The 41,726-nt window shown below is 61.1% G+C and carries 36 protein-coding genes; 21 read left to right on the forward strand and 15 right to left on the reverse strand.

Going from position 1 to position 41,726, the window contains the following annotated elements:
- Positions 1–238 precede the first annotated feature (238 nt).
- Positions 239–391 (reverse strand): hypothetical protein, encoded by a 153-nt coding sequence (locus JWQ90_RS26790; protein ID WP_299698144.1) that lies wholly within the window; start codon positions 389–391, stop codon positions 239–241.
- Positions 392–755: 364 nt separating this feature from the next.
- On the opposite strand from JWQ90_RS26790, the gene JWQ90_RS26795 reads away from it, so the two are divergent.
- From JWQ90_RS26795 to JWQ90_RS26815, 5 genes are all read left to right on the forward strand, one after another.
- The gene (locus JWQ90_RS26795; RefSeq protein WP_366919612.1) at positions 756–2,240 is read left to right on the forward strand and encodes an MFS transporter; all 1,485 of its coding nucleotides are present in this window, start codon (positions 756–758) and stop codon (positions 2,238–2,240) included.
- Positions 2,237–2,677 (forward strand): MarR family transcriptional regulator, encoded by a 441-nt coding sequence (locus JWQ90_RS26800; protein WP_299698146.1) that lies wholly within the window; start codon positions 2,237–2,239, stop codon positions 2,675–2,677. The genes JWQ90_RS26795 and JWQ90_RS26800 overlap by 4 nt, the downstream gene beginning before the upstream one ends.
- 177 nt (positions 2,678–2,854) lie before the next feature.
- On the forward strand, positions 2,855–3,106 hold the full coding sequence (locus tag JWQ90_RS26805) for a type II toxin-antitoxin system Phd/YefM family antitoxin (protein ID WP_299698147.1): 252 nt from the start codon (positions 2,855–2,857) through the stop codon (positions 3,104–3,106).
- On the forward strand, positions 3,107–3,529 hold the full coding sequence (locus JWQ90_RS26810; RefSeq protein ID WP_299698148.1) for a type II toxin-antitoxin system VapC family toxin: 423 nt from the start codon (positions 3,107–3,109) through the stop codon (positions 3,527–3,529).
- Between the two features lie 347 nt (positions 3,530–3,876).
- Positions 3,877–4,632, forward strand: coding sequence for a metallophosphoesterase (locus tag JWQ90_RS26815; RefSeq protein ID WP_299698149.1), 756 nt, complete (start codon positions 3,877–3,879; stop codon positions 4,630–4,632).
- Between the two features lie 115 nt (positions 4,633–4,747).
- On the opposite strand, the gene JWQ90_RS26820 is transcribed toward JWQ90_RS26815, so the two are convergent.
- Together JWQ90_RS26820 and JWQ90_RS26825 are read right to left on the reverse strand one after the other, a co-directional pair.
- Positions 4,748–6,112 (reverse strand): sigma-54 dependent transcriptional regulator, encoded by a 1,365-nt coding sequence (locus tag JWQ90_RS26820; RefSeq protein WP_299698150.1) that lies wholly within the window; start codon positions 6,110–6,112, stop codon positions 4,748–4,750.
- Positions 6,109–7,941, reverse strand: coding sequence for a sensor histidine kinase (locus tag JWQ90_RS26825; protein ID WP_299698151.1), 1,833 nt, complete (start codon positions 7,939–7,941; stop codon positions 6,109–6,111). Before JWQ90_RS26825 ends, JWQ90_RS26820 begins: the two co-directional genes overlap by 4 nt.
- Positions 7,942–8,114: 173 nt before the next feature.
- On the opposite strand from JWQ90_RS26825, the gene JWQ90_RS26830 reads away from it, so the two are divergent.
- The 3 genes from JWQ90_RS26830 to JWQ90_RS26840 are packed head-to-tail and all read left to right on the forward strand — an operon-like array spanning position 8,115 to position 11,652.
- On the forward strand, positions 8,115–8,837 hold the full coding sequence (locus tag JWQ90_RS26830) for a DUF4166 domain-containing protein (protein ID WP_299698152.1): 723 nt from the start codon (positions 8,115–8,117) through the stop codon (positions 8,835–8,837).
- Positions 8,834–10,693, forward strand: coding sequence for a TIGR01777 family oxidoreductase (locus tag JWQ90_RS26835; RefSeq protein ID WP_299698153.1), 1,860 nt, complete (start codon positions 8,834–8,836; stop codon positions 10,691–10,693). The genes JWQ90_RS26830 and JWQ90_RS26835 overlap by 4 nt, the downstream gene beginning before the upstream one ends.
- Positions 10,690–11,652 carry a fatty acid desaturase gene (locus tag JWQ90_RS26840; RefSeq protein WP_299698154.1) on the forward strand — a complete coding sequence of 321 codons (963 nt, stop codon included), beginning with the start codon at positions 10,690–10,692 and terminating at the stop codon, positions 11,650–11,652. The genes JWQ90_RS26835 and JWQ90_RS26840 overlap by 4 nt, the downstream gene beginning before the upstream one ends.
- 29 nt (positions 11,653–11,681) lie before the next feature.
- Here JWQ90_RS26840 and JWQ90_RS26845 read toward each other — a convergent pair whose 3' ends face one another.
- Positions 11,682–12,506 (reverse strand): nucleotidyltransferase domain-containing protein, encoded by an 825-nt coding sequence (locus tag JWQ90_RS26845; protein ID WP_299698155.1) that lies wholly within the window; start codon positions 12,504–12,506, stop codon positions 11,682–11,684.
- Positions 12,507–12,542: 36 nt separating this feature from the next.
- Positions 12,543–14,132 (reverse strand): RNA repair transcriptional activator RtcR, encoded by a 1,590-nt coding sequence (gene rtcR / locus JWQ90_RS26850; protein ID WP_299698156.1) that lies wholly within the window; start codon positions 14,130–14,132, stop codon positions 12,543–12,545.
- A 170-nt stretch (positions 14,133–14,302) separates the two neighbouring features.
- On the opposite strand from rtcR, the gene JWQ90_RS26855 reads away from it, so the two are divergent.
- From JWQ90_RS26855 to rtcA, 3 genes are all read left to right on the forward strand, one after another.
- Positions 14,303–15,856 (forward strand): hypothetical protein, encoded by a 1,554-nt coding sequence (locus JWQ90_RS26855; protein ID WP_299698157.1) that lies wholly within the window; start codon positions 14,303–14,305, stop codon positions 15,854–15,856.
- 713 nt (positions 15,857–16,569) lie between these two features.
- Positions 16,570–17,796 carry an RtcB family protein gene (locus JWQ90_RS26860; RefSeq protein WP_299698158.1) on the forward strand — a complete coding sequence of 409 codons (1,227 nt, stop codon included), beginning with the start codon at positions 16,570–16,572 and terminating at the stop codon, positions 17,794–17,796.
- A 51-nt stretch (positions 17,797–17,847) separates the two neighbouring features.
- The gene (rtcA, locus tag JWQ90_RS26865) at positions 17,848–18,891 is read left to right on the forward strand and encodes an RNA 3'-terminal phosphate cyclase (protein ID WP_299698159.1); all 1,044 of its coding nucleotides are present in this window, start codon (positions 17,848–17,850) and stop codon (positions 18,889–18,891) included.
- A 265-nt stretch (positions 18,892–19,156) separates the two neighbouring features.
- Here rtcA and JWQ90_RS26870 read toward each other — a convergent pair whose 3' ends face one another.
- From JWQ90_RS26870 to JWQ90_RS26895, 6 genes are all read right to left on the reverse strand, one after another.
- A complete protein-coding gene (locus JWQ90_RS26870) occupies positions 19,157–21,586 on the reverse strand; it encodes an MMPL family transporter (RefSeq protein ID WP_299698160.1) in 2,430 nt (809 codons plus the stop codon).
- Positions 21,587–21,601: 15 nt separating this feature from the next.
- Positions 21,602–22,672, reverse strand: a complete 1,071-nt coding sequence (locus JWQ90_RS26875) for a YCF48-related protein (RefSeq protein WP_299698161.1) — start codon at positions 22,670–22,672, stop codon at positions 21,602–21,604.
- 105 nt (positions 22,673–22,777) lie between these two features.
- Positions 22,778–24,184: a DUF1329 domain-containing protein gene (locus JWQ90_RS26880; RefSeq protein WP_299698162.1), complete on the reverse strand. Its 1,407-nt coding sequence runs from the start codon at positions 24,182–24,184 to the stop codon at positions 22,778–22,780.
- 25 nt (positions 24,185–24,209) lie between these two features.
- Entirely contained in the window at positions 24,210–25,904 is a 1,695-nt protein-coding gene (locus JWQ90_RS26885; RefSeq protein ID WP_299698163.1) for a DUF1302 family protein, read from the reverse strand.
- Positions 25,905–26,083: 179 nt separating this feature from the next.
- On the reverse strand, positions 26,084–26,647 hold the full coding sequence (locus JWQ90_RS26890) for an NUDIX domain-containing protein (RefSeq protein ID WP_299698164.1): 564 nt from the start codon (positions 26,645–26,647) through the stop codon (positions 26,084–26,086).
- A 137-nt stretch (positions 26,648–26,784) separates the two neighbouring features.
- Positions 26,785–27,282, reverse strand: coding sequence for a flavin reductase family protein (locus tag JWQ90_RS26895; protein ID WP_299698165.1), 498 nt, complete (start codon positions 27,280–27,282; stop codon positions 26,785–26,787).
- 307 nt (positions 27,283–27,589) lie between these two features.
- Between JWQ90_RS26895 and JWQ90_RS26900 the strand changes: the two genes are divergently transcribed.
- Together JWQ90_RS26900 and JWQ90_RS26905 are read left to right on the forward strand one after the other, a co-directional pair.
- Complete coding sequence (locus JWQ90_RS26900; RefSeq protein ID WP_299698166.1) at positions 27,590–28,336, forward strand: glucose 1-dehydrogenase; 747 nt, start codon at positions 27,590–27,592, stop codon at positions 28,334–28,336.
- 17 nt (positions 28,337–28,353) lie between these two features.
- On the forward strand, positions 28,354–29,124 hold the full coding sequence (locus tag JWQ90_RS26905; protein WP_299698167.1) for an enoyl-CoA hydratase-related protein: 771 nt from the start codon (positions 28,354–28,356) through the stop codon (positions 29,122–29,124).
- A gap of 133 nt (positions 29,125–29,257) precedes the next feature.
- Here the strand turns inward: JWQ90_RS26905 and JWQ90_RS26910 are convergent, their stop codons facing one another.
- Positions 29,258–30,943 (reverse strand): class I adenylate-forming enzyme family protein, encoded by a 1,686-nt coding sequence (locus JWQ90_RS26910; RefSeq protein ID WP_299698168.1) that lies wholly within the window; start codon positions 30,941–30,943, stop codon positions 29,258–29,260.
- A 290-nt stretch (positions 30,944–31,233) separates the two neighbouring features.
- Between JWQ90_RS26910 and JWQ90_RS26915 the strand changes: the two genes are divergently transcribed.
- Genes JWQ90_RS26915 through JWQ90_RS26930 form a run of 4 tightly spaced genes read left to right on the forward strand, consistent with a single transcriptional unit; the run spans position 31,234 to position 34,816 of the window.
- Positions 31,234–32,319 carry an LLM class flavin-dependent oxidoreductase gene (locus JWQ90_RS26915; protein ID WP_299698169.1) on the forward strand — a complete coding sequence of 362 codons (1,086 nt, stop codon included), beginning with the start codon at positions 31,234–31,236 and terminating at the stop codon, positions 32,317–32,319.
- A gap of 36 nt (positions 32,320–32,355) precedes the next feature.
- Positions 32,356–33,207 (forward strand): crotonase/enoyl-CoA hydratase family protein, encoded by an 852-nt coding sequence (locus JWQ90_RS26920; protein WP_299698170.1) that lies wholly within the window; start codon positions 32,356–32,358, stop codon positions 33,205–33,207.
- Positions 33,208–33,232: 25 nt separating this feature from the next.
- The gene (locus tag JWQ90_RS26925; protein WP_299698171.1) at positions 33,233–34,168 is read left to right on the forward strand and encodes an SMP-30/gluconolactonase/LRE family protein; all 936 of its coding nucleotides are present in this window, start codon (positions 33,233–33,235) and stop codon (positions 34,166–34,168) included.
- 54 nt (positions 34,169–34,222) lie between these two features.
- Positions 34,223–34,816: a TetR/AcrR family transcriptional regulator gene (locus tag JWQ90_RS26930; RefSeq protein WP_299698172.1), complete on the forward strand. Its 594-nt coding sequence runs from the start codon at positions 34,223–34,225 to the stop codon at positions 34,814–34,816.
- Positions 34,817–34,894: 78 nt separating this feature from the next.
- On the opposite strand, the gene JWQ90_RS26935 is transcribed toward JWQ90_RS26930, so the two are convergent.
- A complete protein-coding gene (locus tag JWQ90_RS26935; protein ID WP_299698173.1) occupies positions 34,895–36,007 on the reverse strand; it encodes an LLM class flavin-dependent oxidoreductase in 1,113 nt (370 codons plus the stop codon).
- 219 nt (positions 36,008–36,226) lie between these two features.
- Here JWQ90_RS26935 and JWQ90_RS26940 point away from each other — a divergent pair, with 219 nt between their 5' ends.
- Positions 36,227–36,919 carry a TetR family transcriptional regulator gene (locus JWQ90_RS26940; RefSeq protein ID WP_299698174.1) on the forward strand — a complete coding sequence of 231 codons (693 nt, stop codon included), beginning with the start codon at positions 36,227–36,229 and terminating at the stop codon, positions 36,917–36,919.
- Positions 36,920–37,098: 179 nt separating this feature from the next.
- On the opposite strand, the gene JWQ90_RS26945 is transcribed toward JWQ90_RS26940, so the two are convergent.
- Both JWQ90_RS26945 and JWQ90_RS26950 read right to left on the reverse strand, forming a co-directional pair.
- Complete coding sequence (locus JWQ90_RS26945) at positions 37,099–38,391, reverse strand: ribonucleotide-diphosphate reductase subunit beta (protein ID WP_366919613.1); 1,293 nt, start codon at positions 38,389–38,391, stop codon at positions 37,099–37,101.
- Between the two features lie 351 nt (positions 38,392–38,742).
- Entirely contained in the window at positions 38,743–39,189 is a 447-nt protein-coding gene (locus JWQ90_RS26950) for a DUF2214 family protein (protein WP_299698176.1), read from the reverse strand.
- 143 nt (positions 39,190–39,332) lie between these two features.
- On the opposite strand from JWQ90_RS26950, the gene JWQ90_RS26955 reads away from it, so the two are divergent.
- The 3 genes from JWQ90_RS26955 to JWQ90_RS26965 all read left to right on the forward strand — a co-directional run bounded on the left by JWQ90_RS26955 (position 39,333) and on the right by JWQ90_RS26965 (position 41,523).
- A complete protein-coding gene (locus tag JWQ90_RS26955; RefSeq protein ID WP_299698177.1) occupies positions 39,333–39,905 on the forward strand; it encodes a TetR/AcrR family transcriptional regulator in 573 nt (190 codons plus the stop codon).
- A gap of 76 nt (positions 39,906–39,981) precedes the next feature.
- On the forward strand, positions 39,982–40,842 hold the full coding sequence (locus JWQ90_RS26960; protein WP_299698178.1) for an SDR family NAD(P)-dependent oxidoreductase: 861 nt from the start codon (positions 39,982–39,984) through the stop codon (positions 40,840–40,842).
- Positions 40,843–40,851: 9 nt separating this feature from the next.
- Positions 40,852–41,523 (forward strand): hypothetical protein, encoded by a 672-nt coding sequence (locus tag JWQ90_RS26965; RefSeq protein WP_299698179.1) that lies wholly within the window; start codon positions 40,852–40,854, stop codon positions 41,521–41,523.
- Positions 41,524–41,726: the final 203 nt, after the last annotated feature.

Here is a 41,726-nt window from a genome sequence, read left to right on the forward strand (position 1 = left end):
GGCCAAACGCGGATGGGGCGAGACGACAGCGCCGCGCCTTCCGCCCCCACCCCGGCCCTCCCCCGCACGCGGGGGAGGGGGAGGTTCCTGGGTAGCCCCGTGTTCCTTGCGGACCTGCTCACGGACCATGAACCCGACGAAGGTAGGTCGGCAATCCTTTGCCGACGTGCTCAGGCGATCAGGGCGCACACGTCGGCAAAGGATTGCCGACCTACGTCGTTTGCGAGGCGAGGCTGGTTCATGGAGAGGGATGAGGGGTGTCCGCCTCCATCGACATCGACATCGACATCGACATCGTCAGCGTCAGCGTGCTCAGTGGATTCGGTATGGCGCCGAGTATCGGCTGGCCGCCGCTGGCGCGGATCAGGTGCTCAAGCTGCGTACGCGTCATACACGCTCTTCCGCTCTTCCGCTCTTCCGCTCTTCCGCTCTTCAGCCGAGCGAATGCCCGACAGTGGCGATGTCTGGGGATGCATCAACTTTCCCCGGTGCCGGCCGTGGTTCAATGGCCGGATTCCGGCTATCGCCGCTTGAGACTCGCACCGATCAGCCGGTCGAAGCCTGTTGGGTGACGACGCGCAACGACGCCTTCTTTGGCTGTCGCGGCGTTATCTCCTTCAGCTTATTTTCCCGCCGACTGTCAACAATCGCTAAGAATTGAGCAGCTGCAGCCCTTTCGATCCCTAGGATTTCGGGCGAGCCTTCCGGTCCATACGGTTGTTGCATTACAACTATTGTATTTATACAATGATTGTATGAATGCAAATATCAACGTATCGCCCGCCGGTCCACGGCCGGTGCGGCCGAACCTGGTGTTGGCGATCTGCTGCCTCAGCCTGCTGATGGTTTCCATGGATGCCACCATCGTCAATGTCGCCCTGCCCGCAATCCGGCGCGATCTCGACGCATCGATCTCGGGATTGCAGTGGGTGATCGACGCCTACACCATGGTCGTCGCAAGCCTGCTGATGTTCGCGGGCTCCATGGCCGATCGCTTCGGGCGGCGGCGCGTCTTCCAGGCCGGCATGAGCCTGTTCATGCTCGGCTCCTTGCTGTGCAGCCTGGCTGCCGATATTCACTGGCTCGTCGCTTGCCGAGTGCTGCAAGCGCTTGGCGCCACGATGCTCAATCCGGTTGCGATGTCGATCATCGTCAACACCTTCACCGAGCCGAAAGCGCGAGCGCGGGCGATCGGTTTCTGGGGCGCCGTGGCCGGCATCTCCATGGCACTGGGTCCGCCGGTCGGGGGCGCTCTGACACAGGGCATTGGCTGGCGGTCGATCTTCTGGATCAACTTGCCGATCGGTATCGCCGCCATCGCGCTGGCCGCTCTTTACATCCCCGAATCGAAGGCGCCGCGTGCACGGCGTATCGACCCGGTGGGCCAGCTGCTCGTCTTTACCGCGCTGGCGTCCTTGATCTGCGCGGTGATCGAAGGCCCGCGGATGCACTGGGCTTCGGCGACGATCATCGGCCTGTTCGCGACATCCTTGGCAGCGGTGATCGCGATCATCGTCTACGAGCCGCGCCGCAGCGATCCGTTGCTGGATCTGCGCTTCTTTCGTAGCGTGCCTTTCAGCAGTGCCGCCCTCATCGCGGTCTGCAGCTTTGCGGCTTTCGGGGGATTTCTGTTTCTGAATGCCTTGTATCTGCAGGAGGTCCGCGGATTGTCGTCGTTCCGCACGGGCCTCTACACCTTGCCCTTGGCCCTGGCGACCATCGTCTGCTCGCCACTGTCCGGGCGGCTGGTGGGCACTCACGGTACCCGGCCGTCCCTGTTGATCGCAGGCGGGGCCATGGGGCTTAGCGCATTGATACTGACGCATCTCAGCGCCGACTCGGATCTCGGCACCCTGATGCTGGCCTACGTCCTCTTCGGCATCGGATTTGGATCGGTCAATGCTCCGATCACCAATACCGCCGTTTCCGGCATGCCGAAAGCGCAGGCGGGTCTTGCAGCGGCGGTCGCGTCTACCAGCCGGCAGGTGGGCGCGTCATTGGGCGTGGCGCTCGCCGGCACCATCGTCGGGGCGCAGGCCGCCGTTGGCGCCAGTTTTACCGACGCGACGCATGCATTCTGGTGGTGCCTGTTGGGCGCCGGCTCAATGGTTTTTGTGCTGGGCCTGCTTTCCAGCAGTGGCTGGGCACGCGCGACCGCTCGGCGTGCGGCACTTCTTCTCGAAGATGCTTCCCCGGCGGAAGCCGGCAAGCAGTCGCCGGTCGTGAGTGTCGCCAAATGAAAGGGCGCAGCAAGGCAGGCACTGAAGCCGATCGTATCTGGCAAATGCTGGTGGCCCTGGTCATGGACAGCCGTGGCGACTGGCGGCGCAAGGTCAGCGAAGTCACCGGCATGCCGTTCAGTCGCTGGCGGGCACTCAAGCGGCTGGTCGACGCCCCGTTGAGCTTGCGCGAACTTGCCGAGCTGATGAACACCGATGCACCCGCCACCACCGTCGCTGTGAATGATCTGGAGCAGCGGGGATTGGTCGAGCGCCGTCCGCACCCCGATAACGCGCGGGCCAAGCTGGTCTCGATCACCGCGGCCGGAAGGCGCGTCATGGACAGCACGCGCAGCATTGCCGACCACGCACCGTCTGCTCTTTCGGAATTGCGTGCTGCGGACCTTGTGGCGCTAGCTCGGATTCTGAAGACGATCAGTGCGCATGTTGAAAAATAGGGCGTTCGATCAGATCTGCTGCGGTCAATGACTCGCCCGATTTAGTCCCCATCAGTAAACGCACTGCTTGATTCTGGTCACCTGTTGAATCAGCACGCTGATCAGTCGAGCTGGAGTGGTTGGCCCGCGCGCCGAATGTTGCTACGATGTAGTTACTGTAGAGGTAGGAGAAGCCAGATGCGCGCAATTTCTGCACGCGAATTCAACCAGGACACCGCCGGCGCTAAACGCGACGCGCTGGCCGAGCCGGTGTTCATCCTCGATCGCGGCCAGCCGTCCCATGTGCTGATGTCGATTACGCACTACAAGGCGCTGCTGGGCAGCAACGCAAATATCGTCGATCTGCTCGGCATGCCCGGAATCGAAGACCTGCCGTTCGATCTGCCGCCGAAAAGTCGGGAGCTGTCGCGTCCGGCCGAGTTCGATTAAGTGTTCCTGCTCGACACCAACGTCGTCTCAGAATTGCGCAAAGCCCGATCCGGGCGCGCCGATCCGAATGTCGCGGCCTGGGCTCGGTCGGTGCCGTCGTCCGCTCTCTACCTATCGGTCGTTACCGTCATGGAACTGGAGCACGGCATTCAGGGTGTCAAAGGTCGCGATCCGAACCAGTTCGCTGCGCTGCGCACCTGGATGGACGATTTCGTCCTGTCGGCATTCGCGGGTCGAATTCTCGATTTCGACCTGCCTGCCGCGATCCGTTACGCCGGCTTGAGTCGGCCGCAGACCAGGCCGTTGCGCGATTCCATGATTGCGTCAACGGCCCTGCATCACGGCATGAGGGTCGTCACCCGAGATGAAAGTGACTTCAAAGGGATGGTATCGGTGCTAAACCCTTGGTTGCCCGCGCCTTGAGCCTTCGATGAGGCAGAAGCTAAAACAGATCGTCGAGGAGGCATCGAAAATATTCGGCACTCGAGACGCGGCGGACGCTGGCTCCCTAACGAGCAGCAAGCCCTGGGTTTTCGGCGCCGGATTGACGTGATGAGCGACGATTCCGGGGACAGCGCAGGTCAAAGAACTCCTGGGCCGCATCCGGCACGGCGTATTCACTTGATATTCCTCTCGATGGGATTCCGGTATGCGGTGTCTCAGCAGTGAAGTATGAGAAGCCCTTTTTGATGCAGGTGGCCTTGAAGAGGGACAAGGTCGAAAGCTAAGGCCGAAGGCGGCCGGGGTTCCCCCAACGTATAGACTGAGAAATGCTCCGAGTCCGATATTTCGGTGATCTGCATCTCGAATTTACTGAGATGAAGCCAGGGACCTTGCCGTCAGTCGGCGAGGACCTCGTCGTTCTGGCAGGCGACATCGCGACTGGAGTCGCCGGGATCCAATGGGCCAAGCGGGCAATCAAGGGACGCCCGGTCGTTTACGTGCTGGGCAACCATGAGTTCTACGGCCAAGACTTCGATGATCTGATCGTCGAGGCGCGGGCCATGTGCGCTGGAACACATGTCCATTTTCTAGAGAACGGCCTCGTGGACTTGGCCGGGTACAGGATTCTCGGATGCACCTTGTGGACCGACTTCCAACTGCTGGGTGCGGACGTGGCCGGTGACGCAGCTGCATACGCCTCCGTGACCATGGCGGACTACTCTGCCATTCGTCGAACAGGTCGACGACTGAGTGTTCGCGACACGGTCGCGCGCTGCCATGAAAGTCGGGCATGGCTGAGCAAGCAGATCACCGCGTCAACGCAGCCCTTACTGGTCATTACTCACCATGCGCCGAGTTTTTGCACAATGAACCCGATGTTCGAAGGCCAGATCAGCAACGCGGCGTTTCATAATGGTTTTGACGATCTGATCCGACCGCCCGTCCGTGCCTGGATCCATGGGCACAACCACTACTCGATCTCGCAACGGGTCAATGAGATTCCGGTTGTCACCAACCAGCGCGGCTATCCCAACGAGGACGTCGGCGAGTTCCGGTGGGACCAAATGATCGACCTCGTCTAGGGCCTTCGCTTGGCTGCGCCGAGTTGGGAGCTAGCCCTGCTTCCGCAGCGATCGACTGGCGATCGCACGCGTAAACATCGACAGGATTGGAGAATGCAGCCTATAAAAGCGATCTTCAGGGTCGGAGGCCCAGGCGATCCAGTTTCTTCAGCAGCCCTACACGGGAAATGCCCAGGATTCTCGCCGATTCGGAGCGGTTGTTCCCGGTCTGAACTAGCGCGGCTGTAATCATCTGAACCTCCAGTGCAGCAATGGCTTCGTCCAGGCCACGGCGCAGTGCAACGCCGTTGGCTGGTGCCGCGGTGCCCTGGGCGAAGCTGAGTTCTTCAATCCCGACAGAGGTCTCTATGCCCGCAGAGCTTGGCGCGAGCGCTGCTGTGCACTCGATCAGCGACTGCAGTTCGCGCACGTTACCGGGCCAGGGTTGTTCAGCTAGCCACGCGGCTGCCTCTGGCAGCAGGTGAACGCGTCGCTTGCCTAGTGCGCGCTTGAGAAATAGCGCGGCAAGCAACGGCACATCTTCACGCCGCTCGGCGAGCGCAGGCGTTCTCAGCACCATGCCTTTCAAGCGATAGAACAGGTCTTCGCGAAAGCTTCCTTCTGACACCATCGCTTGCAGATCGCGATGTGTAGCTGCGATCACTCTGACGTCGGAGCGCCGCAGTTCGCGACCACCCACCGGCATGTACGTGCCCTCCTGCAGGAACCGCAGCAGCTTGACCTGCATCGGCGTCGGCATTTCGCCGACCTCGTCCAGAAACAGGGTTCCGCCATTGGCCGAGTCGATCAGTCCGGGCTGATCGCGATACGCACCAGTGAAGCTGCCCTTCAAGTGTCCGAACAGCTCGCTTTCGAGCAAGTCCGCCGGCACAGCGCCGCAGTGCACCGAGACGATGGGCCCGGCGGGCTTCAGGCCATTGCGATGCAGCGCCCGCGCGACGAGTTCCTTGCCGGTGCCGGTCGGCCCCTGGATGACGACACTGAGCTGCGTCGGCGCGATGCGGCGGATCAGGTCGCGCAACTGCCGGATCGGTGCAGAGTGGCCAACGATGCCCAGATCGTCATCGCCCGCCCGTGTCTTGAGTGCTTGCAGCTCTTGCTCCAGCTTGGCTTTCTGCATCGCACGGCCGACGATCATGCGAAGTAGCTCGGGATCGACGGGTTTGGCGATGAAGTCCCAGGCACCGCGTTCGGTCGCTTTCAACGCGAGCTCGTGATCGGCGTGGCCGGTGATCACGATCACGGGGACGGATGAAAAGCCGCGTATCAGTTCCAGCCCCGCATCGGTCGTCATGCTCGGCGGTATCGCAAGGTCGAGCAAGACGACGTCGGGTTTGAGCTCGCGGAAGCGCTCCGCTGCGCTGGGCGCATCGCCGGCGATCGATACGCGGTGTCCGAGTCCGGCCAGCCAGGCCCCGCCGAGCCGCTGAAAGGCGGGCTCATCGTCGATCAGCAGGATGTGGCCCGGAGGGTTGTTCATGGCGAAAGCCTCGCGGGCGCTGGAAAGCTGAGGACGAATGAGGTTGCCCAGCCGGACCGCTCCGCCAGACGCACCGATCCGCCGTGCGCCTCCATGATCTTCGCGACGATGGCAAGGCCGAGGCCGGTGCCTTCGGGGCTCCGTGAGACAAACGGCTGGAACAGGGTTTCGCGAATTTCCGCAGCAACCCCGTTGCCGTTGTCGCAGACGGCAAGCTCGATGACGCCATCTTCGCGGCGACGCGCATCAATTGCGATCGCGCCCTGCGCCGCAGCAGTGGCCGAGCGCGCGTTGTCGAAGAGATTGATCAGCGCCTGTCTCAGGCGACGCGGATCGCCGTCGATCTGCAATTCTGCGTCGATTCGATCGTCGATGGCGATTTCCGGATAGCGCGCCGCACAGGTGCGAACGAAATCGGCCAGCGCCAGCGGCTGTGTTTCGATCTGCCAGCTCTTGGCGTAGTCCAGCAGATCGGTCGCCAGTTGCGAGATGCGCGCAGTCTGCGTGGCGATCTCCTGGCGCACTTCAGGCGGCGCCCCGGTCGCCGCCATGGCGATGATGTTGAGCGGATTGCGGATGTCGTGGGCCACTGTCGCGGCGAGCGCGCCAAGTTCAGCGAGGCGCTGCTGCTTCTGATGTTCGCGCTCGCGCAGTGCGAGCATCATTGCCGTCTCCAATCGCTGCGCCGCATCCGCGAGCGCGGCGCCGAACAATTGTGCGACATAGCGCGGTCCAGGCGGCGCTGCGTCCCAGCCGATCAGTTCAGTTCGCCACCGGCCATGCTCGACCGAGCAGCGTAGTGTCGGCTTCGTATCTCTGGCGGCTGAGTCGCCGACGATCACGTCAATGCCAATGCGCAACTGCATCGAGATTTCGCTCGCTGCTTCCACGGCAAGCTCCTGCTGACTCTCCGGCACCGCCAGTGTCCGGCGCCACCGCTCCACATCGTTTTCGCGCAGATGCGATCCGGGATACACCAGCCGCGTCGCCAGCCTTCGGAACGGATCGAGCAGCAGGCCGCTCGCGAGCAGCGTCGTCACGGCAACCGCCCATAACTTCCAGCCCGACAATGGCTGGCCGAAAGGCAGCGGCAGGGCCGCGAGCCCGATGACCGCGGCCGAGCCCAGGCCGACGACCAACGCCCAGGCCAGGCCCCGGCGCGCCCAGGCGTTCACGATCATCAGCTCGTAGCGCAGGATTCCGTAGACCAGGATCAGCGGGTACAGCGGCAGCAGTAGCAAGGGAAACGGATACAGGTCGATTCCCATCGGGGCAAAGGCATAACCGCTCATGGACAGCGCGCCCCAGCCGCTGGCCAGGCACATGGCGACAAGCTGCCCGCGCGGCGGGCCGATGCGTCGCCACCAGGCACGCGCCATCACCAAGTGGCCGGCGATCGCGAGCCCAGCCCAGGCGATGCCGACGATCCAGCCCATTACGCCCGGGATAAAGAAGCGTTCGAAACCCTGCCAGGGCTCGTAGCGACCGGGCGGAAATGCGATGGACGCGAAGGCCAGAGCGCCCGCGATTCCGTAGATGCAGCGAAGCAGCCAAGCCGGTCGCCGGTTGCCACAGAGCACGAGTACGAAGTGCAGAAACACGGCCGAAGTCAGCGCCGAAAGGCCGACCATCGTCGACGCTAAGCGGCTCACGCCGTCGCCCAGCCAGGTCGGCAGCTCGCAGGTCAGTACCCAGACTGCGACGCCGCACAGAAACGTCACCAGCAGGCCCAGACCCGGCACCCCCCGCACACGCAGCAGCAGTACGGCGAGCGCCACGCTCTCGGCCATGGCCAAGCTGAGGGCGATGTGGACGAGGCTGGGTTGCATTGCTGGAAAATATCAACTTTGTTTACAGGCCGACAAGGCAGATCGACTACTTGGGATACATGCTAGCTAGTCGATGAGAATTTATTACAAGCAATATCAGTTAATTGGAGGGATATGGGGTCCGGCACGCCAATTGAGACCAAAGAGCTGTCTCCCCCGAAAGAAGCTCACACATGGTTCTCCAAGCCACCTCGCGAATTCCCGTTCAACCCCTGATCCCGCCAACATCCACATTCTCGGCGGCCCGGCAAGTCCTATCGCCCGCCGATGTCGACTTCGAGCATCTCGTCGGCCCCGAGGGATGGCGGAGACTCGCGCCCGACATCCGGCAGCGCTTCACCGAAAAGCCGACGGTACGGCAGCCGATCCGTTATCTCGGCGTGATGCGGCAGGTCGGCGGCTCACCTATCGGCGCGGTTCTGGCGCAGTGCTGTCGCCTGATCGGCACGCCGTTCGCGCCCTACCGCGCTGCCGACGTTCCCGTCGCGATCACGCTGCGCCATGAACCCAGCGGCGGCGTGATCTGGGAACGTGAGTACCGCTACCTCGATCGTCCGGCAGCGACCGTGCGTTCGACCAAGCGCGTTGGCGACGACGGCGCCTTGCTCGAGTGCGTTGGGTTCGGGCTCGGCATGCGGCTCGCGGTCTTCGAAGCTAATCGAGCGCTGCATTTCCTCAGCCTGAGCTACTTCTGGCGAGTAGGCAGGCGCGAGTTTCGTTTACCAGCGCTGCTGAGCCCGGGCACAGCGCACGTGATTCATGAGGATCTCGGTGCTGGGCGCTTCCGCTTCAGCATGACGATCCATCACCCGCTGTTCGGCCTGTTGTTCGATCAAAACGGCGCTTTCGAACGCGAAACCCAACCCAAAACCCTGACAGAAGGAGTGCAGCCATGACCGCTGTGCTGACGATGTTCACGATTCAATGCTTGCTCGGTGCCTTCGACAATCTCTGGCATCACGAACTCCAGGCCGATCTGCCGCATCAGCCGACGGCGCGCCGGGAACTCGCGCTGCATACCGCTCGCGAACTGCTCTATGCCCTGATCTTTATCAGCGTGGCATGGTGGCGATGGGAAGGCGCCTGGACGTTCGTGCTGATCGCGATTCTGGCAGCAGAGATGCTGATTACACTCTGCGATTTCGTCGAGGAAGATCGCAGCCGCAAGTTGCCGGCATTCGAGCGCGTGCTGCACACGATCCTGGCACTGAACTATGGCGCCTTGCTGGCGCTTTGGGCGCCGGAGTTACGGCGCTGGTCGCAGGCGCCCGGCGGCTTTGCCGCTGCCGACTACGGAATCGGGTCCTGGCTGCTGACGGCCTTCGGTATCGGTGTGTTCGCCTGGGGCATGCGCGATCTGTTCGCAGTGGCACGTCTGGCGGTGCCGGAGTGGCAGCGGATGCCGATGCGTGCGGGGGACTCCAACGCGCCGAGCATGGTGCTGGTCACCGGTGCGACCGGCTTCATCGGCCGTTCGCTGGTGCGGCGGCTGGTCGAGCGCGGCGATCAGGTGATCGTGTTGACGCGCAATGTTGCCAGGGCCCGCGACCGCTTCGGCCCGCTGGTCGAAGTGACCGGCGATCTGCGCGAAATCGATGACGATCGCTGCATCGATACGATCGTGAATTTGGCGGGCGAGCCGCTGATCGGTCTAGGGCTGTGGACCCGAAAACGCAAACAGCGCTTCATCGACAGCCGCGTCGGTACGACGCGCCGGATCGCGGGTCTGATCGGACGTCTGCGGACGACGCCGAAGGTGCTCGTCAGCGCATCGGCAATCGGCTGGTACGGTGAGCGCGGCGACGAAGTCCTGAGCGAGAAGAGCACAGCGGGCGAAGGCTTTCTCTCCGAACTCTGCTGGAAGTGGGAAGACGCAGCGATGACCGCGGCCCGGCCGGGCTTGCGTATCTGCCGAATGCGCATTGGCCTCGTGCTGGGTGCCCACGGCGGCGTGCTGAAATCACTCGCACTGGCGACACGAATGGGCGGCGGCATGGTGCTGGGTTCCGGCCGTCAGTGGCAATCCTGGATTCATATCGATGACCTGGTTGCCTTGTTCGAGCACGCGATATCGACGCCGACTCTGAGCGGCCCCATCAATGCGGTATCCCCGCATGCCGTGACGCAGCGTGAATTCACGCTGGCGCTCGGGGAAACCTTGCACCGGCCGACGCTGATGCGCATGCCGGAGTGGCCGCTGCGCAGACTCGCGGGCGACATGGCGGAACTCTTTCTGGTCAGCCAGCGAGTGCTGCCTCAGCGTGCCATGGACAGCGGCTTCGAGTTCCGTTGGGCGCGAATCGAAGATGCCTTGAGACATTCGTTTGCGAGTCACGCCGCCAGAGAGCAAGCACTCGCCGTCTACGTCAACCAAGATTGCCCGGTCTGCCGCTCGGAGATGGGGCGCTACTGTGAGCTGAACAAGCGGCATCACGGCGCAATGCGCTTCAGATCGATTGCGAAAACATATGGTGGCTTGCCGCGCTATGGTTTGACCGAGCGCGACCTGCGGCGCCGATTGTTTGTTGAATCTGGCGATGGGAAGCTCTGCAGCGGCATCGACGGTGCGATCTTGATCTGGCGCTGCCTGCCGGGCATCTATCCGCGTCTAGCCAAATTGCTTGCGCAGCCGTTCATTCACGCGATCGCCGATTGCAGTTACGACCTCGTCATTGCGCCGGCCCTGAGTGGCTGGAGCGAGCGTCGGATACAGCGTCGGCGGCGTCTTGCTTCGGTGGGGGCATCGTCATGAACGCGAGCAAGCCTGTGAGCGCCGCGCCGTCTGCATGGCAGGCTGCACATCGCATCCAGGCGAATGATCTCTCCAGCATCTGCGAAGGCGATGTGCAATGGGCGCCGCTGCAATCGCTTTGGCTGTCATCGATGACGATCGGCGCGATCGTCGGCGGCGCGTTGTTTTTCAGCTGGTCGGCGTTCGCGCTGTTCCTTGCGACCACGGCCTGGGTGCTGCTCTTCGGTCACTCGCTGGGCAGTCATCGAAAACTGATCCACGACAGCTTCCAATGTCCGCGATGGCTGGAGCGGATCATGGTCTACAGCGGCGTGCTGCTCGGACTCGCGGGCCCGCTGGGGCTTATGCGCGAGCACGAACTGCGTGACTACGCGCAGCGCCTGCCGATGTGTCATCCCTGTCTTCGTCACGGCTGCGGGTTCTGGGTCGACTGCTGGTGGCAGCTGCACTGCAAGCTACGCTTGCGAAACCCACCCGCGCTGCACATCGAACCGCGACTCGCGCAAGACCCGTTCCTGGTCTTTCTCCAACGAACCTGGATGGCGCAGCAACTGCCATGGGCGATCCTGTTCTTCGCCTGGGGCGGCTGGGGCTTTGTGTTCTGGGGCGTTTGCGCCCGCGTAACCGCTGGCGTCGTTGGCCACTGGCTTATTGGGTACCTTGCCCACAATCACGGTGGCATGCACTTCGAAATCCGTGGTGCAGCCGTACAGGGCCGCAACGTGCGGCTCACTTCACTACTGACCATGGGCGAGTGCTGGCACAACAACCATCATGCCTACCCGGGTTCGGCGCGACTCGGGCTTTTTCAGGGCGAATGGGATTCAGGCTGGTGGGCGCTGCAACTACTGGCGCATGTCGGCCTGGTGTGGAATCTTCGTCTGCCCGAACATCTACCCGAGCGCGTGGAACTCGAGGTCTTGCACGCCGATTCCGACCCTGCCTGTGCAGGCAGATGACATACGAAGCACGGCATCGCAGGTTCCGACTAGCCGTTGGCGCGAGCCCATTTTCGAAGGAATCGGTCGAGTGCGCTGATTTCCGTTGGAACCTGCCCAGGCACGGCGATCGCGGATAGACGTTCGATTTCTGCGCTCAAAAAGGACTGGATGGCGGGCAGAGGCGGCCCCTCGCCGAACTCGGGTGTGCGGATTTTCTCCAGGCGCAGTCTGAGAATGTCATCGCGAACGACTCCCTGCGGCAGAACACCATCAAGCAGGGCCGTCAGCGTCATCGGCGGGATGCCCATTCCGCGTTCTATCCATAGGCATGCCAGGACCGGGCGGATCACGTAGAAATACTTCTTCAGGCGCACGCGCTCGCCGCAGAGGTGTTCGCGGAAGTTCTTCCGGGCCATGTGGAAGTAGTGGTAGTGCGCGGCCTTTGGAGAGTGGAACTGCCTTGCCAGTTCCAGCATCTCTGCCGCGAACTGCGGCATGGCGGCGTAGACGATCGGCGACTGCAGCCATTCGATCAGGACCGGATTGCTCTTCGCGAGCAGGCGCAGCGCCTTGCGCAGATCCCAGCCGTTGACGTCGAACACGACCCCGCCTTCGTCTTCGATCGGCGTCTCGATCACGTCGCGAGCCTCGTTTACGGAGAAGTACCAGTCTGGCTCGTTGACGTAGATGAAGCGTCCGTCGTAATCCGAATCGGGGCTGGCGAAGCCCCAGGCTCTTGATCCTGATTCGATGGCGTGCAGCACTTTCACGCGGTGAGTCTGTTCGAGCTGAGTCAGGCGTTCCCGAATCCGCGACACGACGGTCGCGGGCAGGTCTTCCAGGGTGGCTGGCTCAATGGTGGCGTCGGTCATGGCGTTCACTGCTGCGCAGGTATTTCAGCTTGACGGCTATGGGCCGACATCGTCCCAGCTCAACTCGAATTTGGCCAAGTATTTGCGGAGCCGGTCCGAATCATTTGTCGACGATCGCTTCTGTCGGGAAGCGGAAAACAGGGTGCGTCCCGCTTCTGACAGGTTGCGGCTGCGCCGGCAGACGGCGACCACTTCCAGGAGCTGAGCCCGGTCGAAAATATCGACTTCATCGAGCCGATCGCCCAACAGTTCAAAGAGAGGCGACACCTCGGCGCCCGTTCCTGCCGACCACAACTGCCGCAGCCGACGGATTTCCGCATCGACACCTTCGACCTGGATGCGACCAGCAGAGGCCAGCGTCGCCATTCGGGATATTGACGCGCTGAGATCGCGGAAATTACCGCTCCATAGAGCGTCGGCCGACATCGCGAACTTCAGGTAGCGCTCGCGCGCCTCGACATTGAACCGCACACGCTGATGTTGAGCCTGCTCGAACCGGGACAGCTCGTAGTCGAGGTTGGGTTCGATGTCTTCCCGACGCTCCGCCAGGCTCGGCAAACGGAAGGTCCACAGATTGAGTCGGGCATACAGATCGTCGCGGAAATGCCCGGACCGGATCTGCTGCCCGAGATCACGGTTGGTGCCGGCGATCAGCTGAAAGTCGCTCGACACTTCACGATCGCTGCCGACGGGAAGAAAGCGCTTCTCTTCCACCGCGCGCAGCAGCATCGCCTGTTCGTCGGCGCCCAGTTCGCCGATCTCGTCAAGAAACAGCACACCCTTGTCTGCGGTTCGCAGCAGGCCGTGGCGGTCAGCGACGGCTCCGGTGAAGGCGCCTTTGCGATGACCGAACAGCGTACTCATTGCACCGTCGCCGCGCAGCGTCGCGCAGTTCACCTCCACGAACAGACCGGACACTGCGGCACGCTGCTTCTTGAGCTCGAATACGCGCCGAGCGAGCTGGCTTTTGCCGGCACCGGTCGGGCCCATCAGCAGGATTGGTGCCGTGGATCGGATCGCCACCGTTTCGACTTCCGCGATCATCGCGTTGAACGGTGCGTTGCGTGTCGCGATGCCGCTCTTCAGAAACGAGCGGTCCTCCTGTTTCTCCGCCTCGAAACGCTGCGCGATGCGGTCATACTTCGACAGGTCCAGATCGATGATCGCGATGCTGCCGGCCACGCCCTGGTCCTTCTTCGACGGTGGCGAGGTCTGCAGCAGGCGCCCCGGCAGGTGGCGGCTCTCGGTCAACAGAAACAGGCAGATCTGGGCGACGTGTGTGCCGGTGGTGATGTGGGCGTAGTAATCCTCACGGTCGGGATCGAAAGCCTGCTTGGCACAGAAGTCATGAAGCACCCCGTACATCGATTCGAAGTCCCAGGGGTTCTGCACATAGGTGTCGTGCAACCGCACTTCGGTCTCGGGTGAAATCTGCGCCAGGTCCGCCACCATCAGCTCGGCAAGCTTCTTCGAGCGCCGCAGGTCCACCAGTAACTCAAGACGGTTGGCGACGAAGCCTTCCTGCATGCCCAGGGCAACCGTCGGGCGCCAGCGTTCCCAGCGCTTGGGGCCGTCGCCGCCGTCGAGCTGGGTGCCGATGAAGCCGATGATGACGCTGGGTTTCATGCGATTCGTTAAGATAAATAGCGATACTAATATATCGTATATATGGAACAGTAGGTATCTGAATATGACGCCATATAAGTATAAATAATATCTAAATCAGTAACTTGATGTTAAAATCGATACTTGGCACCGCCGTTGCTCTATCAGCTCCATCTGAAGGAGAACGCAACATGGCCAACATCGAACTGTTCAAGAGCATCGCCGGCCGGCTGGTACCGCCGGCAACGGCGATCAACGAAGTCGGCGGCGCGGCCTACAGCCGCGAGCCGGAAGCGGCGTTCGCGCTGTACGCCGCCACCGGTTGCCTCAACGGCACGTTCTACGCCGGCACCGAAACGCAGTTGGCCGAAGTGCTGGCGTTGTGCGCGAAGGTGTCGCCGGAGTTCGTGATGAAGACGGCGCTGTACGCCCGTCGTCAGGCCCACATGAAGGACATGCCGGCTCTACTGATGGCAGTGCTGGCATCCCGTGACGGCGAACGCTGCGAGCAGGCTTTCGGCCGTGTGATCGACAACGGCCGGATGCTCCGCAACTTCGTGCAGATCGTGCGCAGCGGCGTGACCGGTCGGAAGTCGCTGGGCTCGCGTCCGAAGCGGCTGGTGCAGCAATGGCTGGAGCAGGCGAGTGTTGAACGGATCCTGTCAGCGGCGATCGGCGACAAGCCGTCGCTTGCGGACATCGTGCGGATGGTGCACCCGAAGCCGCAGGACAAGGTGCGCGAGGCGCTGTATGCCTGGCTGATTGGCAAGCCGTACGCCGAGGAGTCGCTGCCGGAGCTGGTGCAGTCGTTCGAGGCCTTTAAGCGCTCGCCGGGTGCCGAGGTGCCGGAACTACCGTTCCAGTACCTGACGGCGCTGAGCCTGACCGGTGAGCACTGGAAGCAGATTGCGCGGCGCGCCTCGTGGCAGACCACGCGGATGAACCTCAACACGTTCAGCCGTCATGGTGTGTTCGAGGATGCCGAGATGGTCGGTGTGGTGACGAAGCGGCTGAAGGATGCAAGCGAGATCGCCCGGGCTCGGGTGTTCCCGTACCAGTTGATGACGGCGTACCGGGCGGCCGGTGACGGCATGCCGCAGGCGATCACCGATGCGCTGCAGGACGCGATGGAAATCGCCACCCGCAACGTGCCGAAGCTGGAAGGCGAGATCGTGGTGGCAGTGGACGTATCGGGTTCGATGGCATCGCCGGTAACGGGTGTGCGGCGTGGTTCGACGAGCGTGGTGAGCTGTGTGCAGGTGGCGGCGTTGATTGCTGCCTGCCTCAAGCGCAGCAACCCGTCGGCGCGGATCGTTCCGTTTGCCGAGGCCGTGCGAAGCATTCGCTTGAATGCCCGCGACACGGTGATGACGCAGGCCGGGCAGCTGGCGGCGATGGTGGGTGGCGGCACGACAGTGAGTGCACCGCTGGCGCTACTGAACCAGGAGAAGGCGAAGGTCGATGTGCTGGTCGTCGTGTCGGACAACCAGAGCTGGATCGACAGCCGGGTCGCCGGTGGCACGGAGACGATGCGGCAGTGGTCGGCGATCAAGGCGCGGTGCCCGAAGGCAAAGATGGTGTGCATCGACCTTCAGCCGAACCTGAGCAGCCAGACGCTGCAGCGGCAGGACATCCTGCACGTTGGCGGCTTCAATGACGCGGTGTTTGCGGTGATGCAGGACTTCGCCGGGGAAAACGGTGGCGAAGGTTGGGCTGAGCGCATCGAGGCGATGACGCTTCAGTAAGCAGGTCCCCGGCGGGAGAGCCCGCCGGGGAGCGGGCTGCCTCAGGATTTACGTTGTACCGCAACGAATGCGGATGACACTACATTGGATAAAGCCTTCGGGCGACGGGGTTCGAATCCCGGCTGCAGATCCGCTTCGGTGGTGATGCAGGTGTTTCATCAACTCTTGCCGTTGCACTTTTTTGTTGAGCCCCGCTAGAAGTGGGGTGCAGAGAGTTCGAGTTGTACCGCAGCGAATGCCGATGGAAATACATGGGTAAGCCTTCGGGCGAATGGGTTCAAATCCTTGGATCAAAACCGCTTCGGCGGCGTGGCAAGTGTTTCATCACCTTCGTCGCTGCACCTATTTATTGGATGTTGGAAAGAGTCGATTTCACCGCGGCGAATGCCGATGGAACTACATGTGTCGCGGGTTCGAACCCCGCCAGCTCCAGATCACCGGAGCTGTAGCTCAGCTGGTAGAGCAATGGTGGGCAGGTTTCATCACTGTTGTCGCCGCACCTATTGGTTGGAGATTCACAAGACTTCACGTTGTACGCGGCGAATGCCGATGGAACTACAAGTTCTTAACTTCCAGGTCGCGGGTTCGAGTCCCGCCGGTCCCAATACTGGGGGACCGTAGCTCAGCGGATAGAGCAGGACGTTTCATCACCGATTGTCGCCGCATCTTTTTCATGCAGAGAGCTGGCATCAGGGCCGGCCGGAGAGACTCAAATGAGCAAGCCGAACTACAACGTCATCAACGAGCCGGGCGGCGTGCCGATCAAGCTCTGGACCAATGGCGTGCCGTTGGAAGACCAGGCGCGCGAGCAGCTCGTCAACATGTCCAAGCTGCCGTTCGTGCACGGCTGGATTTCGGTGATGCCGGACGTGCATCTCGGCAAGGGCGCGACCGTGGGCTCAGTGATCCCGACCATCGGCGCGATCGTGCCGGCTGCGGTGGGCGTGGACATCGGCTGCGGCATGATCGCGGCGCGGACGACGCTGGTCGCGAGCGATCTGCCCGACAACCTGGCCGGCCTGCGTTCAGCGATCGAGAAGGCGGTGCCGCATGGCCGCAGCTCGACCCGCAGCGGCCGCGACAAGGGCGCCTGGAATACGCCGCCCGAGGCTGCCGAGTCCGGCTGGTCGCAACTGGTCGACGACTTCAAGCTGATCACCGACAAGTATCCGAAGCTGGCCAAGACCAACAACTTGAACCATCTCGGCACGCTGGGTACCGGCAATCACTTCGTCGAGGTCTGCCTCGATGAAGAGGATCGCGTGTGGTTCATGCTGCACTCGGGTTCGCGTGGCGTCGGCAATGCGATCGGCTCTACCTTCATCGAGCTGGCCAAGGAAGACATGCGGCGTTGGATGATCAACCTGCCGGACAAGGACCTCGCGTATCTGCCGGAAGGCAGCGAGCACTTCGGCGACTATGTGTTCGCGGTCGACTGGGCGCAGCGCTTCGCGCGGACCAACCGCGCGATCATGATGCGCAACGTCGTCGAGGCCGCGCGCGGCGTGATCGCCAAGCCGTTCGAGGCCTCGGCCGAGGCGGTGAACTGTCACCACAATTACGTGAACCGTGAGACGCACTACGGCAAGGAAGTCCTCGTGACCCGTAAGGGCGCAGTGAGTGCGCGCAAGGGCGAACTCGGCATCATCCCCGGCAGCATGGGGGCGAAGAGCTTCATCGTGCGCGGCCTCGGCAACGAGGAGAGCTTCCACAGCTGCAGCCACGGCGCCGGCCGCGTGATGAGCCGTACCGAGGCACGCAAGCGCATCACGGTCGAAGATCATCGTGCAGCGACCGCGCACGTGGAATGTCGCAAGGACGGCGATGTGGTCGACGAATCGCCGGCCGCGTACAAGTCGATCGACGCGGTGATGAAGGCGCAGAGCGATCTGGTCGAGATCGTCCACACCTTGCGGCAGGTGGTTTGTGTGAAGGGTTAGCCATGCGGCGTGGGGAGGTCCTCACGCCGCCTTTATAAAACGAGAAATCTCATGTTGGAACTCAATGGGGCGGAAGGAGGTGGTCAGCTGCTGCGCACGGCGCTGACGCTGAGCATCTGCACGGGCACGCCGTTTCGCATGACGGGAATTCGTACCGGCCGTCCGAAGCCGGGATTGATGCGTCAGCATCTGACTGCCGTTGAAGCGGCTGCTGCCATCTCTGGCGCGGAGGTTCGTGGTGCGAATCCGGGCTCTCTACAGTTGGAATTCGTTCCCGGCCCTGTGCGCGCTGGCGACTACCGCTTTCCCATCGGAACCGCGGGATCAACCACGCTCGTGCTGCAGACGGTGTTGCCGGCGCTGCTGCGCGCAAACTCGCCTTCGACGCTTCACCTTGAGGGCGGCACGCACAACCCGATGGCGCCGTCCGTGGACTTCCTGACCCGTGCATTCATCCCCGTGCTCCGGAAGATGGGCGCACACGTCGAACTCAAGCTGGAGCGCTATGGCTTCTATCCGGCCGGCGGCGGCTCATTGCGGGTCGACATTGCTCCCGGCACCTTGGTGCCGATTACGCTGGCGGACCGTGGCGCGTTGAAGTCGGTGAAAGCGCAGGCGCTGATTTCCGCCGTGCCCGGCACCGTCGCGGACAGGGAACTGGCTGTGGTTGCGCAGCGGCTGGGGCTGGGTTCCGAAGCTCTCGAACATCGGTCGATCCGGCCCGCAGTCGGACCGGGCAATGTGCTGATGATCACCATCGAATCCGAGAACGTGAGCGAAGTGATCACGAGCTTTGGAGCGCGTGGCGTCACGTCGGAGGCGGTTGCCGAACGCGCCTGCAGCGCGGCTCGCGCTTACATCGATCAGGGAGTCGTGGTTGGCGAGCATCTGGCCGATCAAATTCTGCTACCGATGGCGTTGGCCGGTGGCGGCAGTTTTCGCACGAGCCGGCCGTCCGAGCACTTCTGCTCCAATGTCAGCTTGATCAGTCGATTCGTTCCGATCGACATTACGGTGAACGGACATCCTATCGGGTCGTTCATCGGTAATCGCATAGATTCAAACACTTCGGGTTGGACGGTAGAGCTCAAGTAAGAGGCCAACTCTGACCATTTGAGGGCTATGGATGCTCGTCCATTTTCTGGACAGTTGATCGGAAAGTAAGCGAATGAAAGATCTGGTGGATGTTATATCGGCTATTCATCTCGGCGCTGTTACTGAAGTAGGAAGAACATGTCCCGCTGCAACGGAGCCCGGATCCAGTCATCTGGCTTAATCTGGTTTGCCGATCGCCGACGCGCTCCGTAGTCGCTTATGATTTCGCGGTTGTGCCTACGGGCACTTGATGCAGAAGCTGTCGTCAGAGTTTCGGACTACTGGCACCCGTATCGAAAGTCGCAGCTTTAACGTGCTCACCAACCGCCTTGGGCCGTAGTAGGAAGGTTGCCAACGCAGGAACGATCACGAGCGCGCCCACCATGTTCCATAAGAACATGAAGGACAGCAACACGCCCATGTTCGCCTGGAACTTGATCGGCGACCACGCCCAGGTGGCAACGGCCGCGGCCAACGTGACACCGATCAGTGCGACCACCTTTCCTGTGAACATGAGGGAGCGCGTATAGGCCTGTCGTACCGACATTCCCTGGCGCATGTAGGCCAGATACACGGTCAGCAGGTAGAGCGAATAATCCACGCCGATACCCACGCCCAAGGCGATCACCGGAAGTGTCGCCACTTTGACTCCGATACCGAGCGCCACCATGAGTGCCTCGGCAAGGATCGATGTCACCACCAGCGGAACGACCGCGACCACAACCGCACGCCAGCTACGGAACGTGATGTAGCAAAGCACGATGACCGCGGCATACACGTAGAAAAGCATCTTGTGATTGGCTTTCTCGACTGCGATGTTGGTTGCGGCGTCGATGCCGGAGTTACCCGCAGCCAGCAGAAACTGGTGCGCCGGCGTGCTGTGTTCCAAGGCGAAGCGCTGCACGGTGTCCACCACACGCTCAAGCGTATCGGCCTTGTGATCGCTTAGAAACGCAATGATCGGCGCCACCGAGCGGTCATCGTTGATCAGCTCGGGGCTTGATGTGTAAACGTGGTCCAGTGCATCGGAAATGACGAAAGGATCTCGATTGAGGGTGATCCACTTCGGCGATCCTTCGAAGCCGCTGGCTGTCAGCGCCCGGCCCTGGCTTGCGGCCGACGCTGTGGTCTGCACGCCCGGCAGGTCACGTAGCAATTCCTCCAGGCGGTCCATCTCGGTCAACGCTTCGAAATTGAGCAGGCCGCTGGGTGGCGCCTTCACGATCACCGCAAACTGATCGCTCGACAACTGGTAGTGTGAGGTGATGTAGGCATTCTGTCGGTTGTAGGGCGAATCCGGGCGCAGTTCCGGTGCTCCGGGGTCGAGATCGCCGACCTTGAGCCTCTGCGAGATCACGAATCCGGCGACGGTGATCAGCAAGGTCACGGCGAGTACACCCACGGCAACTTTCGGATCCGTAAAGTGCCCGAAGGCAGAAAGCACGGGGTGCTCGCCGGAGGTTCTCCGACCGCCACGCGCAGCCGAGCCCGGACTCACGCCGACATACGACAACAGCACCGGGAGCAGGATCAGGTTGGTAAAGATCAGCACGGCCACGCCGATACTGGCTTCGATCGCCAGATCGCGGATCACCGGAATATCGACCACGGCCAGTACCGCAAAGCCGACAGCATCGGCGAGCAGTGCAGTGAGCCCGGCCAGGAAAAGCCGGCGAAAGGTATAGCGTGCGGCCACGTAGCGGTGCGTGCCCAGACGGACGTCCTGGGTGATGCCGTTCATTTTCTGCGCGCCGTGGCTCACGCCGATGGCAAAGATCAGAAACGGCACCAGTACCGAGAATGGGTCGATGACGAACCCCAGCATCTGCATCAGGCCGAGCTGCCAGACCACCGCGATCAGCGAGCAGACGATGACGATGACGGTGCTGCGGATGCAGCGCGTGTAAGCGAAGATGATCAGCGAGACGATCACCGCCGCGACGGCGAAGTAACCCAGAACCTCGATGAGACCCGTGATCAGATCGCCTGCGAGCTTGGCGAAGCCGATGGTATGCAGCTTGACGCCACGCGGCTCGAACTCCACTGCGATTTTCTCCACGCTGTCGCGGAACGCCTTGTAATCGAGCGGAGCGCCTTTGGAGTCCGTCTCGAGCAGGGGTACGAACAACATGCTGCTCTTCTGATCGTTGGATACCAGGGAGCCGACGATACCCGCGCGCTGCACGTTGTGGCGTAGCTCGTCGATCCATTTTTCCGACCCATCGAAGCCGTCCGGCATCACCGCGCCGCCGCTATAGCCTTCCTCGGTGATCTCGGTCCAGCGCACCGCCGGCATCCACAGCGACTTCATGAAGGAGCGGTCGACACCTTCGATCAGAAACACCTTGTCGTTGATTTCGCGAAGTGTCGACAGGTACTTGGGGTCGTAGATGTCGCCGGTCTGATTCTCGACGACGATGCGCACCGAGTTGCCCAGCCCGCGCAGCGAGTTCTTCTCTTTCTGGTAATTCTGGATGAACTCGTGCGACTGCGGAATCATCTTCTCGAAGCTCGCATTGATCGTGAGCCGGGTCGCCTCCGAGCCCAGCATGACCGTGAGCAGTGCGCAGACCACCATGAGCGCGACGCGGTGATTGAAGATCACCCGCTCCAGAATGTTGCCCGACCGCGCATCGAAGTCCTGGACACGCGAGACCACAGGCATGTCGTCAATCTGATCCGGGTTAACCGTCATTGCTGAGCGTCCTGTTTATTGGGTGACAGCAGGCAGGCTTTCAAGTGAAACGCCACCAAGGCCGGCTGCAATCAAGCTCTTTGCGTCCTTCAGTGGCTGCACGGAGGTGAAGGTCATCGGTTTGTCCGGCTTCACCAGCTCGAAGCGGGTCGCCTGCACGTCACCGATCAATAGCTGCCCGGCGCTGTTGGCAAGTACGAATTGCCCGTTGGGCAACCGAGCCCCGGCGTTCAGCGTGGCCTGAGATGGCGCCTCCACCTTCTGCCAGCTCTGGCCGTGATCGGCGCTGCGATACACCGTGCCGCGCAGCCCGTACAGCAGCACGACCGAGTCGTCGCCGGTGACGCCGAAGAAGCTGCCGCCGTATTCGGTCTTGATGTCGCGGAAGCGCCCGGTTTCACGGTCCAGCTTGAAGACGTGGCCCTGCTCGCCAGCGATATAGAGCTCACTGCCAACCGCGTGAATCGCATTCAGATTCACTTTCTCGTCGTTATCGATACGGTCCAGCAGCGGCTGCCAGGTCTTGCCGCCATCCTGCGTACCGGCCAGGATTCCGTAGGAACCCACCGCATAGCCGCTGCGATCGTCGTCGAACCAGACGTCGAGATACGGCAGTGAAGGGCCGGCCTTGTAGTTCAGCTCGAGCAGTTCGGTCGCCGCAACCGCTTGAGCATCGCCGGAAGCGGCCGCTGCACGGTAATACTCCTTGAATGCAGGGCCGGCGACGCGACCGTCGAGCTGACGCACCCAGGTCTTGCCACCGTCCTCGCTATGTAGAATGACGCCGTCGTGTCCCACCACCCAACCTTTGGAGGCGCTCGGAAAGCACACGGCAAGAAGATCGCTTTGCACCGGTGAATCGGACTGGACCCAATGCTGGCCCTGATCGTCGGAAGTTTCGATCAGCCCGCGCATCCCTACGGCCACCCATCGGTCTCCCGCGACTGCCACGTCCAGCATCGGTCTCGACTCGACCTGTGTCTGCCTTTTGGCCGGGGTATCGAGAGGATCGTGGAATGGTTCGGCCGCAAGCGACGAGGTACTGGCCAATACCGCGATGAGGGCAGCTCCAATGCTGTATTTCATACACGGCGGCACTTTTCGATATGTCATTACGTCACCCGATAACAGATAGCGTGATGCGGCGCGCCGTGCGCCGCATCACGAACAACCGATTGGATCGGTACGCGACTAGCGACTGCTGCCTGCCGCAACCGACGCCGGCGTGAGAGGAATATTCAAGCCCTCGGCGCTGGTGTAGTTGCGGTTGAAAAAGCCCGGATCACCCGCTCCAATGTTGATGATGAAGTAATTGCCCTTGATCACGTCGTTGAAATTCCAGGTTGCATTGTCGACGCCGCCCGTGTTGTAGGACGGGAAGCTGTAAATCTTGCCCACCTTCCAGAGCTTGCCGGAATCGTCGTAGGACTCCGACGACACGATGCACCAGCAGTCTTCATCGACATAGAAACGACGCAGCTTGTAGGCGTGACGGGCATTGTCCTTGCGCTTGGCTTCAACGACCCATACCCGGTGTTTCTCGTAGCGAACCGCCTCGGGCTGGATGAAGCTCTTGCCCAGGGTGCCACGTGCCGGCAAGTTGTTGGTCACGCCAAAGACGTTATAGGGCACGATCATTTCTTTCTTCCCCACCAGCTGCATGTCGAAGCGATCCATGCGGCCGATGAAGCCCCAGAGCTCGTCCCACTGCAGCACGCCGCCGTAAGACGCAATCGGCGTGTCGTACGCGAATTCCGGTGCTTTACGCACACGTCGCTGGCCGGGTGTGTAGAACCAGACCTTCTGCCCGCCATCGTCGGTGCTCGGCGTGTAGTAATTCAGGAACACGATGCCAGCGGAAGATGGCGGATCCTGCAGGCGCGACGAGACTCCCATCGTCGCGTCGTAGGTCTGCTTGCGCAATGCGCCGCTCTGGTCGTACCAGGAACGCACGAAGTATTCGTTCGCGACAGGAAGGTCGGTCACGCCGCCGCTGGTATCGACCATGAAGGCCTTATTCAGATGGTGGCTGACGGCAGCGCCAGGGGCGATCTTGTGATTCCACATCACTTCGAAGCCGTTCTTGGGGATCGGGAACGGCGTGCCCTGCCATGGAAACCCGTCGGGCGCAGCGCCGCCGACGCCGTCACCCTCGACAGAACCCACCAGCTTGGCCGTGGTGGCGTTTTTCTTGATGTTGTCGGTCACCCAATCCGGATACCAGACCGTACGATGGCTTGGGTAAACCATGATCTTGTAGTCCGGATACTTCTTGAGCATCGCCTTGTCGCCTTCTGTCAGCGATGCTTCGTACTTCGACATGTTCCCGGCATCCACCGTGTAGACCGGCTTCTCGTCCTTGAACGGATCGATGTAGCGGTCTGCCTTGGGGTCATAGCCGGGAACGGACTTGAGGCCGCCCGTGTATTCGGGAATGGAGCCGTCGGCGTTGCCAGCTTTTTCAGCGCCAAATGCCGTGAGCTTGCCGCCGAGATCCTGCGCCTCAGCTTCCGATACTGCCGCGCGTAGCGGGCCCGAGGCCGCCATGCACAGTGCGGCCGCGAGCAGCGCGGCCGTCACTGCTGATGATTTGAACATTTTCTGTATCTCCTTATTGTAATGATCAGAAAGAAGTCTTGAAGCTAAGCGAGAGCCAGCCCTTGTCGTTCAGGCCGAACGGGCCATTGCCACCCGAATACGCGGGCAGCGGGGAAGCTGTCGAAGTCACTTCACCCGGATTCCAGTAGTAGTCCTGGTACTGCAAGGTGAACGAGTACTTCTGCCGATAGGTTGCGTTGACGCCTGCGGACCAGACGATCGAATCCTGTGCGTAGAAAGCGCCCGCCGCATAAGCGGGGTTTCCCGCGATGCCGAAAGTTCCCGAAATCGGCGCAGCAAAATCCCAGGACGGAAGCACTTGCAGCCACTGTGGATTGAACAGAACGGAAAGCGCGAAGGAGTTTTTCGTGGCGCAGCCGTCATTGATTCCGCCGGCTCCTCCGGTCGCAGCGTTGACGCAGGACGCGTAGCCCTTGCCGTTGAACACGTCGGCGTTCTCCGTCACCTTGTCCAAATGCGTGTAGACCACTTCGCCGAGCACGACGCCCGTGTCCCAGATGGCGTTCGATCCGAGCTGCAGAAACGCATTGACCAGCACGTTCACGATGTCGCCGCGCGCGCCTTCACGATAGGGCCCTACCTTACCGTTGAAAAACGCACTGTTGAGTGCGGTGTCGGTTCGCATGTTCACTTCGGTGCCAACGCTGGCAGGGCCGAATGTGCGCTCATACGAAATGCCGTAGAGGTTCACGTTGGTGGCATACGAAAGGTGGACATCGCCAGACCCGAATGCCGCGTCGTTGATCTCGCCCAGTGTCCAGGGCTGAACTTCGTCGAGCTTGCGGAAATAGAAACCGAGATCACCGCCGGCCCATGTGGGCGACCATTCGGCCTTCACGCCGAAGTTGTTGTTGACGTTCTTCGGATCGTAAGCCTTGCCCGCCGTAAGACCGCCGATTCCTGCTGACGGTGGGCCTTCGTACAGCAAATCCGAAGGGGCCAGGTAGGTGCCACCTTCCGGGTAGCGGTTGGATGCATATTCAAGGAAATACTGCGCGCTCACCGACAACTCCGGTGAAAGCTCGGCAGTGGCATTGACCTGCGTACGCGGCAGGAACAATTCTTTGACCTCGGAGCCGGGCTGGGAGAATCCCTTGATGAAATCGGTCGGCTGCTGTGAGTAGGAGATTGCGGCGAAGCCAAAGAACAGGCCATTTCCCCACTGCTGACTCAGGCGCCCTACCTTGATATACGCCGGTGTGTCGCCAATCTTGAAGTTCGACCAGACAAACGAGTCCAGCAACTGGCCGCCGGCAATATGGTATTTTTTGGTGCGGCCGCTGTATTCGCCGCTGGGATACGTGGATCCCGCCGCGTAGGCGGGATCGTTCGGATTGTTCTTCACGTCATCGTCGTAGGCGAAGTCCTTCCAGCCCGTGCCGGAAGCGCGGAAACCCATGCGGTCCTGATAGGTGCTTCCAAATTCCAGGATGCCCTGCAGCCGATTGGTGACCAGGTCACCCTTGTCGAACTTGTAATCCCCTTCGTCGTTCCCAGGATTGTTGCCGATGTCGGCATTGCGCCCATCCATGCGCATACCGATCGTGTACTGCACCGAAGTATCGAGGTTGATCGTCCAGTCCGGCCCGGTATTGAACTTGTAGGCGTGGGCGATTCCCGGCCCCAGTAACGGTACGACAGCCACTGCGGCCAACTTCCTGATGCCCACGCGATGAGCACGGCTCCGCGTTTGTTTCATTGCATTCTCCATTCTTTGCACTTTTTAGTACGTCGGTGTGTGCTTTCAGGCATCACGCCGACGCTCCCTCACGTCTTCACCAAGTCGCGCCATCGAGGTTCGTTTGGAACCTAACTGCGAGTGGCTTGGCTTATTCGCTTTTGATGTGGCCGCTTTCGCGCGCGTGCCTGATTTGATCGCTACGCCGGACAGCGCCGCCGTTCTTCCCTTCTTCGCAGGTGGGCCTTGTTCGCCGTTGGGGCGTTCGGCGGTGCGTAGGCGAAATCACTTAGGGAGGTGATAGCCGGAGCGGACGCAAAGACCTTCTCCTTGTCGTAGCTGGTCTCCGGCCCTGCATACTCGGGCAGAGTGTCAGACAACGCCCCGAGTACGTTCCGAAGCCATGACACGGTCGGCAAGGTACTGAAGTGTTGTGAGCACGCCCAGAGCGATGCATCGTTTTCCCAATTGAGGCAGATGTCGCGGGTGTCCGATTCGAAATGGAATGCATGGATTCGCCAGGAACAGCCATTGCCGTCCAGATGTTCGAGAACAAGCGTGTTCTTCAGCTCTATGGTGTCACTGCCGAGGCCCGCCTCTTCACGAATTTCAGCATAAGCCTGCGACAGCGGTGTCTGGTTCTCGTCGAGAAAGCCCGTGATGCAATGCCATTTTCCGTTGTCGCCGCGCACCTGCGCGCTGCGCCGCATCAGGCAGATATGTTCACCGTGGGTGATGACCGCGAGCACGATCTCGGTGCTCATGTCGATTTCTGGGTTTTGCGATAGACAAGACATAGGCACCTACATTTCCTTGAGCTTTGGCACGACTGCTTCGTCGGACCGTTGCAAGGTTTCGAAGTACAGATGGGGCGTCAGGACGCCTCTTTCATTGGATCGTGCTATTTGATCTCAAGCGGAGGCTGAATCTTTCCATAGGCCCCCTTGTGGAAAAGAAGCGGCGATCCCAAGTGGTGAATATCGAGATCGTGCACTTGGCCGATCGCGATGTAGTGATCACCAGCCTCGTGGACGGCGTGGAGCGAGCAGTCGATCCATGCCAGCGCTCCGTCCAGGATGGGCGCCCCTCGCGTCGACAGGCGATGCGGCACTCCCTCAAACTTATTGGGATCTTTCGACGCGAGAATCCGGCATAGCGATTCTTGGTGATCTGCCAGAACGTTGACGCAAAAACTCTCGCAGGCCTCGACCTTCGGCCAACTGGATGAACCCTTGTCGGGAAAAAAAGCGACGAGCGGGGGATCGAGCGACACCGAGGTAAACGACCCGACGATCATCACTGCAGCCTTGCCGTCTGGCTGGGTACCGGTGATGGCACAAACACCGGTCGGATAGTGCCCCAATATCTGGCGGAAAGTGCCGGGATCTTTCTTGCTCATGACCGTCCTCGCAGGGTTAGGCGGCACACTGTCCGGTGCCGCTACGTTTGTTGTGTCGCCGGTTTTGTCAGTCTAATCGTGATTAGATTGGAATTGCAAGAGGTCACCACTTGGCCCCGCCGCAGGCGGCCAACCATGAGTCGCGTCTTGGAAAATGTTCAGTAAAACACGTGTTTTTAAGCATTTGTCCGACAGGGCCTCAACCGGATGGCGGATGTCGACGTGGCGCAACTTGACTTTATAGGGCATGCGTAATTTAATAACCGACGTTAGGCTACTACCAAAATTATTGAGATAGGAGAGTTTTATGGACCGGCTTAAAGACAAGGTCGCCGTCATCACCGGCGCAGCACGCGGCATGGGCGCGTCGCACGCCCGCGTCTTCGCGCGCGAGGGCGCAAAGGTCGTTCTTACCGATCTCAACGTGGAGGCGGGTGCGGCGCTTGCCGCGGAAATCGGACCGTCGGCAGTCTTTCTCAAGCAAGACGTCACGAGCCCCGCCGACTGGCAGAAGGTCATCAAACAGGCCGTCGATGCGTTCGGGACGATCGATATTCTGGTCAACAACGCTGGCGTGCTGGGGCCGATGGCGTCGACCGAACAGCTCACGGACGCCGATTACCAGTTCGTCTGTGCCGTCAACCAGCATTCGGTGTTTCACGGAATGAAGGCAGTGCTGCCGACGATGGTCAAGGCCGGCCGAGGCTCCATCGTCAACATCTCTTCGATCGCCGGCATGGCGGCCAACTACGGCTTTCCCAGCCTCGCCTATGTCGCGAGCAAGTTCGCGGTGCGCGGCATGACGAAAGCCACGGCGATGGAGTACGGAAAGCACAATATTCGGGTCAATTCGGTGCACCCTGGCTTCATCCAGACACCGATGATGGTGGAGGCGACCGACGAAGTCGGTGGTGAAGCGCTGGCCCAGATTCCCCTGGGCCGCATCGCGGATCCTTCCGAAGTCTCCAACCTTGTGCTTTTCCTTGCGTCCGACGAATCCTCCTACATCACCGGGTCTGAACACCTGGTCGATGCCGGGATGCTGGCTCACTAGGCCATCTGGAACCGCATATGGCACTGGTCGAGTTCACTTGTCGCAAGCATGTCGGCGAGGTTGTTCTGAATCGGCCGGCGGCGCTCAATGCGATCAACGATGAAATGGAGGCGCTGCTGGCTGCGGCATGGGAGCAGATCGATGGCGACCCGGGCATCTGGGTCGCCGTGCTGCGCTCGCAAGGCACCAAGGCGTTCTGCGCAGGCGGGGACATGCGAGAGCCGCCGCAGGGCCATGCCGGTCTTTCTTTGGGCGGTGGCATCACCGGAATCGGCGGTCGTTTCCGCCCACTAAGAAAACCGTTGGTCTGCGCAGTAAACGGATACGCACTCGGCCTCGGATTCGAGATAGCGCTGTGCGCCGATATCCTGCTGGCCTCGAGCGATGCGCGCTTCTCTCTTCCCGAGACCCGGAACGGGGTGATCGGCCACTGTGGCGTGGTCCATCGAGCCATCCGACAGCTTCCACACCATATCGCGTTGGCCCTGATCATCGCCGGCGAAACGCTCGATGCAGCGAGCGCCGCCCGCTTCGGCCTCGTCAACGAATGCGTGGACGTGGGCGGCCTGCCGGACGCGATCGACAGATGGATTTCGAAGCTGCTGCAGTGTTCGCCGCTGGTCGCGCAGGCTGCCAAGGCCGCGGCGACAGCCGGCCTCGGCGTGAGCCTCCCGACGGCGCTTTCGCAGCGCTATCCTTCCATCGATGCGTATCAGTCGACTGCAGACGCCGCCGAGGCAACGGCCGCGTGGCGGGGACGGCGGGCTCCCGTCTGGCGTGGCGGCTGACGACCGATCCTATTGTGCTGATTCATGCTTCTGGAATGAGCGGGTGGTGCTGACTGGATGGGACGACAACATCTGCCCCCTTGCCCCCGAATTTGAACGGCCACGCTTTCGGGGCTGTCGCTGCGCCTTTGCGTCAGCCGGGGTTCCTCGCTGCCAGCCGTTGCGACAGTGCCATTTCTTTGAGTGCATTTTTTTGCACTTTCCCCGTGCCCGTTTTGGGAAGATCGGATTCCAGGACGAACCAGATGTCACGGGGCATCTTGTACCCCGCAACGCGGGTCGCGAGCCACGCGCGCAGCTCGTTGTCGTCGATCTCCTGGCCGTCACTACGCACGATCCAAGCACAACCGATTTCTCCCCAGCGATCATCGGGCATGCCGATGAAAAACGCCTGCGCTACGGCAGGATGCGTCGTCACCAACTGCTCGAGTTCTTTGGGCGACACCAGTTCGCCACGGCTCTTGTATAGCTCCTTCGAGCGCCCCGTCAGGAATAGATTGCCATCAGGGCGAAATTGTCCCAGGTCGCCGGTACGCACCCAACCGCCTGGCAAAAACAGCTTCGCCGTTTCCTCGGGGCGACGGAAGTAACCGAGGCTGTTCATCGGCCCGCGTGTACAAAGCTCACCGGAAGTGCCCGCCGGCAAGTCGGCGCCCGTCACCGGGTCGATGGTCTTGAATTCGCAAATCCTGCCGCCGTGATCGGCGAGCCCGGCAATGCCGGCCTCCACGATGCAGCCTTGCGTCTCGGCCACGACTTCAATCGAATCACCCGGCCTGGTACAAACGATCGTCGCCGTGACCTCGGTCTGACCGTAGCTGGTGAAGATCTCATCGCAACCGAGGATCTTCTTGATCTCTCGCCACACCCAGCTCGGTGTCGGAGCCGCAGCGCTATGCACCGCATTGAGCGATGACAGTTCGTAGGATTTGAGTTTCGCCTGCTCCATCAGCGCGATCGTCATGGTCGGAACACCCATGAGGTAGGTCGCGCGATGCCGCTCGACAGCCGACAGCAAAGTATCGGGCTCGAATCGCAGGAGCGGCACGATCGAGCCGCCAACGATCATTCCAGAGAGCAGGCCAACCACCAGTCCGAAGCCGTGATACAGAGGCAAGGAGAACACGGCGCGACGGCCATCCTGGAATGCCTGGTGATAAGCCCCGGCATAAGCGGCCCGCAAGAGATTGTCGTGAGTCTGCAGCACCCCCTTGGGGGATCCGGTGGTCCCGGAGGTGAACATGATGACTGCCGGATCGCGAGGCGAGAGAGCGGGTGTCGGTTCTCCATGGATCGAAAACGAATCCAGAAAATCGCCGGGGGCGTCGGCATCGTAGATGAAGCCAGCCTTCAACTCCGGGAGCTGCTTGCAGTCACCCGTCCGCCAGCCCGGCAGCCTGCTGTCGAGATCGCGGTCGAACCGACGGGAACCGAAGCGCGCCATGCTGATGAGGACCGAGCAGCCGGATTCGCGCAGCACATATTCAAGCTCTGCCGATCCGTACAGCGTGTTGATCGCAACTGCCACGGCCCCTGCCCGCCAGATGCCGAACAGGAGCGATACGGTCAGGGGATAGTTGGCCATCAACAAGCCAACGCGATCCCCGGGGCGCACCCCCAGACCGGCCAGGCCGGCAGCGATCGACTTCGACTGTTCGCAAACGCCCGCGTAGGTAAGCGTTTTCGCATCGGTGATAACCAGCGGGCGGTCGCCGTAGTCCGCAACTGTGCGATCGAGATAGTCGGCCAGCGACATCTCGTCCCAGGCGGGATGACGGTCAGCGATAGCCTGACGCCGCTCGGTGATCGTTCGACTCATGTAAGACCCCTATTACCTAATTACCATTAAAATGAATCTTCCGGAAATAAACGTCAAGAGGCAGAATCCAAGCGCGGGAAGGCAGTGAGAGGAACTTGGTGCCGGCGGTGGCATAATTTACGAGAAAAAATATTTTAAATACATCAATATAAACACGTACCGCGCCAAGACTCGGCTTCCCTGGACTTGCCTGGCAGTCATCCATCTCAAGTTATTTATGTTTTGGGTCTTGCCAAATTTACCTAATTTAAATTAGTCTGTCATCAGACATCACAGCTTGGAGAAGCGGCATGGACGTGGGCTTGGGCTTGACCTTCCAGAACTTGAAAGACACGGTCACCGACATCGAGGTGTTCCGGCATGAACTGGCGCTCGCCGCGCGCGCGGAAGACCAGGGATTCGATTCGGTATGGACGCCAGAGCACCATTTCACGGGCTACATGATGACGCCCAATGTTCCGCAATTCCTGTCGTGGGTTGCCGGGCAGACCAAGCGCATCAAGCTGGGCACCACCGTGACCGTGCTGCCCTGGCAGAATCCGGTCCGGATCGCCGAGAGCTTTCTGCTTCTCGACCAGCTTTCCGAGGGGCGCGCCATCCTCGGAATCGGACGGGGACTCGGCAAAGGAGAATTCGATGGCTTTGGCGTTCCGATGGGCGAATCCCGCAAGCGCTTCCGGGAATATGCCGAGGCGTTGCTGAATGCGCTCGAGACGGGCGTCATGGAGTATGAAGGCACCTACCTGAAGCAGCCGCGGGTCGAACTGCGGCCGCGCCCCTACGCAAGCTATCGCGGACGGGTGTTTGCCTCGGCGGTGTCACCGGAATCGGTGCAGCTCATGGCCAATCTCGACGTCGGCCTCATGATCATTGCGCAGAAGCCATGGGACCGGGTCGAAGAGGACATCGTCGCTTATCGCAAGCGCTTCTTCGAGATGCAAAGCCGACCGGCTCCCAAGCCGGTCATGGTCGCCTTCGTGGCCGTAAACGAGGACGCCGCCAAGGCGCGTGAAATGCGCGACAAGTATCTCGTGGAATACGCGCGCTCGACGTCGGAGTTCTATCAGTTCTCCAACAAGGGATTCGCCTCGATCGACGGCTACGAGTACTACGGCGCGCTCGCGGCAAGCGTCGAGAAGCATGGCATCGAGAAGTTCAACGACTTTCTCGCCGACCTGCAGGTCTATGGGCGACCGGAGGAAGTGGTCGAGAAGCTCAAGCAGATGGTTGCTCGTTTCGACGTGGGCAGCTTCATTATTTACACGCAGTTTGGCGACATGCCATTCGAAGTCGGCCGCGCGAATTATGAGTTGTTCGCGCGCAAGATCCTTCCCCATCTGAAGGACATCAATGTGTCTGGGGCGCTGGCCATTTAGTGCCTGATCAAGACGGGATAAAGCAGGAGGAATGACATGGCAGACGAAGAGAAACTTCTTTGCTACGAGATTCGGGACGGCACTGCCTGGATCACGCTCAACCGGCCCGAGAAGCGCAACGCACTCAGCGAAGAGCTGCAGGAGCAACTGAGCGCATCGCTTTGGGCTGCCGACGAGGACAATCGGGTCCATGGCGTGGTCCTGAAAGCTGCAGGGCCTGATTTCTGCTCGGGCTACGACCTGCAGCGGTACGACCAGCCAGTGGCAAACCAGGTTGGCACTCAGCGCGGCCGGGCAAAATTCGACGATGACAGCTGGCATCAGGAGAAAGCACAGCGGCTGAGGATGACCTTGTTCGACATGCACAAGCCCGTCATCGCTCAGGTGCACGGTCGCTGCCTCGCCGGTGGGACTGATCTGGCGCTGTTGTGTGACATGGTGATCTGCGCGGACGATGCCGTGTTCGGCTTTCCTCCTGCCCGCAACCAGGGATCGCTTCCCAGCCACATGTGGCTATACCTGGTCGGCCCGCAATGGGCGAAGCGCCTGTTGCTCACCGGTGATTCCATTCGGGGAGACGACGCCGCGCGATTGGGCCTGGCCCTCAGGGCGGTCCCTGCTTCTGAACTCGAAGCGGAAGTTGCCGCGCTGGCGAGCCGCCTGGCCCTGATCGATGCCGACCTGCTGAGCGCCAACAAGCGCATCGTCAATATCGGCCTCGAACTGATGGGCGCGCGGACGCTGCAGCGAATGGCAGCTGAAATGGATGCTCGTGGCCATCTCGCCGCGAGTCGCGCCCGCTTCAACGAGGTGGTGCGGACCGATGGCCTGAAAGCCGCTGTCCGGATGCGAGACGAGCCGTTTGGCGACTCTTTCGTGAAGATCTGAACCAGTCTGGGATGAGGATTCCGCGATGATTCATGGTGAAAAGTGGCGCTGTCTTTGGGACGCGAAGGCTGTACTGGGTGAGAGCACGGTCTGGGACGATCGAGACGGTTGCATTTATTGGGTCGATATCGAGGCGCCCAGCATCAACTGGTTTCATCTTGAGACCGGTGCGAAAGGCAGTTGGACGACTCCGACCTGGGTCAGCGCCATTGCCCCGCGCGCGTCGGGTGGCTTCATCGCCTCCACCGCCGATGGCTTCGTTCACGTGGACCCAAAGCGCCAGATCTACCTGCCGGTCATCCAGCCCATCCCCAATCCGAAGATTGCACGCCTCAATGACGGCGTGACCGATCGAAAAGGGCGCTACTGGTCCGGCTCGTGCGATTCCAGCCAATGGGACGACAGCACGACGGCGGAAGACAAGGTGAGCACCTTGGGAAACTTCGACGTTCGCAGCACCGGCGAGCTCTATCGGCTCGATGCCGACGGGTCCGTCAGCACCCAGGAACGCAACATCGTCACCGCCAATGGTCCTGCCTTCAGTCCGGATGGCCGCACCGCCTATGTGAACGACTCGATGCCATTGGTGAGTTGGGCCTACGACCTCGCAGACGACGGCACCCTGTCCAATCGCCGTGACTTTCTCCGGTTCAAGCCCGAGGACGGCTATCCCGACGGCATGGCGGTGGACGTGGAAGGCTGCATCTGGATCGCCTTCTACGAAAGCTGGAGACTGCGACGGTTCGCCCCGGATGCCAGCTTGCTAGAAGAGCGCGAGCTACCGGTGCGGCGCGGCTTGCGTCCTGCTTTCGGGGGAGCGAACTACAGCCGGCTGTTCCTCATCACCGGCTCGCAGGGCTATACCGCCGAGGCATTCGCCGAGCAGCCCCTTGCGGGCGGGCTATTCGAAATTCTTGATCCGCCGGCGCCCGGCCTTCCCACGGTGCCTTTCACTGGTTAGGGACGTATGATGGTTGCGCCGGTTCTTTGAGCGCATAAGGGGCAAGAGGATTGAATGGGACAAGGTGACATCAGCCGAACGCGCATTCTGGATTCTGCGGCCGCTGTATTGCGGCAAAAGGGCTTGGCAGGGGCGAAGTTGAGCGAGATCGGAATGGGCGCCGGGATGTTGGCTCCCAGCATCTATCATCATTTTCCGTCCAAGGACCACATGGTCGAGGAAGTGATGATGGAGGGCATCTACCGCAACAACCGGCACATCATGGCTCGCGTCGAAGTCCTGGGGCCAAACGCAGCACCGTTGGTGCGACTTCGGGCGGCCATCGTCGCTCATGTCGACTTTCTGTTGACCGGAGACGATTACTCGTCAGCCGTCGCGAGAATCTTCGGTGACATACCCGACGAGATGCGAAAGCGTGTGTTGGCCGCTTATTCCAGCTTCGACAATTACTGGCGCGATCTCATCGTCGCGGCTCAAGCCGACGGAAGTGCCTCCGACAAGTTCGACGCCACGGTCGTACGCAAATTTCTCATCGCCATGCTGGATTCCTGCTCGTCCTGGTACAGACCAGGAAAACTGGGCCCGCCGCAGATTGCAGAGCAGGCAGCCGACTTGCTGCTGCACGGCTTTGCAGGAAAACAGCCTTAAGTAGAAGTGAGCGAGGCATGCTCTCGCTCATCTTTCACCCAGGCAGCGCCCGGATGGGCGCTGCCTCGTTGAAGGAAGCTAACGTTGGCTCGGCAGCTTCACGCGGGGAGCGACTTCCTTGGAGATCAACTCAAGCGAGTAGTACCAGGCCGCCGGATCATCGTAGTAGTCATGCGACTCGACCTGGAGAGTGCCCCAGCCGCCGCAGGCTTCGAACAGCGTGTTGAGCTTGTCGACGACCGTATCCGGCGATCCCACGACGAAGACATTGTCGACGAGGAACTCGAGATCGGCATCCTTGGGGTCGATGCCCGCGTCTTTTGCGAAGCCATCCATCATGCCGAAGCGATGCCAGATCGGGATGAGATAGCGCTCGAAGCAGTAGCCGATCGGGCCTTTCATGACCAGGCGTTTTGCCTCGGCATCGGTGTCCGCACAGAACACCGTCTGCGAAACCGCATGGCGCTGCCGATCGGGAGTGAAGCCTGCCTTGATGTTGGCCTCCGAATAAAGCGCCCAATGCTGCTTGAGGGCGTCGAGACCCGAGAAGATCGAGACAGGCTTGAAGTTGCGTTCCCCCGCGAGTTTCATGGACGGGGAGTTCTTGCTGAACCCGGTCACGGCAATTTCAGGAAACGCGCCTTTCCAGGGCCCGAAGTTGGCCAACAGATGCTGCTCGTCTTCTTCCGTCTCGGCCGGGGCCTCTTCCGGAAAGCCGGCATCCCAGTACTTGCCTTCGAAGTAGAAAGGCTCGCGCTTCCAGATCTTTTCCATGATTGACAAAGACTCGCGAACCATATCGTTCAGCATCTGCGGCTCTGCATCCTTGATGCCGTGCATGTAGGAAGCCTGCGGATACGCACCCGCACCAATGCCGAGGAAATAGCGGCCCTCCAAAATCTGGGAAAGCCAGCCGACCATGACCGCGAGCTTGGTGGGATGACTATGCGGAAGAATGTGTGCCATCGGCGCGAAACGGATCTGGCTGGTCTGAAGCGCAGCCGCCGCGATGATGAGTTCGGGATTCGGAATGTTTTCCCAGATCTGGGAGGCGTGCTCGGAGATCATCATGGAAGTAAAGCCTGCTTTATCGCAGGCGACTGAATTCTGGATCCCCCATTCGAAAGTCTGACGAGCCGTTCGGCCTGGGCGCATATACGGGTGAAAGATGAGGCCGGTTTCCATTGCCATGCGTTTGTCTCCTCAGACAATAATTCGATCGGGCACGCTGCCCAAAACTTGGTTGGGCGCGAGGAAAATCTAACGACAATTAGATTGTAATTTGATCAAAATATGTAAGTCAACTGTAAACAGTCTAGGCTGATGGTTAGGCGAGGAAGAGGCGATGCGCGGCTTTTGCAGCCGTTATAAATTCGAAAATCGAGATATTTATATGACAAGTGTTTTAACATGAAGGACGTGCGTGAAGGTCCTCGCGCCAAAAGCGTCGTCCTCGACCTTGAAAGTGGAGACGCGAAGACGCAGCTGATTCTTGCCGGCGAGCAGATGTTCGCGACGGGTGGCATCAACGGCGTGTCCATGCGCGAAATCGCCATTCGCGCACGCCAGGGCAATCATGCTGCCGTGCAATATCACTTCGGCTCGCGCGAAGGACTCGTCAGGGCAATCTTCGATTTCCGCATGGAACAGATGGAACAAGCGCGGGGCGCGATGCTGCAGCGCGCCGAGGCGCAATGCCGGCTCAATGATGCCCGTACGATCCTGGAGATCATTTTCCTGCCGCAGCTCGACCTGGAAGGAGCCGATGGCAACCGCTCATATGCGCGTTTTCTTAGTCAATACCTCCTGCAGAGCAAATCCCCCGAATTCGGTGATTTCGGTGGCTTTGAGCCACCCAATCTTTCGCGAGCGTTGCAACTCGTGCGCGAGCGGGTCAGCTATGTGCCCCCTCATGTCGCCCAACGTAGGCTGATCAGCGCCAGCTTCATGTTCCTCAACGTCCTGGCGCGCCACCACGATGCGGACGGAAAAGTGTTCGGAGAAAGCTTCGAACAGGCGTTGGAAGACACCATGGAGCAGATCGTCATCGTGATGTGCATGCCACTGCGGCTATCTCCAGCAGACGGCTATCCATCGCGTTAGGTTTACCGACTCGCTACGAAAAAAAGCCGCCCCGAGGGCGGCTTCGTTACTGAGTGAGAATCTATCTCAGTCCCATTGGGTGCCTTTCTGGTTCCACTTCATCCTGAAGCGACAGTGATGATGGCTAACCTCGCCTAGCCGATTTTCTAGTAGGCACGGCCGTCGAGAAGGCATCTAGATCAATCCCAGTTCAGTGCGCCACCGGTTTGATACTCGGTGACTCTGGTCTCAAAGAAGTTCTTCTCCTTCTTCAAATCGATCACCTCGCTCATCCACGGGAACGGGTTCTCGGCGCCCGGGTAGATTTCCTTCAGGCCGATCTGGTTGCAGCGGCGGTTGGCGATGTACTGCATGTATTCGTTGAACATGCTGGCGTTGAGGCCGAGTACGCCGCGGGGCATGGTGTCGTGGGCGTAGCGGATTTCCAGTTCCGTGGCCTCGATGATCATTTTGCGGGCTTCTTCCTGGAACGCGGCGGTCCACAGGTGCGGGTTTTCGATCTTGATCTGGTTGATCACGTCGATGCCGAAGTTCATGTGCATGGCTTCGTCACGCATGATGTACTGGATCTGCTCGCTGGCGCCGACCATCTTGTTGCGGCGGCCGAAGCTCAGCAGCTGCACAAAGCCCACGTAGAAGAAAATGCCTTCGAACACCACGTAGAACGCGATCATGTCGCGCAGCAGGCGCTGGTCCATCTCCGGCGTGCCGGTGTGGAAGCTTTCGTCCGCCAGGCTCTGCGTGTACGGCAGGCTCCACGCGGCCTTGTCGTGGATGCTCGGCACTTCGCGGTACATGTTGAAGATTTCGGCTTCGTCCAGGCCGAGGCTCTCGATGATGTACTGGTAGGCGTGGGTGTGGATCGCCTCTTCGAACGCCTGGCGCAGGATGTACTGGCGGCACTCGGGGTTGGTGATGTGCTTGTAGACCGCGAGCACCAGGTTGTTGGCGACCAGGCTGTCGGCGGTGCTGAAGAAGCCGAGGCTGCGCTTGATGATCAGGCGCTCGTCTTCGGTCAGGCCGTTCGGGTCCTGCCACAGCGCGATGTCGGCGCTCATGCCGACTTCCTGCGGCATCCAGTGGTTGTTGCAGGCGGCCAAGTACTTTTCCCAGGCCCACTTGTATTTGAAGGGCACCAGCTGGTTGAGGTCGGCGCGGCAGTTGATGATCTTCTTGTCATCCACCTGGATGCGCCTGGCACCCATGGTCAGGTCTTCCAGGCCGGTGAAGCCGGCGTCCTTCGGGGCGTGGGGCGCGGCCATCAGGACCGGGCCCGGGGTTGCGGCGACGGCGGTGGTGGCAAATGCGACGGCAGCTTTGAGGCTGAGGTCGGCGGGCTTGGCGGCGGTCTGCGGTGCATCGTCCCATTCAAGCATGTTCTTTCCTTGTCGTTTGAAAGCCGCGCCGGCAAAAGGTTTAGGGCCTGGTGCAGACGGTGGCTTGGACTCTGTTGGCGGGCCAGCTCGTGGCAGGCTCGCCTTATGGTTTTTGGCAGGGTGCGCGGGGCACTGGCTGTAAGGAGCTAGGTTGCTCCCAGGGGGCGGTATCGTCAAGAAGAAAAACCCCTGAAAACACTAGTGCTTGTGCGGGACTGGGCCGGGCAACACTAAATATAGTGTTTACTCACACTTGGGGCACAGCTTATCTACAGGGTTTGCAGGGTGGGTGTGGATAGATTGGGTGGGGCGCCTGTCACCCTCTCCCACTTGTGGGAGAGGGTGGCCCGGAGGGTCGGGTGAGGGGCTTGCTGCTGGCGAGAGCCCTCACCCGTCGCTGCGCGACACCCTCTCCCGCGTGCGGGAGAGGGGAAGGACGATTCAGTTTTACCCGACGCCGCGGGCCATCATCGACATGCACACCGCGATGGCGGCGAACAGGCCGAGCTGCATGTGCACCCATTTGCGCTGCGCCTTCCATTGCGCGGCGGTGGGCAGGGCGCCGCTGGTCTTCGCGGCCTTGTTCCAGCGCAGGTAGCGCATCGTCGGCGCGATCGACAGCAGGCCGGCGAGGATGAAGAAGGTGATGGCGGCGTGGAAGGCGCCGTTGTGCAGGTAGTAGGGCGCGCCCTTGCCGCTGTGGAGCACGCCGCTGATGCCGCTGAGCAGCACCAGTGCCGCGGCGATGCCGTACATCATGTCGGCGCGGGCGATCACGCGCACGTTCTCGACGCTCGGCGTCAGCTTGAGCAGGTACATCTCGGCGGTGACGGTGCCGACCAGCAGGAAGACGACGATGTAATGGATGGACGAGCCGATGACGTGGGGCAGCATGGGTGCTTCCTGTGTAGTGGTGGGGATGCCGGCGATCAGACAAGAAAACCGCCGCGGGCCGCAAGCGCCTGCCGCTTGCTTTACCGTTCCGGGGTATTTATGATTGAGTACACACTCAATAAAGCATCCGACCCGAAACCCTCATGGCTCGCCCCCGCAGCGAAGACAAGCGCAGCGCCATTCTCGCCGCCGCCGTCCAGGTGATGGCCGAGCAGGGCGAGAGCGCGCCGACGGCCAAGATCGCCAAGCTGGCGGGCGTCGCCGAGGGCACGCTGTTCACCTACTTCAGCAGCAAGGACGAGTTGCTCAACCAGCTTTACCTGGCGATCAAGGCGGACATGGGCGAGGTGATGCTGTCCACGTACCCGAAGAAGGCGAGTGTGCGCACGCGCGCCGAGCACGTCTGGGGCAAGTACGTCGCCTGGGGCGTCGCCAACCCGCACAAGCGCAAGGTGATGGCGCAGCTGACGATGTCCGGGCGGGTCAATGAGCCGAGCAAGGCATCCGGCAGCAAGGCGTTCGCCGACGTGCAGGTGCTGCTCAACGAGAGCATGGCCAACAGCAGCCTGCGCGAGCTGCCGTCGAACTTCGTCGGCGCGGTGATGACCACGCTGGCCGAAGTCACGATCGACTTCATGACCCGCGAGCCGGCCGACGCCGAGCGTTACGCCGCCGCGGGCTTCAGTGCGTTCTGGAATGCGATCACGAAGGACTGAGATTTTTATTTGCTTACTTTATGAGTGATTACTCGCTCAACTATTTACCGATGTTGTTTCTGAAAGGAGTTTGATCATGTCGAAAGTCTGGTTGGTTACCGGTAGTGCCAGCGGCCTCGGCCGGCATATTTCCGAGGCGGTGCTGGCTTCGGGCGATCGTCTGGTCGCCACCGCGCGCAACACCTCGCAGCTCGACGATCTGCAGGCGCGCTACGGCGGGCAGATGCGCGTGGTCGCGCTCGATGTCACCGACGCCGCAGCGGCGAAAGCGGCGGTGGCCGCAACGCTGGCCGCGTTCGGCCGCATCGACGTGCTCGTCAACAACGCCGGCTACGGCGCGTTCTCGCCTTTCGAGCAGACCAGCGAGGGCGATTTCCGCGCGCAGATCGATACCAATTTCTACGGTGTCGTGAACCTGAGCCGCGCGGTGATGCCGACGATGCGCCAGCAGCGCTCGGGGCACATCATCCAGATCTCGTCGGTCGGCGGCCGCATGGGCACGCCCGGGCTCAGCGCGTATCAGGCGGCGAAGTGGGCGGTGGGTGGTTTCAGCGAGGTGCTCGCGATGGAGGCCGCCGCGTTCGGCGTCAAAGTCTGCGTGCTCGAGCCCGGCGGCATGAAGACCAACTGGGGCCCGCGCGCGACGGGCGGCGTGCCGGATCTGCTGCCGGACTATCAGCCTTCGGTCGGCGCCATCGTCGGCATGCACGCCGATTACGCCGGCAAGGAAAACAGCGACCCGGTGAAAGTCGCCGACGTGGTGCTGCAGATCGCCCATCACGATCAGCCGCCGGTGCATCTGCTGCTCGGCAGCGACGCCGTGCATTACTGCGGCCAGGTGGACGCGGCGCGTGCTGCTTCGGCCGAAGCCTGGAAGGCGGTGAGCAAGTCGGTGGATTTCAACCCGGCGGCGAATCGCTCGTTCGCCAAAATCTGAGGGCGCTCGATGAAGATCCTGATATTCGGCGCTACCGGCATGGTCGGGCAGGGCGTGTTGCGCGAGTGCTTGTTGGCGAGCGACGTCACGCAGGTGCTGGCGGTCGGCCGCAGTGCCACCGGTGTGCAGCACCCCAAGCTTCGCGAGCTGCTGAAAAAAGATCTGTACGACTACCGCGATAACGAATCACAACTGCAGGGCTTCGACGCCTGCTTCTTCTGCCTGGGCGTGTCATCGGCCGGCATGATCGAGACGGAGTATCACCACATGACTTACGATCTGACGATAGCCGCAGCGAAAACCCTAGCGCGGCTGAATCCGCAAATGAGCTTCGCCTATGTTTCCGGCGCCGGAACCGACAGCAGCGAGCGCGGCCGCGTGATGTGGGCGCGGGTGAAGGGCAAGCTCGAAAACGCGCTGATGCAACTGCCGTTCAAGGCCGCGTACATGTTCCGCCCCGGCGTGATCCAGCCGCTGCACGGCGCGCGTTCCAAAACCACCGCATATCGCGTGATCTACACGCTGCTCAAGCCCGTGCTGTCGACGCTGCGCCTATTGTGGCCCGACATGATCACGACGACCGAAGCGATCGGCCTGGCGATGCTGGCGCTGGTGCGCGACAACGCGCCCAGCGCGGTGCTGGAGACGCGCGACATTCAGCGTGCGAGCCAGTTGGCGTGATGGTGAGTGTCCCGCCGGTTGTAGGAGCGGGTCATACCCGCGACTGTGCCGGTGGGGCCTCAGTCGCGGGTATGACCCGCTTCCATCAAACAAGAATTACGCGGCGTTTGAATTGGGCTCCTGGACGAGTCGGAATCCGTATCGAGTCGCTTTGCGTTGCAGGGCTTGGAGCTGTCGCTGTTTCCGGGTTTGTTCATAGGCGT

This window comes from Hydrocarboniphaga sp., from assembly GCF_028291725.1.
Classification (GTDB): Bacteria; Pseudomonadota; Gammaproteobacteria; order Nevskiales; family Nevskiaceae; genus Hydrocarboniphaga.

Excerpts from the sequence above, each read along its gene's own strand:
- JWQ90_RS26890 (WP_299698164.1), bottom strand. The coding sequence starts at position 26,647 with ATGAGCACCGAGATCGTGCTCGCGGTCATCACCCACGGTGAACATATC.
- JWQ90_RS26940 (WP_299698174.1), top strand. The coding sequence starts at position 36,227 with ATGAAGGACGTGCGTGAAGGTCCTCGCGCCAAAAGCGTCGTCCTCGAC.
- JWQ90_RS26960 (WP_299698178.1), top strand. The coding sequence starts at position 39,982 with ATGTCGAAAGTCTGGTTGGTTACCGGTAGTGCCAGCGGCCTCGGCCGG.
- JWQ90_RS26790 (WP_299698144.1), bottom strand. The coding sequence starts at position 391 with ATGACGCGTACGCAGCTTGAGCACCTGATCCGCGCCAGCGGCGGCCAG.
- JWQ90_RS26795 (WP_366919612.1), top strand. The coding sequence starts at position 756 with ATGAATGCAAATATCAACGTATCGCCCGCCGGTCCACGGCCGGTGCGG.
- JWQ90_RS26905 (WP_299698167.1), top strand. The coding sequence starts at position 28,354 with ATGGCACTGGTCGAGTTCACTTGTCGCAAGCATGTCGGCGAGGTTGTT.
- JWQ90_RS26915 (WP_299698169.1), top strand. The coding sequence starts at position 31,234 with ATGGACGTGGGCTTGGGCTTGACCTTCCAGAACTTGAAAGACACGGTC.
- JWQ90_RS26910 (WP_299698168.1), bottom strand. The coding sequence starts at position 30,943 with ATGAGTCGAACGATCACCGAGCGGCGTCAGGCTATCGCTGACCGTCAT.
- rtcR (WP_299698156.1), bottom strand. The coding sequence starts at position 14,132 with ATGAAACCCAGCGTCATCATCGGCTTCATCGGCACCCAGCTCGACGGC.
- JWQ90_RS26830 (WP_299698152.1), top strand. The coding sequence starts at position 8,115 with ATGGTTCTCCAAGCCACCTCGCGAATTCCCGTTCAACCCCTGATCCCG.
- JWQ90_RS26835 (WP_299698153.1), top strand. The coding sequence starts at position 8,834 with ATGACCGCTGTGCTGACGATGTTCACGATTCAATGCTTGCTCGGTGCC.
- JWQ90_RS26840 (WP_299698154.1), top strand. The coding sequence starts at position 10,690 with ATGAACGCGAGCAAGCCTGTGAGCGCCGCGCCGTCTGCATGGCAGGCT.
- JWQ90_RS26855 (WP_299698157.1), top strand. The coding sequence starts at position 14,303 with ATGGCCAACATCGAACTGTTCAAGAGCATCGCCGGCCGGCTGGTACCG.
- JWQ90_RS26955 (WP_299698177.1), top strand. The coding sequence starts at position 39,333 with ATGGCTCGCCCCCGCAGCGAAGACAAGCGCAGCGCCATTCTCGCCGCC.
- JWQ90_RS26950 (WP_299698176.1), bottom strand. The coding sequence starts at position 39,189 with ATGCTGCCCCACGTCATCGGCTCGTCCATCCATTACATCGTCGTCTTC.
- JWQ90_RS26820 (WP_299698150.1), bottom strand. The coding sequence starts at position 6,112 with ATGAACAACCCTCCGGGCCACATCCTGCTGATCGACGATGAGCCCGCC.
- JWQ90_RS26805 (WP_299698147.1), top strand. The coding sequence starts at position 2,855 with ATGCGCGCAATTTCTGCACGCGAATTCAACCAGGACACCGCCGGCGCT.
- JWQ90_RS26800 (WP_299698146.1), top strand. The coding sequence starts at position 2,237 with ATGAAAGGGCGCAGCAAGGCAGGCACTGAAGCCGATCGTATCTGGCAA.
- JWQ90_RS26860 (WP_299698158.1), top strand. The coding sequence starts at position 16,570 with ATGAGCAAGCCGAACTACAACGTCATCAACGAGCCGGGCGGCGTGCCG.
- JWQ90_RS26925 (WP_299698171.1), top strand. The coding sequence starts at position 33,233 with ATGATTCATGGTGAAAAGTGGCGCTGTCTTTGGGACGCGAAGGCTGTA.
- JWQ90_RS26880 (WP_299698162.1), bottom strand. The coding sequence starts at position 24,184 with ATGTTCAAATCATCAGCAGTGACGGCCGCGCTGCTCGCGGCCGCACTG.
- JWQ90_RS26845 (WP_299698155.1), bottom strand. The coding sequence starts at position 12,506 with ATGACCGACGCCACCATTGAGCCAGCCACCCTGGAAGACCTGCCCGCG.
- JWQ90_RS26815 (WP_299698149.1), top strand. The coding sequence starts at position 3,877 with ATGCTCCGAGTCCGATATTTCGGTGATCTGCATCTCGAATTTACTGAG.
- JWQ90_RS26825 (WP_299698151.1), bottom strand. The coding sequence starts at position 7,941 with ATGCAACCCAGCCTCGTCCACATCGCCCTCAGCTTGGCCATGGCCGAG.
- JWQ90_RS26965 (WP_299698179.1), top strand. The coding sequence starts at position 40,852 with ATGAAGATCCTGATATTCGGCGCTACCGGCATGGTCGGGCAGGGCGTG.
- JWQ90_RS26900 (WP_299698166.1), top strand. The coding sequence starts at position 27,590 with ATGGACCGGCTTAAAGACAAGGTCGCCGTCATCACCGGCGCAGCACGC.
- JWQ90_RS26895 (WP_299698165.1), bottom strand. The coding sequence starts at position 27,282 with ATGAGCAAGAAAGATCCCGGCACTTTCCGCCAGATATTGGGGCACTAT.
- rtcA (WP_299698159.1), top strand. The coding sequence starts at position 17,848 with ATGTTGGAACTCAATGGGGCGGAAGGAGGTGGTCAGCTGCTGCGCACG.
- JWQ90_RS26930 (WP_299698172.1), top strand. The coding sequence starts at position 34,223 with ATGGGACAAGGTGACATCAGCCGAACGCGCATTCTGGATTCTGCGGCC.
- JWQ90_RS26935 (WP_299698173.1), bottom strand. The coding sequence starts at position 36,007 with ATGGCAATGGAAACCGGCCTCATCTTTCACCCGTATATGCGCCCAGGC.
- JWQ90_RS26870 (WP_299698160.1), bottom strand. The coding sequence starts at position 21,586 with ATGACGGTTAACCCGGATCAGATTGACGACATGCCTGTGGTCTCGCGT.
- JWQ90_RS26875 (WP_299698161.1), bottom strand. The coding sequence starts at position 22,672 with ATGAAATACAGCATTGGAGCTGCCCTCATCGCGGTATTGGCCAGTACC.
- JWQ90_RS26885 (WP_299698163.1), bottom strand. The coding sequence starts at position 25,904 with ATGAAACAAACGCGGAGCCGTGCTCATCGCGTGGGCATCAGGAAGTTG.
- JWQ90_RS26920 (WP_299698170.1), top strand. The coding sequence starts at position 32,356 with ATGGCAGACGAAGAGAAACTTCTTTGCTACGAGATTCGGGACGGCACT.